This window comes from Collinsella aerofaciens (assembly GCF_028209625.1).
Taxonomy (GTDB): Bacteria; Actinomycetota; Coriobacteriia; order Coriobacteriales; family Coriobacteriaceae; genus Collinsella; species Collinsella aerofaciens_AM.
In genome coordinates, this window is the sequence record NZ_JAQLDU010000003.1 from 104,212 (window position 1) to 161,882 (window position 57,671).

Sequence of the window (57,671 nt, forward strand, 5' to 3'; positions counted from 1 at the left end):
GGGCGAGCGCGCCGGCAGGCGGGCGAAGCCGGTGCGGATCCGCGCAGCGGATGCGCGGAATCCTATACGCCGCACCATTTGAGATTAAAGCTCCCGGCAACGGGGGCTTTTCTTTTACGCCAGCTTGAGTGCTTTTGTCCAAAGGGACGATTTACTGTCGACTCGTGTAAGATTCCGAGTAGATGTCGCGACTTATTCGCGACCACTCCTTCTCAAGCGACCGATCAGGGTGATATTTCGTGGCAGAACGTCCGACATACAAGCTCAGGTTTCTCGATCCCAAGAAGCGCTTTCCGGCGATGCCCGAGCAGCCAGCGGGACGCTCGTATGGCGTGGTCTGGAAACTCTTTGGCGAGGATCAGCATGAATCTTGTTATGTCGTCGAATTCGTTGGCAAAAGTCATGTGTCGCTTTTGGGCTACGTAAGCGTTTCGGGTGAGGTGTACAAGGTGGACCGCCCCGTTAGCGAGGCTCCGCTGCCCAACGATCCCGATATGGAACTCGTCCTTGACGAGTCGGACTCCGGTATTGGTGAGATTGTGGTTCGGGGAGCCAACGGCACAATGCGCGCGTGCGCGCGAACCGTCGGCTCTCCCGAAGGCCCCATGCGCGAACAGTCCGAACACGAGACATGGAATTCGGCCCGCTCCCTTCCTTACGGCGAGTTCATGGCATCGATGTTCCTGCGCTACGTGATATTCGCTGACTCCGAAAATGCCATTGCGAGCACGGCGGACGCCGGCGGACTCGACGAGGGTATGCAAAATGTTATCGACAAGATCAAGCTCGTAAAGTTGCCCGAGCCGGTCGAGGTGTTTTTGGGCTTTAACACGGCACCGCTCCCTGATGCTATCGAGACGCTGCTTTACCGCGTTGACCATGCCGAGAATCCGAGCGGTATCGAGCGCTATGCCGCCGCCCTTATGAGTGAAATTGACTTGCCCCGCTTGCGCACCATCGCCGCTAAGTCCGAGATGAGCCTGGCTCGCATCGATCGCTCAAAGCTTTTCTATCTCAATTTTGATCGCAGCCTGCTGGACCAGGACGAGATTGACATGCTGCTTGCCATCGAGTGCCGTCTTAACCGTCTCTCCGGCATCCTTGAGCACATCGGGGCCGGATTGGTCCCTGCGGCATCCTCGCCGAGCCTTGAGGGCTGCGCGCTCTTTGATGCGTGGCATATCGCCAAGACGACCAACGATGTTCCCCGACTGCTCGATACGGCCTCGAGCGATAACCCGTGGGGCAAACCGGGTACGGTGGCTTGCCAGCCGGGCGGTGAGTGGGATGTGCGTACCCGCTTCGCGCGTATTGTCGAGGCACTTAACGTGGTCACGCGGCTCGACTATACCTATCGGGCAAACGTTGCCGAGGGGATCATGCTCGTTCGGTTTGGGCAGTCTGTCGCGGACGCCATGCCGCAACGTGAATACGACGCTCAAGATGACGCCTGGCGCGAGCTGGACGAGGACACGCGCACGATCTGGTCCGCGGAGCACGATGCGCGTGTGGCAATCACGCTTGCGGCAGCGTGTTTTGCCGCGGGCACCTGCATCACGCGCTGCTATGTGCAGATTGCTGCTCCCGACGGTGAGCAGGGCGAGCGCGTTGTCGCAACGTATTTCTTTGGGCGCGCGGCCTATCTGGCCGATTGCGTGCCTGTCGCCAAGGATCTTGAGAGCATGGACATGGACGATATGCCGTGCAAGCGTGTACTTGAGGCGTATGAGTCAACCGCTCCGGAGACGATTGAGCCTGCGGAGGTTCATGCTCGTCCGCGTGATGACCATCGCATGCTGCCGCCGGCGTTGCGCGATCTGCTGCTTGCCGATACGGCTGACGAGCTGGAGGTCATGGAAGAGGACGACGACCCATACGTGGCCCGTGTTGTTGAATTGCGCGAGCAGGCAAAAGTCGACCGTACAGGCGCTTTTGAAGGCTTTTCCCGTCTTGTCGAGGAGTTGGAGGCTAAGTGCGCCGTCGCCGAGCTTTTGGCGACAGGTCTGGTTCAAACGCAGTTTTGCGATAACCAGCTGGTGCGCATGGTGCTACCGGTGTTGGAAGAAGACCGCTCTGTGCGAATCCTTCGTGCGCCCGATGCGCTGTACTTTGCCCAGCACGAGATCTGCAGTTTTTACGCCGAGCAAGAGGACTTTGAACGAGCACTGCCCGAGGTGCGCCATCTTTACGATCTGGCGCGCTCGTCCATGCAGTCGCACTTTGCGCTCATCAACGTGCTTGCGCGTCTGGAGCGCTTTGACGAGATTATCGAGGTGGCGCGCCACGGCCTACGTATTGCCAGCGATCGTTCTGCAATCGGCTACCTGTTCTATCGCTTGGCGTTTGCCTATTGGAATTGCGATCAGCTCGACCTGGCGCTGGCTTGTTACCGTCTGGTGCCGCGCGGCGAGGAGTCGGGCAGCAGCGCGCTGGAAGAAATGCAGGGCCTTATGAACGAGATGGGTGTCAGCGAGCCTCCGACGTTCGAGGAAGCGGTCGAGACCATCCGCAGGGCTGGACTCGAATTGCCGCCCGTGCCCGCGGTGGCCAACCAGCTTGCGGATGCCGCCGTGCAGCTGGTCGATAACGGTTTCTTTTTCCTGGCGCGCGGTTGCATCTTCCAAATGTGGCGCACCATGGGCAACGACGAGCTCGGCTCCCTCAACCGCTCGCTGGGGTAGGGGCGAAAACTGCAAGGAGGAAAGGCCGCTGGGCAATTAGAAAATTCCCTCTTGCCCAACTTCGACTGTTTGGTTACTATAGAACGGCTGTTACGGAGAGCTGACCGAGAGGCCGAAGGTGCTCGCCTGCTAAGCGAGTATGCCCCAAAAGGGCATCTGGGGTTCGAATCCCCAGCTCTCCGCCAGTACGAATTTGAAGAAGGGTCCCATTTGGGGCCCTTTTTATTATCAAGAATGGCGGCTGGGGATTCGAACCTCAAAAAAGGAGGCATCCTTTCGGACGCCTCCTTTCAGCGGACTTATTATTCTTGCGCCCTACACCTCGGGCGCCTTGGCGACGGTCTCGCTTTCTGCCGTGAGCGGGCGGTTGTCGATGCGACGGCCCAAGCGATCGAGCTTCACGAGCAGCCATTCAATGGGATTCGGCCCTGCGCCTTCCTCGTCGGCAACCAGGTCCATGACGGCGATCTTGGTGCCGTCCTGCTTGAGCGTAACGCTGCCCACCTTGTCGCCCACATGCACCGTGCCCGAAAGATCGTCGTAGCTAACCTTTTCGGTCACCTCGCCGGCAAGGGAAAACACGGTCGCTTGCGCCGTGGGATCGGCGAGTGTGGCGTCGATCGTCTTATCCGTCCAGTCGGTTTGACCAATGCGCGCCATAAGCGGGTTGCCGTTGGCGGTCTTTTCCTGTGTGTTGGCGATTGCGACCGTCACCTTGTGACCGTAGTACCAATTGGCAAGGGTTGCGGTATCGGTAAAGCGCTGGTCGGTGGTGGTGGAGTTCAAAACGACGGTGTAGATCTCGTCGCCGTCGCGGTTGTAGGCGCTCGTAAAGCAATAGCCCGCGTCGTCGGTGGTACCGGTCTTGCCACCGATGTTGCCATCTTGGCCCAGCAAATAGTTATGCGTGTCCATGGAATGCGAATGGTCGGTGCCGTCGGCGCCCGTGACTTCGATCCAGGAATCCTCGCTCGCTACGACCTCGCGGATCGTATCGTTTTTCATGGCCTCCTGCATCATCAGCGCTACGTCGTGTGCGGTTGAGTGCATATCGCCAGCCCACTCATCAAAGTCCAGACCATGCGGGTTTTCAAAAAGCGTACCGGTGCAGCCGAGCTTCTTAGCGCGTTCGTTCATGGCCTTCACAAAGGTGGCCTCGGCGTCTTTAGTCTTAGGGTCGATCTTCTTGCCCACATATTCGGCGAGCACGATGGCGGCGTCGTTGCCCGAGGGAATCATCAGGCCGCGCAGCGCCTGCTCCACGGTAAGCTCGTCGCCTTCGAGCAAGCCGGCGGTCGAATTACCCACGGTGGCTGCGGCGTTGCTCACCGTGACCTTCTCGTCCATCTTGCAATTCTCGACGGTTAGGATTGCGGTCATGACCTTGGTGATCGAGGCGATTTTGACCTGCTCATCGGCGCCGCGCCCATAGTAGACGGTGCCGTCTTTGCCCATGACGAGGGCATTGGTCGCATCGATATCGGGCAGGTTTTCGGCCGTGATGCCGCGCGCATCGGCGGTTTTGCCGCAAACATTGTCGGTCGTGAGCACTTGGGCGCCGGCGACGGTGGGCACGCCAGCGGCAAGGGCGATAGCGCAGACAAAGCCGGCGGCAAGCTGGGCTGAGCGCTTTGCAAAAGAGATGAGGGACTTCACAGATTTCGCTTTCGACGGGATGGTCTCTTCTGGAACTAGAGTATATCGTTTGCCGGTGTCGGCGATCATCGCGTGCGTGCGTGGCCCACATCCGCGCCCGAACGGGCACAAGGGTGCTTAAGGCCGACTTAATCACCCACGCTTGTTGTGTGTGGCATGCGCCCCCTCGGGCATAATGGAGCGCGAGAGGAGCACGCATGAACGAGCGCATTTTGGTAGTTGATGACGAAAAGGCCATCGCCGACTTGGTTGGTATCTACCTTACAAAAGAAGGCTTTGACGTACAGGTCGCCTATAGCGGGGCCGATGCTGCCAAGGCAATCTTGGAGCAGGAGTTCGATCTGGCGCTGCTGGATGTCATGCTGCCCGATATCGATGGCTTTGAGCTGCTACGTACGATCCGTTCCAGCCATACCTATCCCGTGATCATGCTGACGGCGCGCGATGCCCAGCAAGACAAGATCGAGGGCCTTTCGCTTGGCGCGGACGATTATGTGGTCAAGCCGTTCCGTCCGCTTGAGCTCATCGCACGCGTGCACGCTCAGCTTCGTCGCTACACCAGCTACGGTAGCCGCGCGCAGGCGGCCGAGTCGCCGACCATCCAGCTCGACGGCCTTGAGATCAACCGCGATGCTCGTTCCGTGACAGTGGACGGTTCACCGGTTCGCCTCACGCCCATCGAGTATTCCATCTTGCTGTATCTGGTCGAGCATCGCGGCAGCGTGGTGGCCGTGGAGGATCTGTTCCGCGCGGTGTGGAACGAGGATTTTATGCCCGGCTCCAACAATACGGTGATGGTGCACATTCGCCACCTGCGCGAAAAGATCGGCGACGACGCTCAAAAGCCGCGCTTTATCAAAAACGTCTGGGGCGTCGGCTACATCATCGAATAACGCCTCGACGGCGGGGGAGTGGATATGACAAAAGACGACAGAAGGGTATTCGAGGTGCCCGATCGACTCTTTGAATACATGAGGGCGGTCGTTGACAACCGTGCGTTAGCGACGGTGCTGCTCTTTTTGCTGAGCCTGCTGCTTATCGGCATCGACAATATCGTCGGCATTCTGGCAGTTCTGCTCATTGGCTTTTTGCTGATTGATCGATTCGAAATCGTTCGTCGCTGTGTGGTAATCGGCGGTGCCGCATGGACCATTACGCTGGCGATCGGGGCCATGGCGCTTGGCGGTATTGTCGAGCCCGTGTTCTTTGACGCCGGCTTTGTGTTCAACATGCTTGGCTTTGTGCTGGCGCTTGCCGTGTGCGTCCTGTTCTTTTGCGGCCGCGCCCTGTACTACCAGGGCTATGAGCAGGGCGAGCAGCATGCCGATTGTGTGCTGGCCGCTCGTATTCAAGATCGCCTGATCGATCACCCCGACACCTGGGACAACATCGACGGCGACTTCCTGGAGGTCGAGGGCGCACTCAACCGTGTGCGCGATCGCGAGCGCAAGGTGCAACAGGCCTTGCGTGACGAGTCTCATCGCAAGGACGATCTGGTCACGTACTTGGCACATGACCTACGCACCCCGCTTGCCAGTGTGGTGGGCTATCTTTCGCTGCTTCAAGAGGCTCCTGAGCTGCCGGTTGAGCAGCGCGCACGCTTTACGGGCGTGGCGCTCGACAAGGCCCATCGGCTCGACGCGCTTATCGAGGAGTTCTTCGACATCACGCGCTTCGATTTCCACGATATCGTGCTCACCCGCAGCTACGTCGATTTGGGGCTATTGCTGGCGCAGGTGGCAGACGAGTTCTATCCCATTCTCAACGAGCAGCGCAAAGAAGCCCGGGTTGATATCTGCGAGGACCTGACGGTGCTCGTGGACGGCGACAAGATGGCGCGCGTATTCAACAACATCATGAAAAATGCCGTTGCCTATAGCTATGAAGGCTCGATGATCACGATTGAGGCTAGGCGCCTGAGCGACGGCGGCGTGCGCGTGCGATTTATCAACCAGGGCGATCCGATCCCCGAGCCAAAGCTCAAGGTGATCTTTGAGAAGTTCTATCGCCTGGATGCGGCGCGTGCGACCAATCGCGGCGGCGCTGGGCTGGGTCTTGCCATCGCCAAGGAGATTGTCGGGGCGCATGGCGGTACCATCGCGTGCGAATCGACGCCCGAGCATACCGTTTTTACCATCGAACTGCCCGCCGCGTAGCGCAGGCGTCCTTACAAACACCTGACAATGCGCTCACGTGCGTATGAGCCGCGATTTCTACTATCGATACTGCTGAATTGATATCGATGTGGAGGTATGCGGTATGACGGCTGCTGCGGCTGTGGAGCCCACGGAGCTTGAAGAACTCATGGAAGCGCAGGCCGAGGCCGCGCATGAGCGCGAGGTTGGGGATGCGACTCGCCCCACGGCAGAGGATCTTGCCGCCTCGCCGACGCGCATCGACGTCGAGGGCCTCGACCTGTTCTATGGCGACCACCATGCGCTCAAGGACGTGAATATCAAGATCCGCGACAAGCAGATCACCTCGTTCATCGGGCCTTCGGGCTGCGGCAAGTCGACGCTGCTGCGTTGTTTTAACCGCATGAACGACAGTATCAAGGACTGTCGTATCGAGGGCAAGATCGCGCTCGACGGCCAGGATATCCTGGGCGACTACGACATCTGCCGTCTGCGCCAGCGCGTGGGCATGGTGTTCCAGCGCCCCAACCCGTTTCCCATGAGCATCTACGACAACGTCGCCTACGGTCCGCGCGGTATGGGTGTGCGCGATCGCGCCGTGCTCGATGAGCTGGTCGAGGACTCCCTTCGTCGCGCTGCGCTATGGGATGAGGTCAAGGACAAGCTCAAGGAGTCGGGCCTGGGTCTTTCGGGTGGACAGCAGCAGCGCCTGTGCATCGCCCGCGCACTTGCCGTGCAGCCCGATATTCTGCTGATGGACGAGCCTACGAGCGCCCTTGACCCCGTGTCGACGCTGGTGGTGGAGCAGCTCGCCTGCGAGCTCAAGGAGACCTGCACGCTCGTGGTCGTTACGCACAATATGCAGCAGGCGGCGCGTATTTCCGACTCGGTCGCGTTTTTCTTGTTGGGTGAGTTGGTGGAGCACGCGCCCACCGCTCAGCTCTTCAAAAATCCGACCGACCCGCGCACGGCCGATTATTTGACGGGGCGTTTTGGCTGATACCATCTCGTAAAGGCACCTTTAGGGTTAAGATGCGGTCATGCCGGCCGCAAAGGGGTTCAACATGATCTATTACGTCGAGGACGATGACAACATCAGGGATTTGACGGTCTATGCGCTGCGCAAGCAGGGGATCGAGGCCGAGGGCTTTTCGTGCGATGGCGAGTTTAAAGCTGCCGTGGCGCGACGGGTGCCCGATGCTGTGCTGCTCGATATCATGCTGCCCGATACCGATGGCCTGGCGATTATGCGTCGCCTGCGTGCCGACCGCCTGACGGCGACGGTGCCCATCATGATGCTCACCGCCAAGGACACCGAGCTCGACAAGGTTATGGCGCTCGATGGCGGTGCCGACGATTACCTGACCAAGCCGTTTTCGCTCATGGAACTTGCCAGCCGTTGCCGTGCGCTGCTGCGCCGCGGCGGCATGGTCAAGCAGGCGAGCGACGTGCTCAGCGTGGGCGATATCGTGCTTTCGCCCAGCCATCGCGAGGTGACCGTTGCCGGCGAGCCGCTTAAGCTCACCCTGCGCGAGTTCGACCTGCTCGAGTACCTCATGCGCAAGCCCGGCGTGGTCTTTACCCGCGAGTCGTTGCTGCAGAGCGTGTGGGGCTGGGACTTCGACGGCGGTTCGCGCACCGTTGACGTGCACGTGCAAACGCTTCGCCAAAAACTGGGCGAGCATGCCAGCGCCATCGAGACCGTGCGCGGCGTGGGTTATCGCCTGGCCGAGCCTTCTGCCGGTGATGGTGCCGAAGGCGACGACACCGCGGCCACCGCATCGGAGGAGTAACCCGTGGTCTTCGCCCCCCAGGGAAAACATACGCTGTCGCACCGCGTTTTTGTGACGATCTTTGTCTGCGCCATGGCGGTTATCGTGGCGTTTACGGTGCTGGGTGCGTTCTTTGTGCAAAACACCTTGGCGGATGCCACGAGTGCCAATCTGGCGCAGGAAACCGAGCTCATTGCTGCCGCCCTCGACGAGCAGCAGGAGCCCATCCCGTTCTTGCGTAGCCTCGATCGCGAGGACTTACGCATCACGCTGATTAACAAGGATGGATCGGTTGCCTACGACAACGAGGCGTCGCCTTCCACACTGCCCAACCATGGCGATCGCCCCGAGGTCATCGAGGCCTTTGAGAGTGGTTCGGGTTCCGCGGAGCGCGCAAGCTCTACACTCGACGAGATTATGCTGTATCGCGCCGTCACCCTTGATAACGGCCAGGTCGTCCGCTTGGCGCAGGCCCAGCCTGGCGTTGCGGCGATTTTGCTGTCGATGCTGGGGCCGATGCTGCTTATCGCAGCAGCGGGTGCAGTACTCTCGTTTTTTATGGCGCGCCGTGAGTCCCGTGCCATCATCGCGCCGTTGCAAGAGGTGGATTTGGATCACCCACGCCGTAGCTATGAGCACGCCTATGCCGAGATGGTCCCTATGCTTGAGCGTATCGAGTCGCAGCGCCAGGAACTCAAGCGCCAAATGGCGGTGCTAGCGGACAACGACCGTATGCGCCGCGAGTTCACAGCGAATATCACCCATGAGCTCAAGACGCCGCTTACGGCGATTTCGGGCTATGCCGAGCTCATCGCAAACGGCATGGTCGAGGGCGAGGACGACCTGCGCAACTTTGGCGGTCGCATCTATCGTGAGGCGGGCCGCTTGGCAGCGCTTGTCAACGACATCCTTACGCTGTCTAACTTGGACGAGGCCGAACGTGCAACTGAAGGCGAGGCAGTGCCCATTGGGTCCACGGAGCCTATTGAGCTCTCGCGTGCGATCTACGCGGTTGAGCAGCGTCTTGAACAGGTTGCCCGTCAGGCGAATGTGACGATAAGTCATGAGACCAAGCCTGTGGTCATCGAAGGCGTGTCGCGCTTGGTCGACGAGCTCATCTATAATCTGGCAAGCAACGCCATCCGCTACAATCGGCCCGGCGGTACGGTTACGCTGCAGTGCGGCACCAACGACGAAGGCCATCCGTTCCTCGCTGTCGCCGACACGGGAATCGGTATCGCGCCTGAAGAACAGGGCAAGGTATTTGAGCGGTTCTATCGCGTGGACAAGAGTAGGTCCAAGGCACGCGGCGGAACCGGCCTGGGGCTTGCCATTGTCAAGCATGCGGCCCTGTATCATCACGCCACGCTTGATCTGTCGAGCGAGTTGGGCGTGGGAACCACCATTACGGTGACGTTTCCCATACAGCAGGACGAGCCATTCGCATAGCGATACAACACAGATATTGATGTAGACGCCGCATTTGACTTTCGGGTGCGGCGTTGTTGTGCAATTTTACGATTGCTTCCGACATTTTTACAGGAGAGCCTGTTTCTTATGTATAGAGTTTGGTCTCGGTAAAAAGATGCGATAACATACGGACAGTTTTGTCAATCCGAACTGGGGAAATGAAAGGCAAGCTGCATGACCCTTCTCGAACTGTTCCAGCTGCTGAAGAAGCACCTCAAGCTGGTCATCACCCTTCCGGTGGTCTGCGCGATCGCCATGGGCATCGTGTCCTTCGTTGCGATGGACAACACCTATACCGCGACGACGAGCATGTACATTCTCGCCAAGACCGACGATAGCGGTCAGATGAGCTACAACGATCTCTCGGCGAGCCAGATGCTTTCCAACGATATCGCCACGCTGCTGGATAGCGATAGCGTTAAGAGCGGCGCCGCCAAAGAACTGGGCCTCACCGATTTGGATGACTACAAGGTGTCTGTTTCCTCCGAGACCACCACGCGTGTCATTACGCTTTCGGTTACCGGCACCGATGCCAAGGAGACGGCTGAGGTCGCAAAGGCCATTGCCAGCTCGGTGAGTACGGTCGCTCAGAACGTCGGCGCTGCCCAGAGCATCAACGTTATCGACGAGGCTAAGACCCCCGAAGCCCCCAGCGGCCCCAAGCGCACGCTGTATATTGCCGTCGCGTTCCTCGCCGGTATCTTTATCGCAGTTGCCTATGTCGTTTTGGCAGACATGCTCAATACCCGCATCCGCGGTGCCGAAGAGGCAGAAGAGCTCCTGGGTATTCCCGTTGTTGGCCGAATTCCGGCTATGAAAGGTGGTAAATAGGCATGGCTAAGGCAAAGAACACCGATAAGCTCGTTGTGCAGAATGCCGCCAAGACCCTTCTGGCCAACATCCGCTTTGCGAGCGTGGACGACCCCATTCGCACCATCACCGTTACCTCCTCGATTCCCAACGAGGGCAAGTCTACGGTTTCCATTAATCTTGCTCAGGCAATCGCCACGAGCGGCAAGAGTGTCCTGCTGGTCGAGGCTGATATGCGTCGCAGGTCCCTTGCCGATATGCTCGGCGTCCGCTCCCGCGGCGGACTCTATGCAGTCCTGTCCGAGCAGATCTCCATTGACCAGGCAATTGTCGAGACGGGTCAGAAGAACTTCTACTTCCTCGATGCCGAGCCGCACATTCCCAATCCTGCCGACATCATCGTCTCCCATCGCTTTGCCAAGCTGGTAAAGGCACTGTCCGCCAAGTTCCAGTACGTCATCTTCGATGCTCCTCCGGTCGGCACCTTCATCGATGCTGCCGAGATTGCCAGCTTGACTGACGGCGCGCTGTTCGTGGTGCGCGAGGACTTTACCAAGCGCGAAGAGGCGCTCAACGCTATCGCCCAGCTTAAGAAGTCCGAGAAGGTCAAGCTCATCGGTACCGTCATGAATTACTGTGAGACCGAGACCAGCGTGTACTACTATTCTTACTACACCAAGGACGGTAAGAAGGTTAAGAAGGGCTCCGACGATCAGGGCACTTCCAAAAAGGGCATCTTCACCAACCGAGCAAACGTTTAGTTGATTAAGGCTGACCTATGCGTGACATTCATTGCCATATCTTGCCGGGTGTAGACGACGGCGCCGCCGATCTCGAAGAGAGCTTGGCGATGCTCGAGGCTGCCAAGCGGGCCGGTGTAACCAGAATCGTTTGCACTCCTCACTGCCGTGATCCCTATTTTGATTACGACAAGATGTGGGATGCCTTTGAGCTGCTGCGCGATAACGCTGACGGTTTTCCGCTCCAGATGGGCTTCGAGGTCAACCATCGAAAGCTCGTTGAGCTTGGTATCGATGCCGCGGATCACTTGCATTTCGATGGGACCAACGAGTTTCTGCTCGAGCTTTCGACGCATGCCGATGCGTATGCGTTTAGAGAGTACGAGAACACGATTTACGATTTGCAGTGCCGTGGCTACCAGGTGATCATCGCTCATCCTGAGCGCTATCGTGCGGTTCAAAAGGATGTAAGTGTGGCGGAGCGCCTGGTCGATATGGGCTGCAAGCTGCAGGCTTCGGCGGACTTTATTGCCGGCGGTCGATTTGGTCGCGAGAAAAAGCCGGCACAGCGCCTGTTCGATCAGAACCTGTACAGCTTCATCGCGAGCGATGCCCATAACGTGGGTCATTACGACTGCCTGGCGAAGGCTCGCGCGAAGTTTAGCGTGCGCGGAGCTCATTTTCGCTAAAATCTGTCCCTAACGTCCGCATTGAATGAAAGGGCAGCCATGGATATCCAACTTAAGACGGGATGCTTTGATGACGCGGCGTTGGTGCGCCGCGTCGTTTTTATGGACGAGCAGGGCTACGAGAATGAGTTTGACGCTATCGACGAGGATCCGAACTGCATCCATGTGACGCTCTATGTAGACGGTGAGCTTGCCGGTTGCTCGCGCGTGTTTCCCGAAGAGCTTGAGCGCGCAGCTGACGCAGAGGCTCCGGTGTCGCCGGCGTGCGACTTGGACGAAGGCGTCGCGGCGGGGGAGACCTACATTATGGGGCGCGTGGCCGTGCTGCCGAGCATGCGCCGTCGCGGTTTGGCGAGCAAGATTGTCGAGGCCAGTGATACGTGCGCGCGTGATGCCGGCGCCAAGCTCATTAAGCTGCACGCGCAGGAATACGTGCTGCCGCTCTATGCCAAGGCGGGTTACACGCAGATTGCCCCGGTGGACTACGAAGACGAGGGCCAGCCCCATGTTTGGATGGCCAAGCGCGTAGATGGCAGATAGGGACGTTCCTTTCCTGCCGGCAGTCGGGGACACTCCTTGGCAATTGGCGCATCAGAGCGTTTGGACATACAGTTTTTCGATTCCGTATGTATATATGCGCGCTAATGGGTTATAAAATCTAAGTCTGAACATAGCAGGTCTGCAATGCGGCTCGGGCAACCGGGCCGTTTTTGCGGACGGGGGTAGCGCGAAAGGACTGCACATGCGTCAATTTAAGACCGAGAGCAAAAAACTGCTCGACCTCATGATCAACTCCATCTACACCAATAAGGAAATCTTCCTGCGCGAGCTTATCTCCAACGCGAGCGATGCCGTCGACAAGCTCAACTTTAAGAGCCTGCAGGACCCGAGCGTCAAGCTCGACCAGGGCGACCTGGCTATTCGTGTTTCCTTTGATAAAGATGCCCGTACCATCACCATTTCGGATAACGGTATCGGCATGACCGCCGAGGAGCTCGAGCGCAATCTGGGCACCATCGCCCATTCCGGCTCCGAGGAGTTTAAGACTGAGAACGCCGAGCAGCAGGGTTCCGATGTCGACATCATCGGTCAGTTTGGCGTGGGTTTCTACTCCGCCTTTATGGTCGCCAGCCACGTGAAGGTCGTCAGCCGCGCTTATGGCGAGGATACCGCCCACGTTTGGGAGTCCGACGGTCTTGAGGGCTACACCATCGAGGATGGCGAGCGTGCTGAGCACGGTACCGATGTCATCCTGACGCTGCGCGAGAACGAGAAGCTCGACGCCGACGGCGAGGCCGAGACCTACGATCGCTTCCTGACCGAGTGGGGCCTCAAGAGCCTGATTCAGCAGTACAGCAACTATGTGCGCTACCCGATTCAGATGATGGTGAGCAAGAGCCGCCAGAAACCCAAGCCCGAGGACGCCGGCGACGACTACAAGCCCGAGTACGAGGACTACCAGGAGCTCGAGACCATCAACTCCATGACGCCGATTTGGAAAAAGCGCAGCTCCGACGTTGAGCAGAAGGATTACAACGAGTTCTACAAGTCCACGTTCCACGACTTTGACGATCCCGCGCGCACTATCAGCTTCCATGCCGAGGGTACGCTTGAGTACGATGCGCTGCTGTTTGTGCCGGGTCGCGCCCCGTTCGATCTGTACAGCAAGGACTACGAGAAGGGCCTGGCGCTCTACAGTTCCAACGTGCTGATTATGGAGAAGTGCGACGACCTGCTGCCCGACTACTACAACTTTGTGCGCGGTGTCGTGGACTCTGCCGACGTGACGCTCAATATTTCGCGTGAGACGCTGCAACAGAACCGTCAGCTCAAGGCCATTGCCAAGCGTGTCGAGAAGAAGATCACTGCCGATCTTGAGGACATGCGCGATAACGACCGCGAGGCATACGAGAAGTTCTTTGAGAACTTTGGTCGCGGTCTGAAGTACGGCATCTACTCGAGCTACGGCATGAAGGCCGACGAGCTCGCCGACCTGTTGCTGTTCTGGTCTGCCAAGGAGCAGAAGATGATCACCCTTGCCGAGTATGCCAAGGGCATGCCCGAGGGCCAGAAGGCAATCTACTATGCCGCCGGCGATTCGCGCGAGCGTCTGGCCAAGATGCCCGTCGTGAAGGGCGTGCTCGACCGCGGCTACGATGTATTGCTGCTGACGCAGGACGTGGATGAGTTCACCTTCCAGGCCATGCGTGAGTACGTGGCTGCCGATATGCCCAAGGTCTACGAGGATGACGCTGCTCGCGAGGCTGCCGAGAAGGCAGTTGCCGATGGTGCCGAGCCCGAGGTCGAGGATCGTCACCTGGAGCTTAAGAACGTCGCGACCGGCGATCTTGACATGGCGACCGATGACGAGAAGAAGGAGGCCGAGGACGCCACCAAGGAGAACGAGGATCTCTTTAACGCCATGAAGGAGGCGCTCGGCGACAAGGTCGAGAAGGTCGCCGTCTCTGCGCGTCTGACTGACGCTCCCGCCTGCATCACCACCGAGGGTCCGCTTTCGCTCGAGATGGAGAAGGTGCTCCAGAAGGGGCCCGAGGGCGCGCCCGACGGCATGCCCAAGAGCCAGCGCGTGCTCGAGCTCAACGCCAAGCACCCGGTCTTTGACAAGCTTGTCGCTGCCCAGAAGGCAGGCGACGCCGATAAGATCAAGCAGTACTCCGGCTTGCTCTACGATCAGGCCCTGCTGGTCGAGGGCATCCTCCCCGAGGACCCCGTTGCCTTCGCAACAGCTGTCTGCGAGCTTATGTAATTGGGTAGTTACGCGGTTCTGCGAACCGCGTAACTACTCGACGCTGCCCTTCGTTCCGCCGTTCTAACGAACGGCGGACCAGCCGACGCTGCGCGGGCACCAGAGCGACAACTTGTCATTCAAAGAGGACGGCATGACCAGAAGGTCTATGCCGTCCTCTTTTCATGCCAATTTGTTCGCTCTGGTGACCGCTCGCTGGCATTACCAAAACATCGACGGTCCAATAATGATCCCTTGGGGACGGAGAAAAAGTGGTCGTTGGGGGACGTTCTTGTTTGACTGGTAGTTTAAGAACGCCCCCGATGACTATTCGGATTGCTAATTTGTGCGGGTTGTGGTTTTGTGACCTGCTGAAATTTGAGATACTGTACAACTGTACGTTAACTAATCTTCGTAGTATATTGCTACCCGCAAAACTCAATACCATTGTGCTTCGAGACGCTAAAGCGCCTACGTACAATGGTTTTTGATAGTACGATTTGATTCAACGACAGGATGGATGGTCCAAGCGTGAGTCTCGGCAGCAAACTATCCAACGCAAAGGTCTCCTTTGCGATATTTAAGCGCGACATTAAGCGACTGCTTATGAACCCCGTCGCCCTGGTGGTTACCTTGGGCGTGTGCGTCATTCCCTCGCTGTATGCCTGGTACAACATCGTTGCCAACTGGGATCCGTACGGAAATACCCAGGGCATTAAAATCGCCATCGCCAACAACGATCAGGGCACCCAGAATGACTTGGTGGGCGAGCTCAATGCAGGCGATAAGGTGGTCGACCAGCTCAAGGAAAACGATCAGCTGGGCTGGACCTTCGTCGACTCGGCTGCCGATGCCAAAGAGGGCGTCGAGAGCGGGGAATACTACGCGGCGATCGTAATCCCCAAGAACTTCTCCGACAATCTTGTTTCGATGCTCGATGGCAATTACCATCAGCCGAAGCTCACCTATTACGTCAATGAGAAGAAGAGCGCCATTGCGCCCAAGGTCACCGATACCGGTGCCAACACCATCGAGGAGCAGATCAACTCGGAGTTTGTCTCCACGGTGGGCGAGACTGTTGCCAGTATCGCCAAGGATGCCGGTGTCGATTTAAAGGACAAGGCAACCCAGACTCAGGACTCGCTGACAAGTTCGGTGTCCGAGGCATCCGACACCTTGGGTGAGGTGCGCGATTCGATTGGCGATATGAATGCCGCCATCGATAAGACGAGTGGCGCTATCGCCTCGGCTGATGCGGCGCTTGCCGGCTTGCAAGGTCAGGCACCGTCGCTGACGCAGGCAATCTCCCAGGGCAACGACCTGCTGGGCGAGGCTCGCGCCACGGCGGGCAACTCTATCACCTCGCTCTCCAAGGCACTCTCGGAAGGTAGCCTTGCACTCACCAAGACGTCAGCCTCCGCGAACGCTGCGATTGGCAAGCTAACGGGTACGGTCACATCTACGACCACCCGCATCGACAACTCGCTCGAGTCTCTCCAGGCGACGATCGATCACAATAAGGCCGTTATCGGGCACTTGGAGATTCTCGTTAATGACACGTCGACAGGTTCCGAGGAAATTGACGCGCGCATTGTATCGACCATCGATTCGCTTCGCGAGCAAAACCAGAAGCTGCAGAGCATCAAGGATGGCCTTTCTGCACAGTCGAGCGCCATGGCAAACGACGCTACGGCAATCTCGAACGCGAGCAACGCACTCAACGCGGCAATTCAGACCGGTACGGCTAACCTCGGTCAGGCTCAGACCGATCTGGGTCAGAACGCACTTCCGAAGGCTTCGAGCGCGCTTGACTCCTTTGCCGCCGTTTCGGGCGATTTGACCGGCATTGTGTCGGGTATGACCCCCACGATAGCGAGCGCGCGCGGCACGCTGGCGCAGCTCGACGCCACGCTCAAGCAGGCAAAGACCACGCTGTCCCAAACCGACGCCTCCCTTGCCAAGGTTCAGGACAAGCTCGCGACCGCCGCCAATGACATTGCGGCGCTGCAGACCTCTGAGTCTATGGGCGAGTTAGCCGACCTCATGGACGTCGACGTCAATGACGTGGCAGATTTCATGGCATCTCCGGTTGAGCTGACGTCCAAGTCAATCTATCCGGTCAAGAGCTTTGGCTCGGGCATCGCGCCCTTCTACACCAATCTGGCGCTGTGGGTAGGCGGCTATGTGCTCATCGCTATCTATAAACTCGAGGTCGACCGCGAGGGCATCGGTAGCTTTACGGCGCGTCAGGGCTACTTTGGCCGCTGGCTGCTGCTGGTGATCCTGGGTGCGTTGCAGGCCATCATCGTTACGGTGGGAGATCTGGTCATTGGCGTTCAGTGCGTCAATCCGCTGCTCTTTGTACTGGGCGGCATCGCTATTTCGTTCACCTACGTCAACATCATCTATGCGCTGTCCACCACGTTTAAGCATATCGGTAAAGCCATTGGCGTCATCCTCGTCATTGTGCAGATCCCCGGCTCGTCGGGCATGTATCCCATCGAGATGATGCCCGGCTTCTTCCAATGGCTGCATCCGCTGCTGCCCTTCACCTATGGCATCAACCTGCTGCGCGAGACCGTCGGTGGCATGTATTCGTTCAACTACCTGTTCAACCTGTGCATCCTGGGCGTGTTCCTTGCCATCGCACTCTTTATTGGCTTGCAGCTGCGTCCGCTGCTGCTCAACCTCAACCTGCTCTTTGACAAGCAGCTTTCCACGACGGGCCTCATGATCTGCGAGTCCAACGACCTGCCGCGCCAGCGCTATTCGCTGCGCACGGCCATGCGCGTCATGCTCGATTCGGATTCGTACCGTCGCGAGCTGCTCGATCATGCCGTGGCGTTTGAGCATCGCTACCCGTACTACATCAAGGGCGGTTTTGCCGCCGTGGTAGGCGTGCAGGTTCTGCTCTTTGTGCTTTCGACGGTGCTCGATATCGACAATAACGGCAAGATCATCCTGCTCGTTATCTGGATCATTTCGGTTATCGCCATCTGCGGCTGGCTCATCAACATCGAATACATCCGTGCGAGCCTCAATACCCAGATGCGTATCTCGGCGCTTTCGGACGAGGACCTTCGCCGCGAGATGCGCGAGCACACGGCTGCCATCCCTGCCGCCCGTCGCATGTTTGGTCTCAACGCCAGCGAGCGTGGCGCCAAGGGAGGCGAACAGCCTACGAGCCGTCTGTCGCATATCGGTGCGCATCGTAAGGCTCAAGATGCCGACGGCGCTGACAACGTAAACGGAAACGACGGGGACACCACCTCGCTTGGCAAGCACTCTAAAGGAGGTGAGGCATAAATGAAAAACATCCTGCACCTGTTTAAGCGCGATGTCCAAAACGTGTCTCGCTCCGTGATCGGCATGGTCGTCGTGATGGGCCTGATCATCGTGCCATGTCTCTATGCATGGTTTAACATCGCCGGAAGCTGGGATCCCTACGGCAATACCGGCAACCTTAAGATTGCAGTGGTCAACACCGATGAGGGTTACGAGAGCGATCTGATTCCCGTCGAGGTCAACGTGGGCGAAAACGTAACCGCCACCCTGCGCGGCAACGAGAACTTCGACTGGGTCGTCCTCAACGACCGTGATAAGGCGATTGAGGGCGTTAAGTCGGGCGCGTACTACGCTGCCGTCGTTATCCCTAAAACGTTTAGCGCCGACATGATGACGCTTTTCTCGACCGAGGTGAAGCACGCCGATATCGAGTTCTATGAGAATCAGAAGGCCAACGCCATCGCACAGATCGTGACTGAAAAGGGTTCGAGCGCCGTCCAGAGTCAGGTCAACGAGACCTTTACCAAGACCATCACGACCATCGGCCTTAAGACCGTGTCCAGCCTGCTCGACTATATGAGTACCGACCAGGTGAGCAGCTTTATCGCCAATCTGTCCTCGACGCTGGGCGATTCGGTCGAGGACCTGCAGGACGTTCAGGCGAGTGCGACGTCGCTCGCGGGCATTTTGAGCTCCACGTCCGATTCACTGACATCGGCGGGCGGCATGCTCAAGCAGACGGGCACCGTTGATGAGTCGACGAAGCAGCTGATGGAGCACGCCAAGAGTGGCATCAATGATTCCAAGGAAGCGCTCAAGGCCGCCAACGATGCCGTTGACGCGGCGATTGACGGAAGCGCGGGCTCGTTCGACAACGTGTCCGCCGAGCTTGCGAAGGCATTCGATGCCGCGAATCAGCATGTTGACCTTACGGTGTCTCAGCTCAACGAAGCCGCAGCGGCGCTCAATACGCGTGCTGACGATATCGATGCGATGACCGATCAGCTCCGTAACCTTGCCGACCAGGTAAGTGATGACAAGCTCAAAGACGGTCTCGAGTCCGCTGCGACGTCGCTGGGCAGAATTGCCGTGGAGTGCCGCAACAATGCGAAGGACCTGACGGCGACCGCAAAGTCCCTTTCGGACGGCATGGCGGAGGTCAACAACTCGCGTGCCGAGGTCGACCAGGCCATCGCCGATGCCAAGGCGGGTATCTCGGGAGCCAAGTCCGACTACGATTCCACGTTCTCGGTTAAGGCCAAGGAGCTCAAGAAGACCATTTCGGGCGTTCTGGATTCCCTGAACGGTATCTCGGGTGACTTGGATAGCGCCGTGAGCGGTCTGACCGACGCCTCTGGCTCGCTCGCAAAGGGCCTCTCCAAGGCTGCGACGCTGGTCAACAAGGCTTCCGATCAGCTGGGTGAGGCATCGGACAAGATCAGCGCCCTTAAGGACGAGCTCGATGGCGCCCTGATGTCGGACGACCTTGCCACGATCAAGACGATGATCGGCAACGATCCCGAGGGTTTGGCCGTGTCGCTTTCCGGCCCCGTCGCGCTCGACCGCAAGCCGGTCTATCCGATCCGCAATTACGGTTCGGCCATGGCGCCGTTCTATACGATCCTGTCGCTGTGGGTCGGCTCGATCGTGCTGGCGGCCATGATGAAGGTATCGGTTGACGATGAGCTCATCAACGAGCTGATCCCCGTGCGCCTGCACGAGATCTACCTGGGCCGCTACCTGTTCTTTGGAGGTCTGGCCCTGCTGCAGGCGACACTCGTGTGCGCGGGCGACATCCTGTTCTTTGGCATCCAATGCGACAACCCGCTGCAGTTTGTGCTGGCGGGCTGGGTCGCGAGTCTCGTGTTCTCCAATATCGTCTACACGCTCACGGTTTCGTTTGGCGATATCGGCAAGGCGCTCGCTGTCGTGCTGTTGGTCATGCAGGTCGGCGGTTCAGGCGGTACGTTCCCCATCGAGATGACCGGCCCCGTGTTCCAGGCGATCTACCCGTTCCTGCCGTTTACCCACGGCATCAACGCCATGCACGCCGCCATGGCTGGCGCCTACCATATGGAGTACTGGGTTGAGCTGGGTATCTTGGCGAGCTATCTGATTCCGTCGCTGGCCCTGGGCGTCATCTTCCGCCGTCCGGTCATCAAAGCCAACGACTGGATCATCGAAAAGCTGGAATCAACAAAGCTTATCTAGTACAGCAACGTTAACGCCGATGCAGCGCTAATGCCAGCGAGCGAGCCGCATTTGCGCCAAGGTGACGTGAAATGAAAGGGCGCTGACCTTCTGGTCGCGCCCTTGAAATTGAACGTTAGATTGGCGTGAATGCGGCTCGCGCAGCGTCGGCCGGTCCGCCGTTCGGTAGAACGGCGGAACAAAATGCTTTAGTGGGCTGGATTGCGATGCAACACCGGTTGTTGCTACAGTAGCGGGGCGTGCCGGGGGTCCGGCGCGTCCCGTTTTTATTTGACCATGAGGCGGCACGCAGCCATACGCGTGCGGACACCACGCCCAGATTGAGTGCGAGGATGTTCCATGGCCCAATACGCTGCCAACGAAATCGAAAACATGCCCGATAGCCCTGTAGCCCGTGAGGATTTGGGCGCGGGTGGTATTCCCCGGGGTGCCGGCGCACGCTCGCCGTTGTTCTGGAAAGTTCTACTGCTTTCGGTGGCGATTATCTGGGGCTACTCCTTTACCACTATGAAGGACGCACTCGACACCATTCCGGTGTTCGAGCTGGTCTATGTTCGCTTTCTCCCGGCATCACTGGTTATGTTTGCAATTTTCCATAAGCGCATCATCGCTCATTTCAATGCCCGCAACCTGATCGTCGGGCTTGGCATGGGCGCGCTCATGTGGGGTGCCTACGGTTTGCAGACGATCGGCCTGGCACAGACCACGGCGGGCAAGAGCGCTTTTTTGACCGGCACGTATTGCATCCTTGTGCCGTTTGCAAGCTATGTCCTGAGCGGTGAAAAGCTTACCCGGTATAACCTGGGTGCAGCGTTGTTGTGCCTGGCGGGTATTGGCCTGGTAGCGCTCGATAGCGTCGAGTTCAATGCCGGCGATGTTATTACCTTGGGCGGCGCGATCTTCTTCGCCATCCAGATGGCGGTGACTGCCAAGTACGGTCGCAAGATGGACATCAACGTCATCACGTTTTGGATGTTTGTGGGCAATGGCGTTTTGAGTTTAATCACGTCGCTGCTATTCGAGACTCAGGCGCCCCTCTCTGCATGGACGCCGGAGTTTATCGGTGTGGCTGTTTTCCTCTCGGTGGGCTGCACATGCGCGGCGCTGCTCGTCCAAAACGTCGGTTTGGCGCATGTCCCCGCCTCGACGGGCTCACTGCTTCTTTCGATGGAGTCGCCTTCGGGCGTGTTGTTTTCGGTGCTGCTGATGGGGGAGGCGCTCACCTCGCGCCTGCTCGCCGGCTTCGTGCTTATCTTCCTGTCGATTATCTTGAGCGAGACTCACTTCGATTTTTTGCGCAAAAAGCCGCGCCCGCAATTGTAAACAACTTGTTGCGCCGCCCTCTCGGGGCGGCATTTTTTATGCGTCGCCCTTAAAGTTGTACCTTGCACTTTACGCTATCAAAGTGCTTGCTGCAAAAACGTTACTGGAGGGCATTTATGGCACCAGCTCTGTCCGATCTTCAACCGCAATCAGCGCCCAAGGCCACCGCAGCGGCGCAGGCCGCTATCGGTGACGGTCTCGTTGCAGAAGCTCAGGCTTTTGCAGACGAGCTCGCTGTGTGGCGACACGATTTACACCAGATGCCCGAGCTGGGTAATAGCCTCCCGCAGACCTCTGCGTATATTCAAGCGCGCCTGACCGAGATGGAAATCCCATTTGCCACGCTCGTCGATGGTTCCTGTGTCGTGGGCCTTGTCGGCGCCGGTGCCGCCGCGGCCCAGGGCAATGGCGTCTGCACGGACGAACAGGCCGGTACGGTCATCATGCTCCGTGGCGACATGGATGCCCTGCCCGTTGCCGAAGAGTCAGGCGAGCCTTTCGCCTCTACGAACGGCTGCATGCACGCATGTGGACACGATATGCACGCGACGGCGTTGCTTGGAGCGGCGCGCCTGCTCAAGGCCCGCGAGTCTGCGCTTGTCGACGCCAACGCCACGGTTAAGTTGCTGTTCCAGCCGGGCGAGGAAACCTTTGAGGGTGCCCGCGCCGCCATCGCCGACGGTCTGCTGCAGAACCCGCGTCCCCAGGCCGCCTTTGCCATGCATGTCAATAGCCAGTCGCCGCTTGGCCTGGTGCTCTACGGCAGCCCGGCGCTCTCGGGCGTGTACGGTTTTCGCATCACGCTTCAGGGCAAGGGCGGCCATGGCTCGAGCCCCGAGATCTGCATCGACCCCATCACGGCCGGCGTCCATGTGCATCTGGCGCTTCAGGAGCTTATCTCTCGCGAGGTGCCGGCGGCCAAGGAGGTCGCGCTTACCGTTGGCAAGTTCGCCGGCGGTCAGGCCGCAAATGTCATCCCCGACACTTGTGTGCTCGAGGGAACGCTGCGTGGCTTCGACGTCGAGCTCATGGAGCGCCTCAAGACCCGCATCGCGGAGGTCGTCAAAGGCGTTGCCACGACCTATCGTACGCCGGCGACTATCGAGACACTCTCGGATGTTCCCCCGCTCGTACTCGACGACGGCATGACGCAGGCGTCGCTTGGCTACGTGGGCGCGGTGCTGCCCAAGTCCGCCTTCCTGCCGCTGTTCCACGCCATGGCGAGCGAGGACTTCGCGTTGATCTCGAGCGAGATCCCGAGCGCGTACTTTACCGTGGGCGCTGCTGTGACTGATACGGACGAGCATTTTGCTCAGCATCATCCCAAGGCACGTTTTAGCGATGCCGAGCTTCCCCTTGGCGCCGCGGCTTATGCCGCCGTCGCTTTGGGCTACATCGCCGACCACCGGTAGCACCCAATCTTGCTACTCGTTTGCTTAAAAAGGAACAGTATGTCTCAGCAACGTAAGTTCTTCCCCGGCTGGCTCGTGGTGGCCTCCGGCTTTGTGATCATGGCCACGTGCTACACCATTTTCGTCAACTGCATGAGCCTGTTCCAGCCGCTCATCGTCAGCGACTTGGGGATATCTCTTGCGCAGTACAACATCTCCAATGCGATCTCCACGGTGGTGAGCGTTATCGGATCGCTTGTCATTGGCCATGTTGCCGACAAGGTTAGTGGTCGTATTTTGGGTTCGCTTACCGTCATCGCCACCTCGGCGGTGCTCGTGGGCATGAGCTTTGTCGGTGAGCTGTGGCAGGTCTACGTGCTCTTTGCCGTCTCGGGCTGCTTCGCCGTCGCATCGACCCGTCTGCTTATTAGCCTGGTGACCGCTAATTGGTTTACCGCCAAGCGCGGTCTTGCCATCTCCATCGCGCTTTCGGGCTCGGGCTTTGGCGGTGCCATCCTTTCGCCGATTGTGAGTTCACTTATCGTGAGCGTGGGTTGGCGCTCCGCCTTTCTGGTGCTTGCCGCCGTCTGCATGGTGGCGGCGCTGCCCATCACGGCGTATTCCTTCCGCACCAAACCTTCCGAGATTGGCCTGAAGCCGCTCGGCGAGAACCCGGGCGATCCGTCCGTCTCGACGGCTGGCGACAAGGACGGGCGCACGGCGCCCGAGGTTAACGTTGGCTGGTCTCGCATCAAGAAGAGCCCGGCGTTTTGGCTGCTCGTCGTCGCCTTTCTCTTTATGGGCCTCGTTAACGGCGCCATTTTGCCCAACCAGGTCACCAACATGACGAGCGTTACCGTCAACGGTGCCAAGATCGTCACGGGTGGCCACGACCCCATGTGGGCCGGTACGGTTCTTTCGGCCTACATGGTCACCGTCGTTATCGCCAAGATTTCGCTCGGCGCCATTTACGACCGTTTTGGCCTGCGCTTTGGCAATGTGCTGGGTTCTGTCGCGTGCATCATCGCCTGCGCCGCCCTGTGCTTTCCCGCAACCGACCTTGGCCCCATTGTGGCTGCCATTAGCTTTGGAATCGGAACGTGCATGGGCACCATCACGCCTACCATTGCCGCGTCCAAGCAGTTTGGCATGGCCGACCTGGGCAAGGTAACGGGCACCATCACCTCGCTCGAGATGGTTGGCGGCACGGTGGGCGCCATCGTCTCGGGATACTGTTCGATGCCACGGGCTCCTTTACGAGCACATGGATCGTGTGCCTGGCGTGCTCGGTGGCAATGCTGGTGTTCCTGCTGGCGTCTGAGCCCATCGCGGCTAAGCTGCGCGCGAGCGTGGCGGGGGAGTAGGGACGACGTCGCTCGTAGCTCTTTGCCCCGTTTTGTCCGTGGCTGCCTTGGAAGCCGAATGGATGCTCGTACCGTCATTCGGTTTCCCATGCAGCCACGGGCTCAAGAGATGACCCGAAGTCTTTCCGTCCAACGGATTTTGTGATCCGAAGAGGCGGAAGGATTGCAGATTGCACACCGCGGCGGTGCATCTGGCCGAACGAGTCCCCATACCCTCGTTCGGTCAGATGCACCGCCGCTGTTTGTGTTTGTGCCGTATAATGACCACTACCTATGACGCGATACAAAAGAAAGGTGTTTGCCCATGCAGGCACAGAAGGCGGAGGGAACCCGCGACCTTATCGGCGCTGAGATGCGCGCCTGGCAAAAGATGCAGCAGATCGCTGCCGGCGTGTTCGAGCCGTTTGGCTTTAAGCCCATCGAGACGCCCGCCATCGAGCAGGTGGACGTGTTTGTCCACGGCATCGGCCAGTCGACCGACGTCGTGCGCAAGGAGATGTTCCGCGTGTTTAGCGGCGCCAACCTGGAGCGCGTCTTTACCGAGGGCACCGATACCAAGCTCAAGCCCAAGCAGCGCCTGGCGCTTCGTCCCGAGGGCACGGCTGGCGTGGTGCGCGCCGTCGTGGAGAACAACTTGGTGCCCCAGGGCTCCACGCCGTTTAAGGCTTACTACGCCGAGGCCATGTTCCGTGGCGAGCGTCCCCAGAAGGGCCGCCTGCGCCAGTTCCATCAGGTGGGCATCGAGTGGCTCGGCGCTCCCGATCCGGCGGCAGACGCCGAGTGCATCATTATGCTCATGGAGTTTTACAAGCGCCTGGGCTTCGATCTGTCCAAGCTCCGTCTGCTCATTAACTCGATGGGCGATGCCCAATGCCGTCCGGCCTATCGCGAGCAGGTTAAGCAGTTCATTCTCGACCACGCCGATGAGATGTGCGACGAGTGCCGCGAGCGCGCCGAGCTTAACCCGCTGCGCGCCTTCGACTGCAAGAACGACCACTGCCGCGAGATCATGGCCGACGCCCCGCTGATGGGCGACAACCTGTGCGATGAGTGCCGCGAGCACTACGAGCAGGTCAAGCGCTATCTGGACGTCGCCGGTATCGAGTACGTCGAGGATCCCACCCTGGTGCGCGGCCTGGACTACTACACCCGTACCGTCTTTGAGGTCGAGGCCCCTGGCGCCGGCGTCGGCTCCATCGGTGGCGGCGGCCGCTACGATGGCCTGGTCGAGCTCGAGGGCGGCAAGCCCACGGCCGGCGTCGGCTTCGCCGTCGGTTTTGAGCGCGCCCTGCTGGCCCTGCAGGCCTTTGGCGGCGACCTGGGCGCCGAGGAGACCCCGTGTGTCTACGTCGCCAATGCCGGCAAGGAGTTGCGCCAGAACGTCTTTGCCATTACGCAGGAGCTTCGCGCCGCAGGTATCGTGACCGAGGCAGACTATCAGGGTCGTTCGCTTAAGGCTCAGTTTAAGCAGGCCGACAAGGTGGGCGCTAAGCTCATTTTGGTCTTGGGCGGCGACGAGCTTGCCGCCGGCAAGGTCAAGGTGCGCGACATGGAGAGCCATGACGAGGCCCTCGTCGATCTGGCCAACGTGGTCGAGGCGGTTCGTGAGCGCCTGTAGCGCATGATTTTTGAGCTGTGGACTCACTAAAGCGCTCAGCTCATTGAGAGCGATTGTTACGGGGGTGTTTCGCATTTATGCGGAATGCCCCCGTTTGCATATGCCGCCCACCGAGAAATACGACCATTTGGGGCAAAAAGCCTTGCAATGCAGAAAATACTTTTGTGTGGTAAAGCGCAATCAGCGTCGAAAGTTTTTGCCGAGTGCCTATAATAAATACCGCATGTTACGTGCATAGAAGGAGGAATGGGAGGAAACGTGGCTGAGAACCTAAGCAACCAGTCTGTACCCGAAGCCGCGGCGCGCGTCGCTGCCGTGGTCAACCGCCTCGTTAACCGAATCGGCTCGAATGCCGAATCCAAGGAGCGTCTCGCCGAGATCGAGATCCCCGAGGAGCTGCGCGACAATCTGGCGCTGTTCTTGCGCCTGGAGCGCCGTGTGCTTAGCGAGTATGATCCCGAGATCGCGGACCTGTTCGACAAGATTTTGACAGCCGAGATTGTGGCCAATGCCGGAAACCCCGGCACCCGTGCTGCCGACGAGTCCGTCGACGAGCAGGGCGTGCCCACTGCCGACGAGCCCACCGCCGTGGCGTTTCGCGAGGTCGTTGATCTGATCGACAGTCTGCCGCTCGATAAGCAGCAGGTTATCGTCCGCGCCTTTACGAGCTTCTTCCATCTGGCAAACCTGTCGGAGGAGAACTACCGCGTGGCGCAGCTGCGCGAGCGCGAGGCAGGTGCGTCGACCGATACCGAGGTCGATCCCGCCAACGAACTCACCGTCGCCTATCACCAGTTGGTAAACGAGATGGGTGTCGAGGGCGCCAACGAGCTGCTCGACAAGCTCGAGTTCCACCCTGTCTTTACCGCACATCCCACCGAGGCCCGTCGTAAGGCCGTCGAGGGCAAGATTCGCCGTATCTCCAACCTGCTGGAGGAGCGTCCGCGCCTGGGCGGCTCCGACCTGGTGGAGAACGAGCGCCATATGCTGCAGGAGATCGACGCTCTGGTGCGTACGAGCCCCATCGCGCTCAAGAAGCCCACGCCGGTCGAAGAAGCCGATACCATCATCGACATCTTCGATAACACGCTGTTCGACGTCATTCCCGTTATCTATCGTCGTTTTGATGACTGGGTGCTGGGCGACAAGGCCGGCACCGTGCCGCCGCTGTGCCCGGCGTTCTTCCACCCCGGCAGCTGGATCGGTTCCGACCGCGACGGCAACCCCAATGTCACCGCCAAGGTGAGCCGCGAGGTTGCTGCCAAGTACTTCACCCATATGGTGCTCAAGCTCGAGGACAAGTGCCGCCGCATCGGCCGTAACCTGACGCTTGAGGCCACCTACAGCAAGCCGTCTGCCGAACTCATCAACCTGTGGAACCATCAGGTCGAGATGAGCACTCAGTACACCGCACGTGCTGAACTGATCTCCGAGCACGAGCCGCATCGCGCCGTTATGCTCGTCATGGCCGACCGTCTGAACGCCACCGTCCGTCGCATCACCGATACCATGTACCACAGCGCCGATGAGTTCCTGGATGACCTGCGCGTCGTCCAGCGCTCCCTGGCCGCCTGCGGTGCCGTCCGTGCCGCCTACGGCCCGGTCCAGACCATCATCTGGCAGGTCGAGTCCTTCGGCTTCCACATGGTCGAGATGGAGTTCCGTCAGCACTCCGTGGTGCACGCCCGCGCCCTCAAGGATATCCACGAGAACGGTATCCATGGCGACCTGCAGCCCATGACGCGCGAGGTTATCGACACCTTCCGTGCCATCGGTTCCATCCAAAAGCGCTACGGCAAGAAGATGGCGCACCGCTACATCATCTCGTTCACCAAGAGCGCCCAGCATGTGGCCGACGTCTTTGAGCTGGCCCACCTGTCCTTTGCACACGAGGAGGATGTCCCCGAGCTCGACGTGATCCCGCTGTTCGAGCAGCTCGAGGACCTCGAGGGCTGCGTCGACGTGCTCGACCAGATGCTTACGCTGCCCGTGGTGCAAAAGCGCCTTGCCCAGACCAACCGCCGCATGGAGGTCATGCTGGGCTATTCCGACTCCTCCAAGGATGCCGGTCCTACCACGGCCATGCTCGCGCTGCACTCCGCGCAGGAGCGCATTGCCAAGTGGGCCGAGAAGAACGATATCGACCTGGTGCTCATGCACGGTCGCGGCGGTGCCGTGGGCCGTGGCGGCGGTCCGGCCAACAAGGCCGTGCTGGCGCAGCCCAAGGGTTCGGTCAACTGCTTCTTTAAGCTCACCGAGCAGGGCGAGGTCATCTTTGCCCGTTACGGCAACCGCACGCTGGCTCAGCGCCATGTTGAGTCCGTTGCCGCCGCAACGCTTTTGCAGTCGGCCCCGAGCGTCGAGAAGACCAACACCGAGACCACGCAGAAGTTCTGGGATATGGCGGAGAAGCTCAACGCAGTAAGCCATGAGCGCTATCTGGACCTGCTGAACACCGAGGACTTTACACCGTGGTTCTCGACCGTGACGCCGTTGACCGAGGTCGGTCTGCTGCCAATCGGCTCGCGTCCCGCCAAGCGCGGCCTGGGCGCCAAGTCGCTCGACGACCTGCGTACCATTCCGTGGATCTTTAGCTGGAGCCAGGCACGCATCAATCTGGCCGCTTGGTACGGCCTGGGCACCGCCTGCGAGCAGTTGGGCGACCTTGACCAGCTCAAGGCTGCCTACCAGGAGTGGCCGTTCTTCCGCACGTTCATCGACAACATCGAGATGTCGATCGCTAAGACCGATCAGCGCATCGCCAAGATGTACCTGCACCTGGGCGATCGCCAGGATCTGTCCGAGAAGGTCTTCACCGAGATGCAGCTCACCCGTAAGTGGGTCCTTGCCATCGTCGGTGACGAGTGGCCGCTGCAGCGTCGCCGCGTGCTCGGCTGCGCCGTCCGCGTGCGTAACCCCTATGTTGACGCCCTATCCATCGCCCAGGTTCGCGCCCTTCGCGAGGTGCGTATGAACCAGGACGAGATGGCCGAGGAGAAGAAGGCCGAGTACATGAGCCTGATTCTTTCGACTGTGACCGGCGTCTCGGCAGGATTGCAGAACACGGGGTAATCGATAGCCCTGTAGTCGTCCGGGCCCGCCATCAGCTTACTTTTAGGCACGTCCTCGGACATGCAAGAAGCCCTCGCTGCGCACTTCGTGCGGCGAGGGCTTCTTGCGTCCTGCGGAGTGTGCCTAAAAGTAAGCTAATGGCGGGCCCTGCGATGTCCGGTCTTCGGCGGATTACTGGCTGGGGGAATAATGGTGCGCTTTGCGCGTTTGGAAAAGGCTTCGTGCTGCGGAATGCATTCAGAGGGAAACCCGTCGGGCCTCTTTGTCCTCGGTCTTCTGGGATTGGGGCTGAAGAGATTAAAGTGCGCTTTGCGCCTCGCGTCTTATCGATCGGGATTGAGATGCATGTGGCGCTTCTTGACTTACGACTGTAGCGGCCGCGGTCCCGTTTGGGGTCGCGGCCGTTTTGTTGTGGGTCAAATATGAACGTTGTGTTAATGAGTCGGTGGACGGTGGTGTTTTTCGGTGAGCGGCGTATCCTTCCAACGGTTTATCTAGTGTGTCAGTTGAAAGGAAGAGGGCGCTCGTCATTGTTTGAATGTGAACTGCCGTTTGACCACAAGACGTTGCATCTGGAGCTCGAGGATAAGAACTTCGCGGGTGTGATGGAAGGTCATCAAAACGAGTTTAAGACTACAAAATCACAGGAAGAGCTGGTAGAGGAGTCACTTGCCAACCCTTATGGCTCGCCTTCGCTCGAGGAGCTTTGTGCTGGCAAGAAGGATATCGTCATCATTAGCTCCGATCATACGCGCCCCGTTCCCTCGCGTGTGACGATGCCTATTCTGCTGCATCACATCCATTCCGCTGCGCCCGAGGCGCGCGTTCGCATTCTGGTTGCTACGGGCATGCACCGTCCGTCGACGCACGAGGAACTCGTCAATAAGTATGGCGAGGAGATCGTTGCTAACGAGGAAATCGTTATGCACGTCGCGACCGACGACAGCATGATGAAAAAGATCGGCACCCTGCCTTCTGGTGGCGAGTGCATCATCAACAAGATTGCCGCCGATTGCGATCTGCTGCTTGCCGAGGGCTTTATTGAGCCGCACTTCTTTGCCGGTTTCTCTGGTAGCCGCAAGTCCGTCCTGCCCGGCATCGCCAGCTACAAGACCATCATGTACAACCACAACGGTCAGTTTGTGAACGATTCCCACTCGCGTGCCGGCAACCTGTGCCACAACCACGTGAGCGAGGACATGTTCGCCGCCGCCGAGATGGCTCACCTTGCCTTTGTGCTTAACGTGGTGCTTAACGGCAAGCACGAGGTCATCGGCTCCTTTGCCGGCGATATCCACAAGGCGCACGAGGCCGGCTGCGAGTTCGTGAAGAGCCTTGCCGGCGTTGAGCCCGTCGAGTGCGAGATTGCCATCACCACCAACGGTGGCTACCCCCTCGATCAGAACATCTATCAGGCTGTGAAGGGCATGTGCGCTGCCGAGGCCACGCTTCCTGAGGGCGGCGTGATCATCGACGTCGCCGGTTGTGCCGACGGCCACGGTGGCGAGAGCTTCTATCACAACATCGCCGACAACGATCCGGCGGAGTTTGAGCACGCCTGCATCGACCGTCCTAAGGACGAGACCCTGCCCGACCAGTGGACGAGCCAGATCTTTGCCCGCATCCTGGCGCATCACCCTGTGATCATGGTCACCGATCTGTGCGATCACCAGATGCTCAAGGATATGCACATGACGCCGGTCAACACTATCGAGGAGGCGCTCAAGCTCGCCTTTGAGATGAAGGGTGCCGATGCCAAGGTTGCCGTCATTCCCGATGGCCTGGGCGTTGTCGTCGCGCAGCACTAGTGCGCGGCCTAAACGAATCGTTTATAACCGACAAGAAAGATAAGGTTTTATGCTTACCAAACTCCTCTGCGAATTCGGCGCGACGGCCCTCATGATCGTCTTTGGCGTGGGCGTGCACTGCGATACCGTGCTCAAGGGCACCAAGTATCAGGGCTCCGGCCATATGTTTGCCATCACCACCTGGTCTTTTGGCATCTCGGTCTGCCTGTTTGTCTTTGGCGGCGCCGTGTGCATGAACCCCGCCATGGTGCTTGCCCAGTGCATCGTCGGCTTGGTGCCGTGGGGCAGCTGCATCCCCTTCATGATTGCCGATATGCTCGGCGGCTTTGTGGGTGCCGTAATCGCCTGGTTTATGTATGCCGATGAGTTCAAGGCTTCCGAGGGCGTCGTCGACCCCATTGCCCAGCGCAACATTTTCTCGACCAACCCCACCACCGAGGGTACGAACTATGCCCGTAACTTCTTCTGCGAGGCTATCTGCACTTTTGTGTTCATCAGCGCCATCCTTGCTGCCGCTAGCCGCGCCGGCGAGAACGTTCTGATGCTCGCTATCTGCGTCGGTCTGATCGTTTGGGCTGTTGGCATGGGCATGGGCGGCATCACCGGCTTCGCCATGAACCAGGCTCGTGACCTTGGTCCTCGCATGGCCTATCAGGTGCTGCCGATTAAGAACAAGGCTGACAACAACTGGAAGTATGGCCTGCTTGTTCCTGGCATCGCTCCGTTTGTCGGTGCTGCTGTGGCCGCGCTGTTTGTGCATGGTTTCTTGGGCATGTTCTAGCCCAAGGCTACATAGTTGTCCGCTGGCCGCATGGGGCAACTTCCCAGCGCGTCCTCGGACATGCAAAAAGGCTCGCTGCGCACTTTGTGCGGCGAGCCTTTTTGCGTCCTGCGGAGTGCGCTGGGAAGTTGCCCCATGCGGCCAGCTGCGGAGTCTTTGTTGCGTTCGTACAAGCAACCCAACATATATATCTGAATTTGGATGTGAGGGGCTTGTTGCTGGTAGGGGCGTTGAAGCGCGAGTGACACTTTGGGGTGCGTGGCGCCTTGGGGTGGGGCGATGCTTTGGGATGAGCTTCTTACTTAGTTGAAGAGGGGTTTTATGGCCGATAGGTAGTCTTTGGCTACTTCGGCCTTATCTGCTTGGAAGTTGTGCCAGGCCCACCATTGGACCATTCCTACGAAGCTTGAGGCTATGTGGTGCAGTAGGAAGCTTCGGTCCATGGCGGCGGCGGGGCCGTTTGGGTCGGTGGGGACGGTTTCGGCTGCTCGTGACATGATGGTCTTGCGTAGGCAGTCGGCGAAGACGCGTGAGCCGGCGCCGGCTACGAGGGCTCGTACGCCCTGGCGGCGTTCCCAGAGGTTGTTGAGGATATGCTCGACTTGTACGAGCGGATCATCGAGCGGTGTGCCATCGTCGTCGAGGGCGTGGGTGCAGATGTCGCTCACGAGTTCGGACAGTAGGTCATCTTTGCTCTTGAAGAGGCCATAGAACGTGGCCCGACCCACATGGGCGCGAGCGATGATGTCGCCGACGGTGATCTTGCCGTAGTCCTCTTCGCGCAGCAGTTCGGAGAACGCCGCGACGATGGCGGCGCGGCTTTTTGCCTTGCGGGCATCCATGGCTATGCGTCCGCGTGAACGAGCAGGCAGCGGAGCGTGCCGGAGCAGCCCTCGTAAGGGCGCTTGCCGGCGCCGTAGCCGACGGCCTCGATGCGGTAACGGACCGGAAGGTGCTCGGACGTGCGTAGCGCGGCGACGATGGCGGCGCCCGTGGGCGTCACGAGCTCGCCGGTGACCGGTGTGGGCGTGAGGGCGATATTGCCCGCCTGGCACAGGTTGACGACAGCGGGGACGGGAATGGGCATGAGGCCGTGGGCACAGCGGATGGCGCCGTGACCCTCGGAGAGCGATTCGACCACAATATCCTCAACGCCCAGGTCGTCGAGGCAGATGGCGACAGAGCAGACATCGACGATGGAGTCGATGGCGCCCACCTCGTGGAACATGACGGTCTCGGGCGTCTTGCCGTGAGCCTTGGCCTCAGCGGCGGCGAGCGCGGTAAAGATGGCGAGCGCGCGACGCTTGGCGCCATCGCTTAGCTGCGAGCCGTCGATGATGGCGGTGACATCTGCCAAAGAACGGTGGTGATGGTGGTGGGCGTGATGATGGTCCTCGTGGCCATGGTCATGGGCCTCATGATCATGCTCGTGGCAGTGCACGCGTTCGTGCTCGTGGCAGTGCTCGTGTTCGTGCTCGCCATGATCATGATGGTGGTGCTCATGCTCGTGTGTGTGCTCGGCAGCTGCTTCGTTGCCGTAGAGCCAGGCCATGTCGTGGTCGTGGTTCTCGAGCTCCTCTGCCAGCTGAACGTCAAAGTCGCAGGCGTCGATGCCATGTTTGTTTACGCGTGAAACGGCAATCTCAAAGCCGCCGACCGGAAGCGTGGCGAGCTGCTCGCGCAGATGCTCCTCGCTGGCGCCCAGGTCGAGCAGGGCCGCGACGGTCATGTCGCCGCTGATGCCCGAGGTGCCGTCGATGATAAGCGTGTGCTGATGGTTGGACATGGAATGCTCCTTAACGGGCGCAGGGCATGCCGGCGCTCAGATGATTGATAAGACTTGCCTGGTAGGCGGCGCCAAAGCCGTTGTCGATGTTGACGACCGAAACGCCGCTGGCGCAGGAGTTGAGCATGGCGAGCAGTGCGGCCACGCCGCCAAAGCTCGCGCCATAGCCCACGCTGGTGGGGACGGCGATGACCGGACAGCTCACCAGGCCGCCGATGACGCTCGCAAGGGCGCCTTCCATGCCGGCGATGGCGATGACCACCTGTGCCTGGGCAAGTTCCTCGGCATGAGCGAGCAGGCGGTGCAGGCCGGCGACACCTACGTCGTAGAGGCGGTCGACCTCGTTGCCATAGAATTCGGCCGTCAACGCGGCTTCTTCGGCGACGGGTAAGTCGCTCGTGCCGGCGCAGGCGACAACGATGCGCCCGTTGCCGGTGGGGGAGGGCTTGCCGCCCACGAGGGCGAGCTGGGCGTCCGGGACATATCCCAGGTTGATGTCGTTTCCGAGAAGCTCCGAGGTGTGGGCTGCCTTTTCGGAGTTCAGACGCGTGATCAGGATGCGCTCCTGGCCGGCATCGCGTAGCGCTTCGATAATGGCGGCAATCTGCTCGGCGGTTTTACCGGCACCGTAGACAACCTCGCCGGCCCCCTGGCGTACCCCGCGCGAAAGATCGAGTTGCGCAAAGCCCAGATCGGCGGTCGGCGCTGTCTGGATGCGCGCGAGGGCGGCGGCCGGTGTGACTGTTCCGCCGGCAACATCGCTCAGCAACTGCTCAAGATCTCGCTTATCCATATATGTTCCCTTCGACGGTGCAAAGTCTAGCACTCAAAAGGGAGTTTCCGAACATTAGAACAAAATTGTTCGGAAACTAGACATAGAGGATTTAATTCTGTTGTTAGATGGATCGGCTAGTCGCGCAGGATGATGTCCATGGCGAGCATGAGATTGCGCTCGTCGATGGCAAACGGAGCGGCCTCGCGCGTCTTGGGCTTGGCGCAAAACGCGATGCCCGTGCCCGCGGCCTGGATCATGGGTATGTCGTTGGCGCCGTCGCCGATCGCGACGGTATGGGCCATGTCGACACCGCACTCAACGGCCCAATCCAGCAGCTGGATAAGCTTGGACTCCTTGGTCACGATGTCTGCCGCCAGCTTACCGGTGAGCTTGCCGCCTACGACCTCCAGGCGGTTGGCCAGGCAAAAGTCGATGCCCGCGGCGGCCACGATCTTATCGGCGACCTCGTGGAAACCGCCGCTTACCACGCCGACCTTCCAGCCCTTGCTGTGCGCCGAGCGCACAAGCTCCAGCGCGCCGGGGGTAAACGTCACGTGCTCAAAGGTGCGCTCGAACACGCTCTCGTCCAGGCCGGCGAGCAGCCCCACGCGCTCCTCGAGTGCCTGCTTAAAGTCGAGCTCGCCGCGCATCGCACGTTCGGTAATTTGCGCCACCTGCTCGCCTACGCCTGCCTCCTCGCCCAAAAGGTCGATGACCTCCTGGTTGATGAGGGTGGAGTCGATATCCATAACGATGAGGCGTGCAGTCATGGCGGGCCTTTCCGAGTGCAGTTGTATTGGGGCACATTGTCGCACGCCGCACGCCTGGGCGACGGCCACGGTGCGTCAATTGTTTCGTCTCCGTCAAGTCTTTGGGCAAGAGCTACTTTTTCGTGGCACATCGACGCGGGTGAGATAAGATAGAACGCCATGTCCGGCTGCGCGGTTTACGCAGGCTGGGCAAATCTGTACGACGCCGCCCGGAACGACACGGGGCGGCACAGATCCATAAAGGAGGATCACTGGTATGAGCCAGACCCGTCCCATTGACGAGCATTCCATGCACACCCGTACTTGTGGCGAGCTTCGCTTCGAGAACGTGGGCGAAGAGGTCACCCTCACCGGTTGGGTGAGCCGTCGCCGCGACCACGGCGGCCTTATCTTCTGCGACCTTCGCGACCGCGAGGGCATCACGCAGCTCACCTTCGACCCCGAGCACTCCGACGGCGATGCCTTTAAGATCGCCGAGACCATGCGTCCCGAGTGGCCCATCAAGATCCACGGCGTCGTGCGCGCTCGTGGCGAGGAGACCACCAACACCAAGCTCGCGACCGGCGAGATCGAGGTCCTGACCGACCACGCCGAGGTGCTCAACACGTCCGTCACCCCGCCGTTCCAGATCGAGGACGGCATCGAGACCAGCGAGGACACCCGTCTGCGCTATCGCTATCTGGACCTCCGTCGTCCCGAGATGATGGCCAACCTGCGTCTGCGCTCCGACTTCACCTTCGCCATTCGCGAGGCGCTGCACAACCGTGAGTTCATGGAGGTCGAGACGCCCTCCCTGTTCAAGTCCACGCCCGAGGGCGCCCGCGACTTCATCGTCCCCAGCCGCATCCAGCCGGGCAACTTCTACGCCCTGCCGCAGTCCCCGCAGCTCCTGAAGCAGCTGCTTATGGTCGGTGGCGTCGAGCGCTACTATCAGGTTGCCAAGTGCTTCCGCGACGAGGACCTGCGTGCCGACCGTCAGCCCGAGTTCACCCAGGTCGATATCGAGATGTCCTTTGTGGACCAGAACGACGTCATGAGCGCACTCGAAGAGGTCCTGTCCGATGCCTTCGGCCGCATGGGCGTCGAGATGCCCACGCCGCTGCGTCGCATGGACTATTGGGAAGCCATGGACACCTATGGCTCCGACAAGCCCGATACCCGCTACGGCATGCACCTGGTCGACCTGACCGACATCTTTGCCAACTCCAAGTTCAAGGTCTTCGCGACCGCCGCAAACGAGGAGGGCTCTGTCGTCAAGGCCATCAACGCCAAGGGCGCCGGTGCCTGGGCACGTGCCAAGATCGATAAGCTCGCCGGCGTGGCCTCCACGTTTGGCGCCAAGGGCCTGGCCTGGATCGCATTCCGCGAGGACGGCTCCATCAACAGCCCCATCGTCAAGTTCTTCTCGGACGAGGAGATGGCGGCTCTGCGTGAGCGCATGAACGTCGAGCCCGGCGACCTTGTGATGTTCGCCGCCGGTCCGCGCCTGCTCTCTGACGAGATCCTGGGCGGCATGCGTTCCCACATGGCTAACGCGCTCGAGATCAAGCGCGAGGGCCACGACTTCCTGTGGGTCGTCAACTTCCCGCTGTTCCACTGGGACGAGGATCGCAAGGCCTATGCAGCCGAGCACCAGCCCTTTACCCTGCCGACCGAGACCGACATCGCCAAGATCGAGGCCGACCCGCTGGCAGCCGGTTCTTGCACCTACGACTTTGTCATGGACGGCTTTGAGGCCGGCGGCGGCGGTATGCGTATCCACAACGCCGAGATGCAGATGTCCATGCTCAAGCTCCTGGGCTTTACCGAGGAGCGCGCCGAGTCGCAGTTCGGCTTCCTTATGGAGGCGCTCAAGTTTGGTGCGCCCCCGATGGGCGGTTTCGCCCTGGGCCTGGACCGCGTGTGCATGCTGCTCACCGGTTCCGATTCCATCCGCGACGTCATGGCGTTCCCCAAGACGGCCAGCGGCTCCGACCTCATGTCGGGCGCCCCGAGTGCCGTTTCCGGCGCCCAGCTCAAGGACGTCAGCCTGCGCCTGATGTAGGCGAGCGGCTACATAGTGCCTGTAACGAGGGAAGGACACGTGCCTTCCCTCGTTTTTTATACGCCGAGATTGTGAGGGCATGGGATGACCGGGCGTTGCGGAAAGTGCGTCCCGGAATCTGCGTCCAGAACGGGTCGTGCTTTCCCAAAGGGGGTCCTCTGGGAAAGCGCGACCCAGAATTCGGCAAAATAATGGGACACAGTTTCCGCTTGAGCGGTATAACGGAAACTGTGCCCCAGAATGAGCGCTCAAAACGGGGCAGGCTTTCCGCAACAACTGTCTGGCGAAAAGCCCGGCCCAGTTTCCTACAGCGAGTCTCTCTGAACGAGCTGCATGTGCATCACGGAGGTGGTGGGCTCGGCGCCCTTGATCATGTCGAGCGCAATGTTGGCGGCCATGTGGCCTTCTTCGCGCAGGGGCTGGCGGACGGTCGTGAGTGCGGGGACGCAGCGCGCCGCAATCTCGTGATCGTCGAAGCCGACGACAGAAACGTCTGCCGGAACGGATAGGCCTGCCTCGTTGAGTGCGGTGATGACGCCAGCCGCGATACGGTCCGATCCGCAGAGCACGCCATCGAAAGCAATCTCGCGCGCGAGGATCTGGTGCATGGCCTGATAGCCGTCTCCGCTGTTCCAGCCGGTATAGATAACGTTTGCGCCTGGGAGGTCTTCGCCCAGGACGGTGCGGTAGCCGCGCAGGCGGTCGACAACAGCGGGGTTGTCTTGCGGTCCCAACACGGCGACGATATCTTTGCGCCCGCGATCTTTCATAGCGAGTGCCGCAAAGCGTCCACCCTCTTCGTCGTCAGAGTAGACTGTCGAGAACACATCGCGATAGGGGTGGCCCTCGAGCTGGCCGCACAACACGGTGGGTACGCCCAGCTCGCGCAGCACCTCGAGCAGCTCGCTGCCCTTGTAAGGGGAGACGTCGATCACGGCGTCGAACGAGCGGCGCTCAAAGTGCTCGCGTGCGCGGTTGCGCTCATGCGTAGAAGACGCCTGCAAGATAACGGGCAGATAGGACGACTCCGACAGTTCCTCGGTAATGCCGCTCAAAAATTCGCTATAGGTGGGGTCGCTGAAGAGCTCACTCAGGGGCTCGGTCACGAGCACGGCGATGATTTCCGTGCGCCCGACAGCGAGCGCTCGGCCGCGAGCGTTGGGGACAAAATTGACTTTCTTGGCCGCCGCACGGACGCGCTTTTTGGTTTCCTCGCTAATGCGGGGCGAATCGTTGAGGGCGCGCGATGCCGTGGAGCGCGACACGCCGGCAGCTGCGGCAACCTCGGCAAGCGTAGGTGCGGTGCGAACTGGCTGGGTCATGGCGTCTCCTGGAAAATGCGATCGATGTTGTCACTGATACGGGCTGGTGCGGATACAGCTTACTATAGTGCACCTGAACAGCGTTCATGATATCCGGAGACCGGTGTCGTTTTGCAACCAAGCCGCAATCGAATACGTCTCGTGTGGCTGAGATATCAGCGGGCGTGGCGGTTGCCTACGAGCTTAAGAACGATGTTTTGCGTTGGGTTTCGATATTCAGGGTGACATAAGTGTCGCGGTTGTACAACCGGTTGCACCGTTAATCCGGCCAAATCGACCGTTCAGCGGACAACCGGTTGCACAGTTTTTTGCATCGCCCGTAAGATAAGGACAACCGGTTGCACAAGAATCACTACGATGACGAAGGAGCATCACCATGGACGCCATTAACGATTGGGAAAACCAAGCGCTCACCCACAGGAACCGCCTGGCACCCCATGCGTACTTTATGGGTTATGAGACCGCCGATCTCGCCGCTACGTACAGCCGCGAGCTGTCGCGCGGGTTTGTCCAGCTGTCTGGCTCGTGGCAGTTCCGCCTCTTTGAGGGCCCCGCGGCCGTTTCCGACGAGGAGCTCTCCACGTATAAGCCCGAGTGGGATCACGTTGAGGTTCCGCACCTGTGGCAGGTAGACGGCTATGGCAATCTTGCCTATACCGACGAGGGCTTCCCGTTCCCGGTGGACCAGCCGTTTGTTCCCTCCGATGACCCCACGGGCGTTTACCAGCGCATCGTCAACCTTCCCGCCATCCCCGCCGGCGCTCGCGAGATCATTCGCTTCGACGGCATCGAGAGCTATGGCGAGCTGTACGTCAACGGCCAGTTTATCGGCATGACCAAGGGTTCGCGCCTGTCTGCCGAGTTCGACGTGACCAACGCGCTCGTCGAGGGCGACAACCTGTTTGCGGTCAAGGTCCTGCAGTACAGCGATGGCAGCTATATCGAGGACCAGGATATGTGGTGGGCCTCGGGCATCTTCCGCGATGTGTACCTTATGCAGCGTCCCGCCGCGCACCTGGTCGACTTTAGGTTCCGCACGCACCGCGAGGGCGATGCCGCTCTGATCACGCTCGAGACGGTGGCCGAGGGCGCTACCCGCGTCGTGTTTACGCTCAGCGATGGCGAGAACGTGGTCACTACGGGCGAGTGCGTCGACGGCCATGCCGAGTGCAGCGTTGCCGATGCCCACTTCTGGAACCCCGAGGACCCCTTCCTCTATGACCTTACGTTTGAGGTCTACGACGGTGACGAGGTCAGCGAGTACGTTCCGCATCGCCAGGGCCTTGCCGAGGTGACGGTCGAGGGCAATCATATCTACCTCAACGGCACCTACTTTAAGATGCATGGCGTCAACCGCCACGATCACGACGATCACAAGGGCCGCGCCGTGGGCCTCGATCGCATGCGCCGTGACCTGGAGCTCATGAAGCGACACAACATCAACGCGGTGCGCACCTCTCACTATGCCAATGACCCGCGCTTCTACGAGCTGTGCGATGAGTATGGCATCATGTTGGTCGCCGAGACCGATATGGAGAGTCACGGCTTCGAGAATATCGGCAATATCGCCCTGGTCACCGACGACCCGGCATGGGAGCCGGCCTACGTCGACCGCATTGAGCGCCTGGTGATGCAGGAACGCAACCACGCCTGCATCATTATGTGGTCGATGGGCAACGAGAGCGGCTATGGCTGCAACATCCGCGCGATGTACGCCAAGGCTCACGAGTTCGACGGTCGTCCGGTCCACTACGAGGAGGACCGCAACGCCGATACCGTCGATGTCATTTCCACGATGTACTCCCGTGTGTCGCAGATGAACGACTTTGGTGAGCATCCCTTCCCCAAGCCGCGCATCAACTGCGAGTACGGCCACTCCATGGGCAATGGCCCCGGAGGCCTGTCCGAGTACCAGGAGGTCTTCGATCGCTGGGATTGCATCCAAGGCCAGTTTATCTGGGAATGGTGCGACCACGGTTTGGCTGCTGTGACCGAGGACGGCGTTGCCTACGACATGTATGGCGGCGACAATGGCGATTACCCCAACAACAGCAACTTCTGCATCGATGGCATGGTGTTCCCTTGGCAGCAGCCGAGCCCGGGCCTTACCGAGTACGGCCAGGTCATCTGCCCGGTTCGCATGGCCTACGATGCCGAGGCAGGCGAGCTGACCGTCACGAACAAGCGCTGGTTTACTACCCTCGAGGATGTCTGCCTGTCGGCGGAGACCCTGGTAGACGGCGATGTAGTGTGCCGCAAGACGCTTATGCCCGGCGCGGTGGCTCCCGGCGAATCCGTCCAGCTGCCACTGGTGATTCGCGAGGCCGCGGTAGGCGAGACCCTGCTGACCGTGTGCGCCTACACCATGGCGGCTCACGCCTGGTGCGAGCCGATGTTCCAGCTGGGCGCAAGCCAGTTTGCCATCGCAAACCATCCGGCGCCGGCCATCGCCGCCCCCGCTCGTCCTGAGCTTACGGTCGAGGAGACCGAGCAGGAGATCCGCATTCACTCCCTCAACGGTGAGCTGACCTTCAACAAAGTTAACGGTACCGTGAGCGAGTGGAAGGCATCCGGCCGCGATGTCATGGCTTCTGGCCCCCAGGTTGGTTTTTGGCATCCGCTCGTCGATAACCACGCCCAGGAGTATGACTCCCTGTGGAAGGACAACTTCATCGATGTGATGCAGACGTCTACCCGCAAGGTTTCTTGGAAGCAGGATGGCAATGCGGTCGTCGTTACCGTGAGCCAGCGTATCGCTCCTCCCGTCCGCGCGTTCGGCATGCGCGTCGAGCTCGTCTACACCGTGCTTCCGAGCGGCCGCGTCGACCTCAAGGTTTCCGGCGAGCCCTACGGCGATTACTCGGATATCATCCCGCGCATCGGCATCTCCTTCGAGGTCCCCGGTTGCAATCGTGCCGTCGAGTGGTATGGCCACGGCCCGGGCGAGAACTATCCGGACTCGCTGCGCGCCAACCCGGTCGGTCATTACCGCACTACGGTCGACGACATGTTTACGCCCTACGTTATGCCTCAGGACTGCGCCAACCGTGAGGGTACCCGCTGGGTTGCCCTGCGCTCCAGTCACGGTGACGGCGTGTTGGTGACTCGTCCGGCTGATGCCGCCTCCAACCCGTTCTCGTTCTCGGCATGGCCCTATAGCTGCGAGGCAATCGATAACGCCAAGCACGTCTACGACCTTGTCAAGGGCGATACGGTCACGGTCAACATCAACGACCAGCTGCTCGGCCTTGGCTCGAACTCTTGGGGTTCCGAGGTACTCGATTCCTACCGCACCCGTTTTGAGAGCTTCAGCTTTGAGGTGTCCCTGCGACCGCTGACGTCTGCCGATCTGGCTCAGGCGCTGGCACCCATTAAGGAGGCATAAGTCATGCATGTCTTTAACTCGCGCGCCGATTTCGACGCTCAGATGAAGTCTGTCAAGAAGTGGATGCGCACCGGCCAGGCGCTCGATGGTGTTGCCGACCTGCAGCACGACGTGGCGTACTCCATCGGCGACTCGTTGGTGTACTGGTGGGTGAACGCCCACGAGGCAGCTACCGCCGATCTGGTCGGTCACCGTCGCTACCATGCCGTGCTCGCCCCGCTCGATGGCGACCTGACCGTCGAGGTGGCTTCCAAGACGGATCTTACCTGCACGCGCGCCTACAGCGATATCGACGATCGCGAGCGCTTTGAGGGTACGGGGGAGACCGTGACGATTCCCGCCGGCGGCGTTGCCGTCGTCGAGATCGACGAGGCCTACCGTGTCGTGGCCGATTCCGCGGATCCCCGCGTCGTGGTACTGCACGTGACGGTTGAAGGTTATTCCTTTCCCAACAAGTAGTATTCGTCCGTTTGGACGTTTGCTTCGCGCCGTTAAGGGGGATGGCTTTGTTGACTCCCTTTTCCCCATTCCCCTTAGCAGGTGCGCCGTCCACGATTGCGCTTGCAGTCCGGACGGTTTTAGATGAGATATAACGGATGATTGGGAGGGCTTATGAGCTCTGAAAAACGAGGACGATCGGTTCGTTCGCTCTGCTGGGCATGACGGTCGCCGCCGTGTTCGGTATCAAGAACATCATCAACAACAACGCGGCCATCGGCTTGGCAGCTGCGCCGTCGTTCTTCTTCGCCACGCTTTTGTACTTTGTCCCCTATACCCTGGTTACCGCTGAGTTCGTCGGCCTCAACAGGGACTCCGAGTCTGGCGTGTACGCATGGGTTAAGACCTCGATGGGTGGTCGCTGGGCGTTCCTGACGGCATTTAGCTACTGGTTCGTTAACCTGTTCTACTTTGCGTCCGTCCTGCCCAACGTCATCATCTACGCGAGCTACGTGTTCTTTGGTGCCAATGCTGAGCTCTCGCAGCTGTGGATCACCATTATCGAGATCGTCGTCTTTGCTATCGCCACGTGGGTTTCGACCAAGGGCGCTAAGTGGATCGGCTCCATTTCCTCCTTCGGCTCGACCGCGGCTCTCGGCCTGACTGCCGTGTTCATCTTGCTGTCCCTGGCTGCTGCCTTTGGCGGCGTCGAGTTCGCTACGGCTCCTACCCCCGCTAACATGGCTCCCGACATGAGCAACTTCGCAACTATGTGGGGCTTCTTCGGTACGCTTGCCTGGATCATCCAGGGCGTTGGCGGCGCTGAGTCTGTCGGCGTGTTCCTTAACGACCTTAAGGGCGGCGTCAAGGCCTTCGTGCGCACCGTCGTTATCGCCGGCCTGACCATCGGCCTTCTGTACGCAGGCGCTTCGCTGCTGGTCAACCTGTTCATTCCCGAGGGCGGCGTTGCCATCTCCACCGGTATCTTCGACGTATTCGGCGCTGTCTTTGTCCACTTTGGCATTCCCATGGAAGTGTCTACGCGCGTCATTGGCCTGATCCTTCTCGCTGCCACGCTGGGCTCCCTCATGATGTGGACCTCTGCTCCCATCAAGGTCTTCTTCACCGAGATCCCCAAGGGCGTCTTTGGTAGCAAGATCGTCGAGCTCAACGAGCACGGCATTCCCGCCCGCGCCGCTTGGCTGCAGTTCGCCATCGTCGTTCCCATCCTGATCATCCCGGCCTTGGGCTCTGGTAACCTCGACGACCTGCTCATGATCGTCACCAACATGACGGCTGCCACTGCTCTGCTCCCGCCGCTGCTGATCCTGCTTGCCTACTTTATGCTGCGCAAGAACTTCGACGCCGCTCCCCGTGACTTCCGCATGGGCTCGCGCAGCTTTGGTCTGGTCGTTGCCGCATTCCTGCTTGTGGTCTTCTGCTTTGTGCTTGTCTGCGGCACCATCCCGCTCGATCAGCCGCTGTGGCTGACGCTGGTCTACAACGTTGGCGGTGTAGTTGTCTTCCTGGGCCTTGCCGTGATGTGGTACAACCGCTATATCAACCGCCTGCGCGAGACCGATCTCGAGGCCGCCGAGAGCGAGCTGCGCCCCTCCGTCCTCGACATGATGGAGTAGCGGCTAGGATTAATCTACGGCTGTGGAATAAATCGATTCCCTTTCCTAAGGAGGGGCCTTACGAGGCCCCTCCTTTTGTGTTTTGGGGCATGGTTTTGGACCCAGTGGTCAAAAAATGCCAAATATGAGTACTGTTGCAAAAGAGATGTCATATTTTTCGGCCTGTTCTGAGCAAAAACGGGCTCAAAATCAATTTATATAACCCCCTTTAAAGGGCGTTTGACGGCTTTCAACCTCTTCGAATCGCTCAAAGGAGGCAATTTGCTCTCGATTTTGCTGCTACTAAATTGGTGACAGTACTCATATTTGCCACTTTTTGCCCACGAGGTGTTCAGAGGAGCTCTCGACAAGCATCTAACGCTACAATAACTACCACGTGGCTGGGTTTGCCGGCCGAATGTGCGATGCCGTGGGAGGGGACATGGTCGAGTTTACAAAGACGATTAAAGATCCGTTGGGACTGCATGCCCGCCCGGTTGCGCTGCTCTATGACATTATTGCCAAGCATCGTAGCAACGTATCGGTCAGCATCGGCGATCGCCATACCGACGGCCGCGATGTAATGGGGCTCATGGCTCTCTACGGCGAGTGCGGCGAGGACATCATCTTCCGCATTTCGGGCGTAGACGAGGCCTCGTGTGTCACGTCGATCAGAAACCTCTCCCTCTAAACGCAACAATGTGACAAAGGGGCTGTCCCCTTGTCACACCTGTTTCATATGGGAAACTTTTTCGAAAACTGAATAGGGACCCTTTCCAAAAAGTTAACCACGTGCTAGTTTACTGTAGCGAACATAGACGTGGTTAACTTTTGCTGCGTCGATGTTGAGGACGAACTGACGTTAGGAGCACACTCATGTCTTGCGGACCGCAGATGCCGGCCATGCCGCTTTCGATGGTGAAAGCGGGCGAAACCGTGCACGTGTCTCGTGTAAAGGGCAATGAGGACATGAAGCATCACCTCAAGGACCTCGGCTTTGTCGAGGGCAACGAGGTTCACGTGGTGAGCTCGAGTGGCGCCAATATCATCGTCACCGTGCTCGGCGCGCGCTTTGGTATCGATTCCAAGGTCGCCATGCACATCATGACTGTCGGTTAGTTCGCAGCATTCCATAAAAGCTGAAAGGGGGAAAAGAATATGAAGACGTTGGGTGACGTTAAGGTGGGCGAGAGCTCTACCATCGTCAAGCTTCACGGCGAGGGCGCGCTTCGCCGTCACCTTATGGACCTGGGCCTCATCAAGGGCACTTCGTTCAAGGTCGTTAAGGTTGCACCGCTCGGAGATCCGGTCGAGATCAACGTGCGCGGCTACGAGCTTTCCATCCGCAAGGAGGAGGCTGCCGTCGTCGAGGTCCAGTAGGGGCCCGCGGCAACTATTTATGCAGATAAAGTTAGGTTTTTCTAACTTAAATTTGCAATGTTGAAGCACATTATCCAGCCCGTGCGGAGAAAGCAGCGCGGGCACACAAGGAAGAAGGATTGAATGGCGGATTCTCAGATCCATGTCGCGCTGGCGGGTAACCCCAACTGCGGCAAGACCACGCTTTTCAACCTGATCACCGGCGCCAACGGCTACGTTGGCAACTGGCCCGGCGTCACGGTTGAGAAAAAGGAAGCCAAGCTCCTGAGTGACAAGAACGTCACGATTACGGACCTCCCCGGCATCTACTCGCTTTCCCCCTACAGCCCCGAGGAGCAGTGCTCGCGCGATTACCTCATGAGCGGCGAGCCCGATGTGGTCGTCCAGGTTGTCGACGCGACCAACCTTGAGCGCAACCTGTACCTGGCACTTCAGGTCATCGAGACCGGTCTGCCCGTGGTCGTTGCCCTCAACATGGCCGACCTCGTGGAGAAGAACGGCGATAAGATCGACACGGACAAGCTTTCCAAGAAGCTCGGCTGCCCGGTCATGATGATCTCGGCCCTTAAGAACAAGGGTATCAAGGAGCTGTTCGATCAGGTCAAGAAGTCCGCTGCTTCCAAGGGCCAGGTGCCGGAGCACAAGTTCGATTCTTCTATCGAGGACGTTCTGACCCACATCGAGAACAACCTGCCGGCGAGCGTTTCCGCCAACAAGCGTCGCTACTACGCCGTCAAGCTGTTTGAGCGCGATGCGGACGCCTGCAAGCTCATCAACCTCACCAAGGAGAAGGCCGATCGCGTTGAGCAGCTGGTCGCCCAGTGCGAGCAGGATTGCGACGACGACGCCGAGTCCATCATCACCGGCGAGCGCTACGGCGTGATTGCCCACATCATCGACGAGTGCCTCACCAAGGCTCCGGCCAAGATGAGCACTTCCGAGAAGATCGACCGTGTGGTTACCAACCGCATCCTCGGTCTGCCGATCTTCGTCGTGATCATGTTCTGCGTGTACTACATCGCCGTTTCTACCCTCGGCGGCACGGTGACCGACTTCACCAACGACCAACTCTTCGGCACCGACGGCTGGTACGTGCTCGGTCAGGGTCGCGACGCCTATGACGCAGCTGTTGAGGCTGCGGGCGACAATGCCGACTCGGTCGACCCGGCACAGTACGGCCCCTATGTCCCGGGTATCACCACCATGGTGCACGACGCCCTTGTGGCGGGCGGCACCGAGGACGGCGGCCTGGTCGATTCGCTGGTCTGCGACGGCATCGTCGGCGGCCTGGGTGCAATCTTTGGCTTTGTGCCGCAGATGTTCCTGCTCTTTGTGATGCTGTCTTTCCTGGAGGACTGCGGCTACATGGCCCGCGTCGCCTTCATCATGGACCGCGTATTCCGCCGCTTTGGCCTGTCCGGTAAGTCGTTCATCCCCATGCTCGTGTCCTCGGGCTGCGGCGTCCCCGGCGTCATGGCCACCAAGACCATCGAGAACGAGAAGGACCGCCGCATGACGGTCATGACCACCACGTTTATTCCCTGCGGTGCCAAGCTGCCGATCATTGCCCTGCTCATGGGTTCCATCATCGGCGATTCTTCCACCACCGCCGCGTGGATCAGCCCGCTCTTCTACTTCCTGGGCGTCTTTGCCGTCATCGCCTCGGGCCTCATGCTCAAGAAGACCAAGCTCTTCGCCGGTCGCCCGACGCCGTTCGTTATGGAGCTTCCCGCCTACCACTTCCCGGCGATCCGCTCTTGGGCGCTGCATGTATGGGAGCGCTGCTGGGCCTTTATCAAGAAGGCCGGCACGGTCATCTTCGCGTCCACCGTCGTGGTTTGGTTCCTCTCCAACTTTGGTAGCTACAACGGTTCCTTCGGCTTCCTGCCTGCGATGGACGGCATCCCCGAGGAGTTTATGGACTACTCCGTGCTCGCCATGCTGGGCAACCTGGTCGCTTGGATCTTCGCCCCGCTCGGCTTTAGCACCTGGCAGGCCACCGCGCTGACTGTCTCTGGACTTGTCGCCAAGGAGAACGTCGTCGCCACCGCCGGCTCGCTGCTGTCCGTTGCCGACGCCGCCGAGACCGACCCGAGCCTGTGGACCGCGTTCGCCGGCATGTTCCCGACTATGGGCGCTTGCGTTGCCTTTGGCGCCTTTAACCTGCTGTGCGCCCCGTGCTTTGCCGCCATGGGCACTATCCGCAACCAGATGGACTCCGGCAAGTGGACCGCGATTGCCATCGGCTACGAGTGCGCCTTTGCCTGGGTGATCGGCCTGTTCATCAACCAGTTCTACAACCTGCTTGTCCTTGGCCAGTTTGGTATTTGGACGGTTGTAGCCATCGTTCTGCTGGTTGCGATGCTCTTCCAGATCTTCCGTCCCATGCCCAAGCACGCTTGGACCGACGAGGACGAGACCAACACCGCTTCCGCTGCAGTTTCCGCTTAAGTCCGAATAAGGATCAGCCCCTTTCCACGAGCCCGGGTGTCCCAGTGACACTCGGGCTTTTTGGTGAGGGAGATGTGGCGTTTCCGCAGATAAAACCGACCAAAATATACCTGTCCCTTTTTGGCAGGTGGAGAATGGGGTAAAGTAAGTGATGGTTAACTAGAGGAGGCTTGCTATGGCACCTATCGATATTGTTGTACTGGCTATTATCGGTATTGCGTTTGTCGCCGTGTGCGTGCGCATTTATCGCAAGGGCACCTGCGCCGACTGTGCTCAGGGTGGTGTTTGCACGGGACATTGCTCCAACAAAAAGACCTGCGCCGCACTTAAGGGCGTGGATAAAATCGCCGAAGACCTGGGCCGCGGTATCAAATAGGACTCAGGCATCAAAGCGCCCCGCGAGCATCCGTTCACGGGGGCGCTTTGTGCATTCGGGGGCGAGCGCGGCGATTGGACTCGATGCCGCCGGCCGTCCGCATTTGAGTCGTTAGGGAGGGTGCCCCCTCTTGCGGCGTACATTTTTGGGAATATTCAGCAAACGTATGTCCCGATAGAGGGGCAGAACGGCTGTTTTAAGTGCCTACGATGGCGTAATTCGCCATCGTAGGCACTTATTTATGCCGATCGGGCGCAAAATGCGCACCAAATGGGGCGTCGAGGACGCTGCGCGGCGCACTCCGATGCTGAATATTCCCAAAAATGTACGTCGGGACATGACCCACCTGGGCAAAAGCACACAAGTTCGGTGTTCAGGGGTGCCAGTATCGGCGGTATACTAGAGTTTTGTGAACCGAGCAGAAGCCGGGGGAACACGTGCGCTCGGGCACCGCTCGGTTGCTGCTACGATAGATAGGTCAGTAATTTGCCGCCGAGCGGCTCAAACGAAAGGAAGCCTGCATGGAGTCATCCGCCTACCCGATGCTCTTTAGTCCGATCAAGGTCGGTACGACCGAGGTCAAGAACCGCGTCTTTATGCCGCCGGTGTCTACCAACCTGGCCGATCACGGCTATGTGACCGACGACTTGGTCGATCATTACCGTGCCCGCGCCAAGGGCGGCGTGGGCCTGATCATCACTGAGGTCGTGACGGTCGAGCCTACCTATACCTATCTGCCGGGTGACATGTGCTGCTACGACGACACGTTTATCCCTGGCTGGGAAAAGCTCGCCGCCGCCGTCCACGAGTATGGCTGCAAGATCATGCCGCAGCTCTTCCACCCCGCCTACATGGCCTTTAACATTCCGGGCACCCCGCGCCTCATCGCTCCGTCCTTTGTGGGCCCGTCCTATGCCCGCGAGGCTCCGCGTTCCATCACCATCGACGAGATCCACGAGCTCACGCATCAGTTCGGCGACGCTGCCGTGCGTATGCAGAAGGCCGGCGTCGATGGCGTCGAGGTTCATGCGGCGCACGCCCATGGCATGCTCGGCGGCTTTTTGACCCCGCTCTATAACAAGCGTACCGACGAGTACGGTGGCTCGCTCGACGCCCGCATGCGCTTCTTGCTCGAGGTCATCGCCGAGATCCGCGAGCGCTGTGGCAAGGACTTCATTATCGACGTCCGCATCTCGGGTGACGAGTACACCGATGGCGGCTTGACCCTCAACGACATGATCTACGTCTCGCGCCGCCTGGAGAAGGCCGGCGTCGACATGATCCATGTGTCGGGCGGCACCACCATCAAGCGCGGCTCTGCAATTCCCGCTGCCGGCACGCAGCAGGCCTCGCACGCTGCCTGCTCGCGCGAGATCAAAAAGCATGTGAACATTCCCGTTGCCACGGTCGGCCGCATCAACGAGGCATGGATTGCCGAGGAGCTGATCGAGGACGGTGCCGCCGACATCTGCATGATGGGCCGTGCCAATCTGTGCGATGCCGAGTTCTGCAACAAAGCGGCTGCCGGCAACGCCGACGAGATCCGTCCCTGCATCGGCTGCCTGCGCTGCCTGAACGGCATCATGTTTGGCAAGCGCATCTCCTGCACCGTCAACCCGGACGTGGAGCGCGACGAGGCCGGCTACGAGCCTGCCGCCGAGGCGAAGAACGTGCTCGTCGTGGGCGCCGGACCCGCGGGCATGGAGGCGGCCTACATTGCCGCCAAGCGCGGCCATAACGTGGTGCTCGTGGACAAGCAGGACGAGCCGGGTGGCGAGATGCGCATCGCGGCCGTTCCGCCGGCAAAGCAGGAGCTCACGCGCGTGATCAAGTATCAGTACCGTCGCCTGGCCGAGGCCGGCGTCACGTGCGTCTTTGGTACCGAGCTGACCGCCGAGGACATCCAGCGCGATTACGCGGGCTACGAGGTTGTCCTGGCTTATGGCGCCGAGCCCATCGCTCCGGCTTTTATGCAGGGCTTTAAGCAAGTTATGACGGCTGACGACCTGCTGGGCGGCAAGGCTTTCCCGGGCAAGAAGATCGTCATCGTGGGCGGCGGCACCGTCGGCTGCGAGACGGCCGATTACCTGGCCCCGTTGGTCAACGACCTGTCGCCGGCCAATCGCGACGTCACCGTCATCGAGATGACCAAGACGCTCGCCGCTAACGAGGGCGGCGCCGGTCGCGCGGTGCTCATCACGCGCATGCTCTCCAAGGGCGTTCACGTGCTAACCGAGGCCAAGGTGACCGAGATCACCGAGGACACCATCTCGTACGAAAAGGATGGCCAGATCCACACCATCGCCGATGCCGATACGCTGGTGCTTGCCATGGGCTATCGTCCCAATACCAAGCTTGCCGACGACCTTGCCGCTGCCGGCGTTGCCATCCACGTGCTGGGCGATGCCAACAAGTGCGGCAACATCCGCGACGCTATCGGCGATGGCTACAAGGTTGCCTGCGAACTCTAGTCAACCCCTTGGTGCATGAAGAGGGGCGTCTCTGCGCCATCCGATAGCAAAACAGCGGTGGTGTCCCGGGTTTCGGGATGCCGCCGCTTGCTCTTGCGGTGCTGGCGACGTGAGCACCGCCTCTTTCACCGCAATTGAGGAGATGGGGGATGCGATAGTATTACGTGGTATTCGACAAACCGTGAGCTTCATCCGAGGGCTTTATGGAACAACACCAGCATTATCAGAGCCTGCAAGACCAGGCATACAACGCATTGCGCTCCAAGATCATCTATGCCGAGCTCAAGCCCGGCACGCGTCTTTCGGCGATTGGTCTGGAAAAGGAGACGGGAATCGGGCGCACGCCCATTCGCGAGTCCTTTGTGCGCCTGCGCGAGCAGGAGCTGGTGGAAACGCGTCCCAAAAGCGGCACCTATGTCTCAAAAATCAGCATGGAGCGCGCCGAGAACGCCTGTTTCTTGCGCGAGAAACTCGAGCGAAGCGTGCTCATCAAATGCTGTTCGGCCGCCACACCCGAGCAAAAGCATCGGCTCGAGCAGATTCTTGCCGAGTCCGAATCGCTCGACCATCGCGAAACACGTCGCTTTTTCGATCTGGACAACCTGTTCCACGAGACGTGTTTTGAGATTGCCGGCCGCCACATGTTGTGGGATTGGATGAAGAGCGTCAACACGCATTTTGAGCGATACAACTGGTTACGTATGGTGTCGCAGGATTTGGATTGGGAGCCGATTCGTCGGCAGCATCGCCGGATTCTCGAGGCCATTAAGAAGGGCGATACCGATACGGCGAGCTATTTGGCAGAGACGCACTTGCATCTGATGCCCGAGGAGCAGGGCCCGGTTATCGCCTTGCATCCCGACTATTTCGAGCTGCCCAAAGACTCGGCTATCTAACTCGCCCCCTTTATTTGCTGCGGTGAAATTAAGATCGCTCTGCGGCTCTGGTGGCGTAGGCAGTCCGTATAAATGCCTAAAATGGCTCAGGTTGCCGACAATGGGGAAACGGGGTGCGCTATGGCGCAGATGAGAATCAAGGACATTGCCGCCGAGGCGGGCGTGAGCCCGGCCACGGTCTCGCGCTACCTCAATAACCGCCCCGGGCAGATGACCGAGGAAACCCGCGCCCGCATCGCGGCGGTTATCGAGCGCACCGGCTATCGCCCGCGTGCCGCCGCGCGTAATTTGCGCAGCTCGCGCACCAATCTCATCGGCGTGATCATGGCCGACATTAGCAACCCGTTCTCCAGCGCCATGCTTGAGGACCTTTCCGCCAGCGCCGCTGCGCGCGGCTGCTCGCTCATGACGGCCGTTAGCGGCAATGATCCTGCTAAGGAGGCCGAATCGCTCACCAGGCTTATCGATGCCGGCGTGGACGGCCTCGTCGTTAACACCTGCGGCGGCAACGACGAGGCGATCGCCGCGGCCGCGGGACGCCTGCCTGTCGTTCTGCTCGACCGCGATGTTGCCGCCGGCGGCATCGATCTGGTGACCTCCAACAACCGTGAGCTGGTCGCCGGCCTGGTAGACGCCTTGGCCTCTGCAGGCAGCGAGCGTCTGTGCCTGCTCACCGAGGCGAGCGACGACAGCCCCGTGCGTCGTGAGCGCGCCGAGGCCTTTGCCGACGAGCTCTCGCGTCGCGGTCTGGCAGGCGAGGTCGTTACCCTGGCCGATGGTGGCGCCACGGGCGTCGGCCGCCTGGACGAGGCCATCCGCGAGTACGCGGGTAAAAAGCTCGGCCTTATCGCCGTCAACGGCTTAGTCTTTCTGCGTCTGACCGAGGCGCTGGCGCAGCTGGGTCCCTCGCTGCCGGCGGGTCTCAGGATCGCGGCGTTTGACGATTACCCCTGGCACCACGTGCTCTTTGGCGGTGTGACCACGGCCGCGCAAGACACCCTTACCATTGCCGAGCGCGTAGTCGAGCGCCTGTCCGAGCGCATCGACGTCGTTACCACTACGGTGGGCGATGCCGCAAAGCTCGCCCCCAAGCGCATCGAGGTCCCCGGCCACATCGAACACCGCGCTTCGACCTCGCGCTAGTCTGTGTGATAATATATAGACAATGTCATACAGGAGGTATCCATGGCTGCGTCTGTGCTGAGTGTGCGAGTGGACTCGTCAATTAAAGATTCATTTGCCGAGCTGTGCGAAGAACTTGGCATGACTTCGTCTGTTGCAGTCAATATGTTTATGAGACAGATGCTGCGCGAGCGTTCGCTGCCGTTTGTCCCTTCACTCGGTAAAAGCTCTGCGAGCGGAAGCGTCGCGGCGGGCATTTTGGATACCGCTCAGATTGAGTCCGCTGTCCGTGAGGCGGCCAGCCCGATTCACGCCATCAAAAGCGTGATTCTTTTTGGCTCGTATGCTCGTGGCGACGCGCGCGCCGATAGTGACATTGACTTGCGTCTCGAAGTCGATCGCGATCAGGGCTTTGGCCTTTTCGCGTTGTCGGCATTCGGCGAGGCGGTGCGCAAAGAAACTGGGAGGCAGGTTGATCTTGTCTCGAGCGACCATCTTGATGCCGATCTTGCCGCGGTAATCGAGCGCGAAGGAGTGATCCTTTATGATCGCGCGTAAGTCAGACGGCCTCCGCGCCCAAGAGGTCTTGGACGCCATCTCTGAAACGAACGAGCGCATCAAGGCTTTTGATATCACCGAGGACCAGTTTCTGCATGCGAATGACGTGCGGACGAGGGCGTTGGCGGACTCCCTTTTGATGTGCGCGCTTAGGGTGACGGAAGAAGCGGGCAAGTTGTCGGAACGCTCGCAGCGGCTTCATCCCGAAATTGAGTGGCGTGGAATTATCGGCATGAGAAATTACCTCGCGCATGATTACGGCAATGTCGACCGATCGGTTGTTTGGGATGCGGTGACGATGGAGTTCCCAGCGCTGGAACGAGCGTGTAGGCAAATTGTTTCCGAATCTGAACGCTAGCCATTCGTTCGCAACGGCCTGCTCGCGCACGTTTTTTGAGCGCTTGATACGCTTTAACCCTGCGGAAACATTTTTCTGCGATAGTATCTGCGATATAGACCAGTCGAAACCCGCCCGAAAGAAAGGGGAGCGACATGAACCAGCAGAACATCGATTACGTACTCCGCTCCGTAGAGCAGCGTGACATCCGCTTTGTGCGTCTGTGGTTTGTCGACATTCTTGGCCGCCTCAAGAACTTTGCCATTAGCCCCGAGGACCTCGAGGTCGCTTTTGAGGAGGGTATTGGCTTTGACGGCTCTGCCATCGAGGGCTTTGCCACGCCCGAGGAAGCCGACATGCTGGCGTTCCCCGATGCTTCGACCTTCCAGATCCTGCCGTGGCGCCCGAGTCACAACGGCGTCGCCCGCGTGTTCTGCGACGTGTGCACCCCCGATTGCAAGCCGTTTGCCGGCGACCCGCGCGATGCCCTGCGCCGCATGTTCCACAAGGCCGAGAAGGCTGGCTATCTGCTCAACGTGGGTGCCGAGCTGGAGTATTACTACTTCCCCGACGAGCACACCCCCGAGCCGCTCGACAACGTGGGCTACTTCGATCTTTCGGTGAGCGATGCCGCCCGCGACCTGCGTCGCAACACGGTTCTCACGCTCGAGAAGATGTCCGTGCCCGTGGAGTACACCTTCCACGCCGCCGGCCGCTCACAGCATGGCATGAGCCTGCGTCACGCCGAGGCCCTGAGCATGTCCGACGCCATCACCACGGCCAAACTCATCATTAAGCAGCAGGCCTACGAGAGCGGTTGCCACGCCTCCTTTATGCCCAAGCCGTTGGCGGGCGAGGACGGCAGTGCCATGTTCCTGTGCCAGTCGCTGTTCGACCATGACGGCAACAACGTCTTTTGGGGCGAGGACGACGAGAAGTACCACCTCTCCGATATCGCCAAGCACTACATGGCCGGCATCTTGGCGCACGCGCGCGAGATCAGCGCCATCACCAACCCCACGGTCAACTCGTACAAGCGCATCACCACGGGTGGCGACTCCGTGCCGCAGTACGCCACGTGGGGCCTGCGCAACCGCGCGAGCATGGTCCGCATTCCGGTCTACAAGCCCGGCAAGCAGCTGTCCACGCGCATCGAGCTGCGCAGTCCCGATCCCATGGCCAATCCGTACCTGGTCAACGCCGTTACGCTGGCGGCTGGTCTGGATGGCATCGAGCGCAAGCTGGAGCTCCCGCCCGAGGCCACGGCCGAGACGCTCAAGCTTACCGACCGTCAGATGGTCGAGGCCGGCTACACGCCGCTGCCGCGCTCGCTCAAAGAGGCGCTCGACGTGTTTGAGGACTCGCAGTTTATGAAGGATGCCCTCGGCGAGCACATCCACAGTTTCTTCCTCAAAAAGAAGCGCGACGAGTGGCATAAGTTTGAGTCTACGATCACCGAGTGGGAGATCAAGCACTACCTGGCGAACTCCTAATCGCGCTGGCTTGTTCCAGTACGATTGAGCTCATTTCTTTGGAGGCCGATATGTCCGAAAAGAGTGCCCTGTTCATGGCGCGCACGACGCGCTTCCACGAGTTTGCCCGCAGCTTGACGACTACCCTGGGTGTCGAGGTGAGCCTGGCAACCCCCGATTCGCCAACTGCGGCGCACGACTTTGACCTGCTGATCCTCGATTCCGATGGCATCCGCAGCGACCGCATCGATCAGATTGCCAAGTGGCTTGACGATCGCGGCGGTGTCCCCATGCTGGTGATTGTCGACGACGAGGCACTCGGCACCTTGCGCCTGCCCAATCACGCGCATGCCGACTTTGTATGCCCTACGGCGACGCCCAACGAGCTCAAGGCTCGCGCGCAGCGTCTGATGGGCGAGGAGGAGACCGTCACCGCCGACGATGTGCTCAACATCGATAACCTCGAGATCAACCTGGCCACCTACCAGGTGACGCTCGATAACGAGCCCATCGACCTTACGCTGATGGAGTACTCGTTGCTGAGCTTTTTGGCAACACACCCCAACCGTGCCTACAGCCGCGAGGTGTTGCTGCACCGCGTGTGGGGCTTTGAGTACTGCGGCGGCACGCGCACCGTCGACGTGCACATCCGACGCATCCGTTCCAAGGTGGGGCCGCAGATCGCGGCGCACATCACCACCGTCCGCGGCGTGGGCTATCTGTTTAAGGACTAGCAAGTAAATAGAGGAATGTGAGGGTACCGGAGATTTCTCCAGTACCCTTTTCTCGTTTAGGGCGAGAAGAAGACCTTTCACCGATTTAAAGTGTGTCAGTAAAAACAATATCAAACGTATAGCACTATCTCACGAATATCATTTAGTTACCGTATCTCCCTACTGCACGGATGGAGGAAGAAATGCGTTATTCGAGAAAGGTGATTGTCGGATTCATAGTATTGCTTGCCGCCCTGATGTCTCCAAGGTTGGTTTTTGGAGACGACGACTTGGTTCGTGTCACACCGCAAATAGCTGTGGAGCAAGCGCAAGCTTTCTTTGATGACGTATCGGATGAGCCGGTGACCGCTTGTGACCCAGTAAAAATGGTGAATTCCGATGGGGAATCAATCGGGTATATCGTTCGCGCGAAGCGGGATGACGTTAACTATGGCTACGTCGTATTTGATTCAGAGCGATCTTGGTGGATCAGCGAATACTGCTTGGCTCCGAACGCTCTTTTACCTATCGAGAGTGCAAGCGAAGAAATTGCACTCCTCGCATCCTCGGATAACGTCGTTGCGTTAAAGATTGACGAGCTAACTGTTGGCGTTGCCGACTTAGATAAAAACATTGTTTTAGACGCAAGTGGAAAAAAAGTACCAAATAAATTGTCCTCGGGAGGCAATCGCAGCGGATCGCCGGAACATTTCGATGACGTTTTTGTATCTGCCAAGGATTTGTATAAACAGGGATATGTTGTTGATGCGAGCAAAACGGTTTCGGGAATAATAACGCCAACGCAAACAGAAGTTATCAAAGAAACGGGGACTTATGCTTGCGCTGTTTCGGCAATGTTTGCAGTTAGCAGTCACTATGTGACTTTGAACCGCCTTAAATTGTCCGATTTATACTCGGAGCTTTGGAGGCTGTCGGGGACATGGGAAGAAGAAGAAAAGAAATATGATCAAGCGACTGGTCTGTACTTTACTCAAGGCAAGACTTCTCCTGACAAACCCGCTCCGGCCTTAAAGGAGTTTTGTGCAAGACGAGGCAAGGAGCTTGAGACGTCATTCGTTTGGTATCCGTCATGGGATTCCTTTAGGGTGAATACCGACTCGGGGAATCTGAGTATTTTCTCTGGAAGGCTCCGGTCAAATGGCAGCGGGCACGCAATGGCAGTTGTGGGCTACGTGGCAATGCATAACACATACTCGAATGCCAAGAAGTACCTGCTTGTTGTTTGGAATGGATGGACAAACCAGCTACAGTTTCTTCCATATGACGTATCAATTTACACGTCTCACGATGGCACATATTGCAAGGGTTGATTGTACTCGTGAACGGCGACAAGTTCATTCGAAGGGCAATGCTCCTATTGGTGCTTTCCTTTGCTTTGCTCACCGCAGCGAGCTTCTTTCTGTTAAGGGCGACTAATGGGGGAGAAAACGACACGGTTGTTGCAGTCGAGGTGCGCGCTCTATCGGATGTTCATAACGGGCAATTTGAGGCGCTTATGCCAAGTGGTTGCCGTAAGAGAATCGATATGCGCCGTAAGTCAAGTTCCGGATATGTCTCAGGGTTGAAAGCAGGTGATAAATGGATTCTAGTTTTTGTGGAAGATAAGGAACTTGACGGGACTGTTCTGTATCCCCATTCAGCTGAGAAAGTCAAATCAAGTAGACAAGGGGAATGAAGAATGATTGATAGAAAGCAGTTCTTAGGTCTGATGGCGGGGGCTCCTATTTTGATGCGAGCCGGGATGGCAGAAGCCGTGGAGTTGCCGGACGCTCAGAAGCGATTGACGCTCGTGGTCGACACGGTGGTTAGAGATGAAAATGGCAATGAAAAAACGCGAACAAGAAGCAGAGAGACTATTTTCACGCCAGAGAGCAAAACTGTGTCTGCCGACGCTATGGCCGGTGATGTCATAACAATCCAGAGGGAATCAGATGAAACGTTGCCGCTGCTTGCCAAGATTGAGCTCACAGTCGCTTATTATAACGATAAAACAGAAATTGAGATTCGTTCCGGAAAGTACTCGATAGTCCAAATCAATCCGCTTGTGATGTATGCAAACGCTTGGTACGCGCTCATGCAGAAGGATAAATACGTGATGAATAACTTCACGGAAAGCGAAGCATCATATGAAACGGGGTGGGAGCCAACGCCATACGACGCGGAGAAAGATAAGTGGACGTGCGGAT

At 59.3% G+C, this 57,671-nt stretch carries 45 protein-coding genes and 1 tRNA gene (1 of these 46 running past the window's edge); 40 read left to right on the forward strand and 6 right to left on the reverse strand.

Going from position 1 to position 57,671, the window contains the following annotated elements; genetic code table 11:
- Positions 1 to 239: 239 nt before the first annotated feature.
- Together PMW70_RS02490 and PMW70_RS02495 are read left to right on the forward strand one after the other, a co-directional pair.
- Positions 240 to 2,681, forward strand: a complete 2,442-nt coding sequence (locus PMW70_RS02490; protein WP_271743787.1) for a tetratricopeptide repeat protein — start codon at positions 240 to 242, stop codon at positions 2,679 to 2,681.
- Positions 2,682 to 2,775: 94 nt separating this feature from the next.
- A tRNA-Ser gene (locus PMW70_RS02495) sits at positions 2,776 to 2,866 on the forward strand.
- 130 nt (positions 2,867 to 2,996) lie between these two features.
- Here the strand turns inward: PMW70_RS02495 and PMW70_RS02500 are convergent.
- Positions 2,997 to 4,337, reverse strand: a complete 1,341-nt coding sequence (locus PMW70_RS02500) for a D-alanyl-D-alanine carboxypeptidase family protein (RefSeq protein WP_271743788.1) — start codon at positions 4,335 to 4,337, stop codon at positions 2,997 to 2,999.
- Positions 4,338 to 4,534: 197 nt separating this feature from the next.
- Here PMW70_RS02500 and PMW70_RS02505 point away from each other — a divergent pair, with 197 nt between their 5' ends.
- The 19 genes from PMW70_RS02505 (at position 4,535) to larD (ending at position 31,552) form a co-directional block, all read left to right on the forward strand.
- Complete coding sequence (locus tag PMW70_RS02505; RefSeq protein WP_117628978.1) at positions 4,535 to 5,230, forward strand: response regulator transcription factor; 696 nt, start codon at positions 4,535 to 4,537, stop codon at positions 5,228 to 5,230.
- A 24-nt stretch (positions 5,231 to 5,254) separates the two neighbouring features.
- The gene (locus tag PMW70_RS02510) at positions 5,255 to 6,493 is read left to right on the forward strand and encodes a sensor histidine kinase (RefSeq protein ID WP_271743789.1); all 1,239 of its coding nucleotides are present in this window, start codon (positions 5,255 to 5,257) and stop codon (positions 6,491 to 6,493) included.
- A gap of 103 nt (positions 6,494 to 6,596) precedes the next feature.
- Positions 6,597 to 7,472 (forward strand): phosphate ABC transporter ATP-binding protein PstB, encoded by an 876-nt coding sequence (pstB, locus tag PMW70_RS02515; protein WP_271743790.1) that lies wholly within the window; start codon positions 6,597 to 6,599, stop codon positions 7,470 to 7,472.
- 64 nt (positions 7,473 to 7,536) lie between these two features.
- The gene (locus PMW70_RS02520; RefSeq protein ID WP_089572665.1) at positions 7,537 to 8,265 is read left to right on the forward strand and encodes a response regulator transcription factor; all 729 of its coding nucleotides are present in this window, start codon (positions 7,537 to 7,539) and stop codon (positions 8,263 to 8,265) included.
- 3 nt (positions 8,266 to 8,268) lie between these two features.
- Entirely contained in the window at positions 8,269 to 9,693 is a 1,425-nt protein-coding gene (locus PMW70_RS02525) for a sensor histidine kinase (protein WP_271743791.1), read from the forward strand.
- A gap of 195 nt (positions 9,694 to 9,888) precedes the next feature.
- A complete protein-coding gene (locus PMW70_RS02530) occupies positions 9,889 to 10,545 on the forward strand; it encodes a YveK family protein (protein ID WP_055250503.1) in 657 nt (218 codons plus the stop codon).
- Between the two features lie 2 nt (positions 10,546 to 10,547).
- A complete protein-coding gene (locus tag PMW70_RS02535; RefSeq protein ID WP_271743792.1) occupies positions 10,548 to 11,285 on the forward strand; it encodes a CpsD/CapB family tyrosine-protein kinase in 738 nt (245 codons plus the stop codon).
- Positions 11,286 to 11,302: 17 nt separating this feature from the next.
- Complete coding sequence (locus PMW70_RS02540) at positions 11,303 to 11,953, forward strand: tyrosine-protein phosphatase (RefSeq protein ID WP_055250497.1); 651 nt, start codon at positions 11,303 to 11,305, stop codon at positions 11,951 to 11,953.
- A gap of 39 nt (positions 11,954 to 11,992) precedes the next feature.
- Entirely contained in the window at positions 11,993 to 12,493 is a 501-nt protein-coding gene (locus PMW70_RS02545) for a GNAT family N-acetyltransferase (protein ID WP_055250496.1), read from the forward strand.
- A 202-nt stretch (positions 12,494 to 12,695) separates the two neighbouring features.
- The gene (gene htpG, locus PMW70_RS02550) at positions 12,696 to 14,720 is read left to right on the forward strand and encodes a molecular chaperone HtpG (protein WP_271743793.1); all 2,025 of its coding nucleotides are present in this window, start codon (positions 12,696 to 12,698) and stop codon (positions 14,718 to 14,720) included.
- Positions 14,721 to 15,230: 510 nt separating this feature from the next.
- The gene (locus PMW70_RS02555) at positions 15,231 to 18,005 is read left to right on the forward strand and encodes a YhgE/Pip domain-containing protein (RefSeq protein WP_271743794.1); all 2,775 of its coding nucleotides are present in this window, start codon (positions 15,231 to 15,233) and stop codon (positions 18,003 to 18,005) included.
- Positions 18,006 to 20,195 (forward strand): YhgE/Pip domain-containing protein, encoded by a 2,190-nt coding sequence (locus PMW70_RS02560; protein WP_271743795.1) that lies wholly within the window; start codon positions 18,006 to 18,008, stop codon positions 20,193 to 20,195. It begins immediately after the preceding gene.
- Positions 20,196 to 20,534: 339 nt separating this feature from the next.
- On the forward strand, positions 20,535 to 21,518 hold the full coding sequence (locus PMW70_RS02565; RefSeq protein ID WP_117765433.1) for a DMT family transporter: 984 nt from the start codon (positions 20,535 to 20,537) through the stop codon (positions 21,516 to 21,518).
- 116 nt (positions 21,519 to 21,634) lie between these two features.
- Positions 21,635 to 22,930, forward strand: coding sequence for a M20 family metallopeptidase (locus PMW70_RS02570; RefSeq protein WP_271743796.1), 1,296 nt, complete (start codon positions 21,635 to 21,637; stop codon positions 22,928 to 22,930).
- A 39-nt stretch (positions 22,931 to 22,969) separates the two neighbouring features.
- A complete protein-coding gene (locus PMW70_RS02575; RefSeq protein WP_271743797.1) occupies positions 22,970 to 24,418 on the forward strand; it encodes an MFS transporter in 1,449 nt (482 codons plus the stop codon).
- 159 nt (positions 24,419 to 24,577) lie between these two features.
- Positions 24,578 to 25,891, forward strand: coding sequence for a histidine--tRNA ligase (gene hisS / locus PMW70_RS02580; protein WP_271743798.1), 1,314 nt, complete (start codon positions 24,578 to 24,580; stop codon positions 25,889 to 25,891).
- 258 nt (positions 25,892 to 26,149) lie between these two features.
- Positions 26,150 to 28,963: a phosphoenolpyruvate carboxylase gene (locus PMW70_RS02585; RefSeq protein ID WP_369831477.1), complete on the forward strand. Its 2,814-nt coding sequence runs from the start codon at positions 26,150 to 26,152 to the stop codon at positions 28,961 to 28,963.
- Positions 28,964 to 29,493: 530 nt separating this feature from the next.
- Positions 29,494 to 30,771, forward strand: a complete 1,278-nt coding sequence (larA, locus tag PMW70_RS02590) for a nickel-dependent lactate racemase (RefSeq protein WP_271743799.1) — start codon at positions 29,494 to 29,496, stop codon at positions 30,769 to 30,771.
- Positions 30,772 to 30,820: 49 nt separating this feature from the next.
- Positions 30,821 to 31,552 carry a D/L-lactic acid transporter LarD gene (larD, locus tag PMW70_RS02595; RefSeq protein ID WP_271743800.1) on the forward strand — a complete coding sequence of 244 codons (732 nt, stop codon included), beginning with the start codon at positions 30,821 to 30,823 and terminating at the stop codon, positions 31,550 to 31,552.
- Positions 31,553 to 31,854: 302 nt separating this feature from the next.
- Here larD and PMW70_RS02600 read toward each other — a convergent pair whose 3' ends face one another.
- The 4 genes from PMW70_RS02600 to serB form a co-directional block, all read right to left on the reverse strand.
- A complete protein-coding gene (locus tag PMW70_RS02600; RefSeq protein ID WP_271743801.1) occupies positions 31,855 to 32,394 on the reverse strand; it encodes a TetR/AcrR family transcriptional regulator in 540 nt (179 codons plus the stop codon).
- 2 nt (positions 32,395 to 32,396) lie between these two features.
- Entirely contained in the window at positions 32,397 to 33,338 is a 942-nt protein-coding gene (gene larC / locus PMW70_RS02605; RefSeq protein WP_271743802.1) for a nickel pincer cofactor biosynthesis protein LarC, read from the reverse strand.
- A gap of 10 nt (positions 33,339 to 33,348) precedes the next feature.
- A complete protein-coding gene (gene larB, locus PMW70_RS02610; protein ID WP_271743803.1) occupies positions 33,349 to 34,131 on the reverse strand; it encodes a nickel pincer cofactor biosynthesis protein LarB in 783 nt (260 codons plus the stop codon).
- Positions 34,132 to 34,247: 116 nt separating this feature from the next.
- Positions 34,248 to 34,883: a phosphoserine phosphatase SerB gene (gene serB / locus PMW70_RS02615; RefSeq protein WP_271743804.1), complete on the reverse strand. Its 636-nt coding sequence runs from the start codon at positions 34,881 to 34,883 to the stop codon at positions 34,248 to 34,250.
- A 256-nt stretch (positions 34,884 to 35,139) separates the two neighbouring features.
- On the opposite strand from serB, the gene aspS reads away from it, so the two are divergent.
- Positions 35,140 to 36,927, forward strand: a complete 1,788-nt coding sequence (gene aspS / locus PMW70_RS02620; RefSeq protein WP_271743805.1) for an aspartate--tRNA ligase — start codon at positions 35,140 to 35,142, stop codon at positions 36,925 to 36,927.
- A 305-nt stretch (positions 36,928 to 37,232) separates the two neighbouring features.
- On the opposite strand, the gene PMW70_RS02625 is transcribed toward aspS, so the two are convergent.
- Complete coding sequence (locus PMW70_RS02625) at positions 37,233 to 38,249, reverse strand: LacI family DNA-binding transcriptional regulator (protein WP_089572647.1); 1,017 nt, start codon at positions 38,247 to 38,249, stop codon at positions 37,233 to 37,235.
- Positions 38,250 to 38,625: 376 nt separating this feature from the next.
- On the opposite strand from PMW70_RS02625, the gene PMW70_RS02630 reads away from it, so the two are divergent.
- The 18 genes from PMW70_RS02630 to PMW70_RS02715 form a co-directional block, all read left to right on the forward strand.
- Entirely contained in the window at positions 38,626 to 41,634 is a 3,009-nt protein-coding gene (locus PMW70_RS02630; protein ID WP_271743806.1) for a glycoside hydrolase family 2 TIM barrel-domain containing protein, read from the forward strand.
- Between the two features lie 3 nt (positions 41,635 to 41,637).
- Complete coding sequence (locus PMW70_RS02635) at positions 41,638 to 42,093, forward strand: NanQ anomerase/TabA/YiaL family protein (protein ID WP_161194686.1); 456 nt, start codon at positions 41,638 to 41,640, stop codon at positions 42,091 to 42,093.
- A 191-nt stretch (positions 42,094 to 42,284) separates the two neighbouring features.
- Positions 42,285 to 43,709 (forward strand): amino acid permease, encoded by a 1,425-nt coding sequence (locus PMW70_RS02640; RefSeq protein WP_416378074.1) that lies wholly within the window; start codon positions 42,285 to 42,287, stop codon positions 43,707 to 43,709.
- 421 nt (positions 43,710 to 44,130) lie between these two features.
- A complete protein-coding gene (locus PMW70_RS02645) occupies positions 44,131 to 44,379 on the forward strand; it encodes an HPr family phosphocarrier protein (protein WP_117634215.1) in 249 nt (82 codons plus the stop codon).
- A 185-nt stretch (positions 44,380 to 44,564) separates the two neighbouring features.
- Positions 44,565 to 44,807: a FeoA family protein gene (locus PMW70_RS02650; protein ID WP_233540901.1), complete on the forward strand. Its 243-nt coding sequence runs from the start codon at positions 44,565 to 44,567 to the stop codon at positions 44,805 to 44,807.
- A 39-nt stretch (positions 44,808 to 44,846) separates the two neighbouring features.
- Positions 44,847 to 45,068 carry a FeoA family protein gene (locus PMW70_RS02655; RefSeq protein ID WP_006234774.1) on the forward strand — a complete coding sequence of 74 codons (222 nt, stop codon included), beginning with the start codon at positions 44,847 to 44,849 and terminating at the stop codon, positions 45,066 to 45,068.
- Positions 45,069 to 45,191: 123 nt separating this feature from the next.
- Complete coding sequence (gene feoB / locus PMW70_RS02660; RefSeq protein ID WP_271743807.1) at positions 45,192 to 47,519, forward strand: ferrous iron transporter B; 2,328 nt, start codon at positions 45,192 to 45,194, stop codon at positions 47,517 to 47,519.
- A 175-nt stretch (positions 47,520 to 47,694) separates the two neighbouring features.
- Positions 47,695 to 47,895, forward strand: a complete 201-nt coding sequence (locus PMW70_RS02665; RefSeq protein ID WP_117797110.1) for a hypothetical protein — start codon at positions 47,695 to 47,697, stop codon at positions 47,893 to 47,895.
- Positions 47,896 to 48,416: 521 nt separating this feature from the next.
- Positions 48,417 to 50,366, forward strand: a complete 1,950-nt coding sequence (locus tag PMW70_RS02670) for an NAD(P)/FAD-dependent oxidoreductase (protein WP_271743808.1) — start codon at positions 48,417 to 48,419, stop codon at positions 50,364 to 50,366.
- Positions 50,367 to 50,569: 203 nt separating this feature from the next.
- Complete coding sequence (locus PMW70_RS02675; protein ID WP_271738481.1) at positions 50,570 to 51,262, forward strand: GntR family transcriptional regulator; 693 nt, start codon at positions 50,570 to 50,572, stop codon at positions 51,260 to 51,262.
- 120 nt (positions 51,263 to 51,382) lie between these two features.
- Positions 51,383 to 52,405 (forward strand): LacI family DNA-binding transcriptional regulator, encoded by a 1,023-nt coding sequence (locus tag PMW70_RS02680; RefSeq protein WP_271743809.1) that lies wholly within the window; start codon positions 51,383 to 51,385, stop codon positions 52,403 to 52,405.
- 42 nt (positions 52,406 to 52,447) lie between these two features.
- Complete coding sequence (locus PMW70_RS02685) at positions 52,448 to 52,942, forward strand: type II toxin-antitoxin system RelB/DinJ family antitoxin (protein ID WP_271743810.1); 495 nt, start codon at positions 52,448 to 52,450, stop codon at positions 52,940 to 52,942.
- Positions 52,929 to 53,300 (forward strand): HepT-like ribonuclease domain-containing protein, encoded by a 372-nt coding sequence (locus PMW70_RS02690; protein WP_118258530.1) that lies wholly within the window; start codon positions 52,929 to 52,931, stop codon positions 53,298 to 53,300. Before PMW70_RS02685 ends, PMW70_RS02690 begins: the two co-directional genes overlap by 14 nt.
- Before the next feature lie 134 nt (positions 53,301 to 53,434).
- Entirely contained in the window at positions 53,435 to 54,772 is a 1,338-nt protein-coding gene (locus PMW70_RS02695; protein ID WP_271743811.1) for a glutamine synthetase family protein, read from the forward strand.
- A gap of 50 nt (positions 54,773 to 54,822) precedes the next feature.
- Positions 54,823 to 55,485 (forward strand): response regulator transcription factor, encoded by a 663-nt coding sequence (locus PMW70_RS02700; RefSeq protein ID WP_006234733.1) that lies wholly within the window; start codon positions 54,823 to 54,825, stop codon positions 55,483 to 55,485.
- 182 nt (positions 55,486 to 55,667) lie between these two features.
- Positions 55,668 to 56,795 (forward strand): hypothetical protein, encoded by a 1,128-nt coding sequence (locus PMW70_RS02705; protein ID WP_117583360.1) that lies wholly within the window; start codon positions 55,668 to 55,670, stop codon positions 56,793 to 56,795.
- A gap of 8 nt (positions 56,796 to 56,803) precedes the next feature.
- Entirely contained in the window at positions 56,804 to 57,160 is a 357-nt protein-coding gene (locus PMW70_RS02710; RefSeq protein ID WP_117648531.1) for a hypothetical protein, read from the forward strand.
- A 3-nt stretch (positions 57,161 to 57,163) separates the two neighbouring features.
- On the forward strand, positions 57,164 to 57,671 hold the 5' portion of the coding sequence (locus tag PMW70_RS02715) for a hypothetical protein (protein WP_271743812.1). Its footprint extends 77 nt past the window's final position; the window shows 508 of its 585 coding nt (coding positions 1–508); its start codon is at positions 57,164 to 57,166; the stop codon falls past the right edge of the window.

Coding starts and splice junctions, on each gene's coding strand:
- PMW70_RS02530 (WP_055250503.1), top strand. CDS start 9,889: ATGACCCTTCTCGAACTGTTCCAGCTGCTGAAGAAGCACCTCAAGCTG.
- PMW70_RS02505 (WP_117628978.1), top strand. CDS start 4,535: ATGAACGAGCGCATTTTGGTAGTTGATGACGAAAAGGCCATCGCCGAC.
- larD (WP_271743800.1), top strand. CDS start 30,821: ATGCTTACCAAACTCCTCTGCGAATTCGGCGCGACGGCCCTCATGATC.
- pstB (WP_271743790.1), top strand. CDS start 6,597: ATGACGGCTGCTGCGGCTGTGGAGCCCACGGAGCTTGAAGAACTCATG.
- PMW70_RS02690 (WP_118258530.1), top strand. CDS start 52,929: ATGATCGCGCGTAAGTCAGACGGCCTCCGCGCCCAAGAGGTCTTGGAC.
- PMW70_RS02540 (WP_055250497.1), top strand. CDS start 11,303: ATGCGTGACATTCATTGCCATATCTTGCCGGGTGTAGACGACGGCGCC.
- PMW70_RS02650 (WP_233540901.1), top strand. CDS start 44,565: ATGTCTTGCGGACCGCAGATGCCGGCCATGCCGCTTTCGATGGTGAAA.
- PMW70_RS02565 (WP_117765433.1), top strand. CDS start 20,535: ATGGCCCAATACGCTGCCAACGAAATCGAAAACATGCCCGATAGCCCT.
- feoB (WP_271743807.1), top strand. CDS start 45,192: ATGGCGGATTCTCAGATCCATGTCGCGCTGGCGGGTAACCCCAACTGC.
- PMW70_RS02655 (WP_006234774.1), top strand. CDS start 44,847: ATGAAGACGTTGGGTGACGTTAAGGTGGGCGAGAGCTCTACCATCGTC.
- serB (WP_271743804.1), bottom strand. CDS start 34,883: ATGACTGCACGCCTCATCGTTATGGATATCGACTCCACCCTCATCAAC.
- PMW70_RS02630 (WP_271743806.1), top strand. CDS start 38,626: ATGGACGCCATTAACGATTGGGAAAACCAAGCGCTCACCCACAGGAAC.
- PMW70_RS02645 (WP_117634215.1), top strand. CDS start 44,131: ATGGTCGAGTTTACAAAGACGATTAAAGATCCGTTGGGACTGCATGCC.
- PMW70_RS02625 (WP_089572647.1), bottom strand. CDS start 38,249: ATGACCCAGCCAGTTCGCACCGCACCTACGCTTGCCGAGGTTGCCGCA.
- PMW70_RS02545 (WP_055250496.1), top strand. CDS start 11,993: ATGGATATCCAACTTAAGACGGGATGCTTTGATGACGCGGCGTTGGTG.
- PMW70_RS02680 (WP_271743809.1), top strand. CDS start 51,383: ATGGCGCAGATGAGAATCAAGGACATTGCCGCCGAGGCGGGCGTGAGC.
- PMW70_RS02600 (WP_271743801.1), bottom strand. CDS start 32,394: ATGGATGCCCGCAAGGCAAAAAGCCGCGCCGCCATCGTCGCGGCGTTC.
- PMW70_RS02670 (WP_271743808.1), top strand. CDS start 48,417: ATGGAGTCATCCGCCTACCCGATGCTCTTTAGTCCGATCAAGGTCGGT.
- PMW70_RS02535 (WP_271743792.1), top strand. CDS start 10,548: ATGGCTAAGGCAAAGAACACCGATAAGCTCGTTGTGCAGAATGCCGCC.
- PMW70_RS02570 (WP_271743796.1), top strand. CDS start 21,635: ATGGCACCAGCTCTGTCCGATCTTCAACCGCAATCAGCGCCCAAGGCC.
- PMW70_RS02675 (WP_271738481.1), top strand. CDS start 50,570: ATGGAACAACACCAGCATTATCAGAGCCTGCAAGACCAGGCATACAAC.
- hisS (WP_271743798.1), top strand. CDS start 24,578: ATGCAGGCACAGAAGGCGGAGGGAACCCGCGACCTTATCGGCGCTGAG.
- PMW70_RS02575 (WP_271743797.1), top strand. CDS start 22,970: ATGTCTCAGCAACGTAAGTTCTTCCCCGGCTGGCTCGTGGTGGCCTCC.
- larB (WP_271743803.1), bottom strand. CDS start 34,131: ATGGATAAGCGAGATCTTGAGCAGTTGCTGAGCGATGTTGCCGGCGGA.
- PMW70_RS02635 (WP_161194686.1), top strand. CDS start 41,638: ATGCATGTCTTTAACTCGCGCGCCGATTTCGACGCTCAGATGAAGTCT.
- PMW70_RS02700 (WP_006234733.1), top strand. CDS start 54,823: ATGTCCGAAAAGAGTGCCCTGTTCATGGCGCGCACGACGCGCTTCCAC.
- PMW70_RS02560 (WP_271743795.1), top strand. CDS start 18,006: ATGAAAAACATCCTGCACCTGTTTAAGCGCGATGTCCAAAACGTGTCT.
- PMW70_RS02685 (WP_271743810.1), top strand. CDS start 52,448: ATGGCTGCGTCTGTGCTGAGTGTGCGAGTGGACTCGTCAATTAAAGAT.
- PMW70_RS02695 (WP_271743811.1), top strand. CDS start 53,435: ATGAACCAGCAGAACATCGATTACGTACTCCGCTCCGTAGAGCAGCGT.
- PMW70_RS02665 (WP_117797110.1), top strand. CDS start 47,695: ATGGCACCTATCGATATTGTTGTACTGGCTATTATCGGTATTGCGTTT.
- htpG (WP_271743793.1), top strand. CDS start 12,696: ATGCGTCAATTTAAGACCGAGAGCAAAAAACTGCTCGACCTCATGATC.
- larC (WP_271743802.1), bottom strand. CDS start 33,338: ATGTCCAACCATCAGCACACGCTTATCATCGACGGCACCTCGGGCATC.
- aspS (WP_271743805.1), top strand. CDS start 35,140: ATGAGCCAGACCCGTCCCATTGACGAGCATTCCATGCACACCCGTACT.
- PMW70_RS02520 (WP_089572665.1), top strand. CDS start 7,537: ATGATCTATTACGTCGAGGACGATGACAACATCAGGGATTTGACGGTC.
- PMW70_RS02705 (WP_117583360.1), top strand. CDS start 55,668: ATGCGTTATTCGAGAAAGGTGATTGTCGGATTCATAGTATTGCTTGCC.
- PMW70_RS02510 (WP_271743789.1), top strand. CDS start 5,255: ATGACAAAAGACGACAGAAGGGTATTCGAGGTGCCCGATCGACTCTTT.